The 57,671-nt window shown below is 50.7% G+C and carries 47 protein-coding genes (1 of these 47 running past the window's edge); 22 read left to right on the top strand and 25 right to left on the bottom strand.

What is annotated here, in order from left to right; translation table 11 throughout:
• Positions 1-212 precede the first annotated feature (212 nt).
• A complete protein-coding gene (gene ricT / locus ABEB26_RS12115; protein ID WP_345722270.1) occupies positions 213-1,715 on the bottom strand; it encodes a regulatory iron-sulfur-containing complex subunit RicT in 1,503 nt (500 codons plus the stop codon).
• A 180-nt stretch (positions 1,716-1,895) separates the two neighbouring features.
• The gene (locus ABEB26_RS12120; protein WP_345722271.1) at positions 1,896-3,437 is read right to left on the bottom strand and encodes an adenylate/guanylate cyclase domain-containing protein; all 1,542 of its coding nucleotides are present in this window, start codon (positions 3,435-3,437) and stop codon (positions 1,896-1,898) included.
• 326 nt (positions 3,438-3,763) lie between these two features.
• Between ABEB26_RS12120 and ABEB26_RS12125 the strand changes: the two genes are divergently transcribed.
• Complete coding sequence (locus ABEB26_RS12125) at positions 3,764-4,720, top strand: ROK family protein (protein WP_345722272.1); 957 nt, start codon at positions 3,764-3,766, stop codon at positions 4,718-4,720.
• Between the two features lie 159 nt (positions 4,721-4,879).
• Here ABEB26_RS12125 and ABEB26_RS12130 read toward each other — a convergent pair whose 3' ends face one another.
• The 5 genes from ABEB26_RS12130 to serA all read right to left on the bottom strand — a co-directional run bounded on the left by ABEB26_RS12130 (position 4,880) and on the right by serA (position 10,890).
• Positions 4,880-5,248 (bottom strand): hypothetical protein, encoded by a 369-nt coding sequence (locus ABEB26_RS12130; RefSeq protein ID WP_345722273.1) that lies wholly within the window; start codon positions 5,246-5,248, stop codon positions 4,880-4,882.
• 108 nt (positions 5,249-5,356) lie between these two features.
• A complete protein-coding gene (locus ABEB26_RS12135; protein ID WP_345722274.1) occupies positions 5,357-6,325 on the bottom strand; it encodes an NAD(P)/FAD-dependent oxidoreductase in 969 nt (322 codons plus the stop codon).
• Between the two features lie 10 nt (positions 6,326-6,335).
• The gene (locus tag ABEB26_RS12140) at positions 6,336-7,457 is read right to left on the bottom strand and encodes a multicopper oxidase domain-containing protein (protein WP_345722275.1); all 1,122 of its coding nucleotides are present in this window, start codon (positions 7,455-7,457) and stop codon (positions 6,336-6,338) included.
• Positions 7,458-7,810: 353 nt separating this feature from the next.
• Positions 7,811-9,160, bottom strand: a complete 1,350-nt coding sequence (locus tag ABEB26_RS12145) for a universal stress protein (RefSeq protein ID WP_345722276.1) — start codon at positions 9,158-9,160, stop codon at positions 7,811-7,813.
• Between the two features lie 155 nt (positions 9,161-9,315).
• Positions 9,316-10,890, bottom strand: coding sequence for a phosphoglycerate dehydrogenase (serA, locus tag ABEB26_RS12150; RefSeq protein ID WP_345722277.1), 1,575 nt, complete (start codon positions 10,888-10,890; stop codon positions 9,316-9,318).
• A 208-nt stretch (positions 10,891-11,098) separates the two neighbouring features.
• Here serA and ABEB26_RS12155 point away from each other — a divergent pair, with 208 nt between their 5' ends.
• Complete coding sequence (locus ABEB26_RS12155; RefSeq protein WP_012188640.1) at positions 11,099-11,383, top strand: YiaA/YiaB family inner membrane protein; 285 nt, start codon at positions 11,099-11,101, stop codon at positions 11,381-11,383.
• A gap of 465 nt (positions 11,384-11,848) precedes the next feature.
• Here ABEB26_RS12155 and ABEB26_RS12160 read toward each other — a convergent pair whose 3' ends face one another.
• Positions 11,849-12,691: an SDR family NAD(P)-dependent oxidoreductase gene (locus ABEB26_RS12160; protein WP_345722278.1), complete on the bottom strand. Its 843-nt coding sequence runs from the start codon at positions 12,689-12,691 to the stop codon at positions 11,849-11,851.
• Positions 12,692-12,786: 95 nt separating this feature from the next.
• On the opposite strand from ABEB26_RS12160, the gene ABEB26_RS12165 reads away from it, so the two are divergent.
• The 5 genes from ABEB26_RS12165 to ABEB26_RS12185 all read left to right on the top strand — a co-directional run bounded on the left by ABEB26_RS12165 (position 12,787) and on the right by ABEB26_RS12185 (position 17,189).
• Complete coding sequence (locus tag ABEB26_RS12165; protein WP_345722279.1) at positions 12,787-13,404, top strand: TetR/AcrR family transcriptional regulator; 618 nt, start codon at positions 12,787-12,789, stop codon at positions 13,402-13,404.
• A gap of 290 nt (positions 13,405-13,694) precedes the next feature.
• Positions 13,695-14,267 (top strand): LysM peptidoglycan-binding domain-containing protein, encoded by a 573-nt coding sequence (locus tag ABEB26_RS12170; protein WP_345722281.1) that lies wholly within the window; start codon positions 13,695-13,697, stop codon positions 14,265-14,267.
• Positions 14,268-14,276: 9 nt separating this feature from the next.
• Positions 14,277-15,227 (top strand): polysaccharide deacetylase family protein, encoded by a 951-nt coding sequence (locus ABEB26_RS12175; RefSeq protein ID WP_345722282.1) that lies wholly within the window; start codon positions 14,277-14,279, stop codon positions 15,225-15,227.
• The gene (locus ABEB26_RS12180; RefSeq protein ID WP_345722283.1) at positions 15,224-16,399 is read left to right on the top strand and encodes a hypothetical protein; all 1,176 of its coding nucleotides are present in this window, start codon (positions 15,224-15,226) and stop codon (positions 16,397-16,399) included. The genes ABEB26_RS12175 and ABEB26_RS12180 overlap by 4 nt, the downstream gene beginning before the upstream one ends.
• A complete protein-coding gene (locus ABEB26_RS12185; RefSeq protein WP_345722284.1) occupies positions 16,392-17,189 on the top strand; it encodes a hypothetical protein in 798 nt (265 codons plus the stop codon). Before ABEB26_RS12180 ends, ABEB26_RS12185 begins: the two co-directional genes overlap by 8 nt.
• Here ABEB26_RS12185 and ABEB26_RS12190 read toward each other — a convergent pair.
• Positions 17,166-17,828 carry a methyltransferase domain-containing protein gene (locus tag ABEB26_RS12190; protein ID WP_345722285.1) on the bottom strand — a complete coding sequence of 221 codons (663 nt, stop codon included), beginning with the start codon at positions 17,826-17,828 and terminating at the stop codon, positions 17,166-17,168. The genes ABEB26_RS12185 and ABEB26_RS12190 overlap by 24 nt on opposite strands.
• Positions 17,829-17,921: 93 nt before the next feature.
• Here ABEB26_RS12190 and ABEB26_RS12195 point away from each other — a divergent pair, with 93 nt between their 5' ends.
• The 3 genes from ABEB26_RS12195 to ABEB26_RS12205 all read left to right on the top strand — a co-directional run bounded on the left by ABEB26_RS12195 (position 17,922) and on the right by ABEB26_RS12205 (position 24,072).
• Positions 17,922-19,994, top strand: a complete 2,073-nt coding sequence (locus ABEB26_RS12195) for a glycosyltransferase family 39 protein (RefSeq protein ID WP_345722286.1) — start codon at positions 17,922-17,924, stop codon at positions 19,992-19,994.
• Between the two features lie 325 nt (positions 19,995-20,319).
• Positions 20,320-21,924, top strand: coding sequence for a gamma-glutamyltransferase family protein (locus ABEB26_RS12200; protein WP_345722287.1), 1,605 nt, complete (start codon positions 20,320-20,322; stop codon positions 21,922-21,924).
• A gap of 246 nt (positions 21,925-22,170) precedes the next feature.
• Positions 22,171-24,072 (top strand): lamin tail domain-containing protein, encoded by a 1,902-nt coding sequence (locus ABEB26_RS12205; protein ID WP_345722288.1) that lies wholly within the window; start codon positions 22,171-22,173, stop codon positions 24,070-24,072.
• A 200-nt stretch (positions 24,073-24,272) separates the two neighbouring features.
• Here ABEB26_RS12205 and ABEB26_RS12210 read toward each other — a convergent pair whose 3' ends face one another.
• Positions 24,273-24,668, bottom strand: coding sequence for a response regulator (locus ABEB26_RS12210; RefSeq protein WP_345722289.1), 396 nt, complete (start codon positions 24,666-24,668; stop codon positions 24,273-24,275).
• Positions 24,669-24,894: 226 nt separating this feature from the next.
• Between ABEB26_RS12210 and ABEB26_RS12215 the strand changes: the two genes are divergently transcribed.
• The 4 genes from ABEB26_RS12215 to ABEB26_RS12230 all read left to right on the top strand — a co-directional run bounded on the left by ABEB26_RS12215 (position 24,895) and on the right by ABEB26_RS12230 (position 30,144).
• Positions 24,895-26,439 (top strand): CHASE4 domain-containing protein, encoded by a 1,545-nt coding sequence (locus ABEB26_RS12215; RefSeq protein WP_345722290.1) that lies wholly within the window; start codon positions 24,895-24,897, stop codon positions 26,437-26,439.
• Between the two features lie 298 nt (positions 26,440-26,737).
• Positions 26,738-27,817 carry an ArsR/SmtB family transcription factor gene (locus tag ABEB26_RS12220; protein WP_345722291.1) on the top strand — a complete coding sequence of 360 codons (1,080 nt, stop codon included), beginning with the start codon at positions 26,738-26,740 and terminating at the stop codon, positions 27,815-27,817.
• Between the two features lie 56 nt (positions 27,818-27,873).
• Positions 27,874-28,740: a polyphosphate kinase 2 family protein gene (locus ABEB26_RS12225; RefSeq protein ID WP_345722292.1), complete on the top strand. Its 867-nt coding sequence runs from the start codon at positions 27,874-27,876 to the stop codon at positions 28,738-28,740.
• Between the two features lie 399 nt (positions 28,741-29,139).
• Positions 29,140-30,144 carry a homoserine dehydrogenase family protein gene (locus ABEB26_RS12230; RefSeq protein ID WP_345722293.1) on the top strand — a complete coding sequence of 335 codons (1,005 nt, stop codon included), beginning with the start codon at positions 29,140-29,142 and terminating at the stop codon, positions 30,142-30,144.
• Between the two features lie 54 nt (positions 30,145-30,198).
• Here the strand turns inward: ABEB26_RS12230 and ABEB26_RS12235 are convergent, their stop codons facing one another.
• The 5 genes from ABEB26_RS12235 to ABEB26_RS12255 all read right to left on the bottom strand — a co-directional run bounded on the left by ABEB26_RS12235 (position 30,199) and on the right by ABEB26_RS12255 (position 34,840).
• Complete coding sequence (locus ABEB26_RS12235) at positions 30,199-31,041, bottom strand: ABC transporter permease (RefSeq protein ID WP_345722294.1); 843 nt, start codon at positions 31,039-31,041, stop codon at positions 30,199-30,201.
• Positions 31,041-32,003 (bottom strand): ABC transporter ATP-binding protein, encoded by a 963-nt coding sequence (locus tag ABEB26_RS12240; protein WP_345722296.1) that lies wholly within the window; start codon positions 32,001-32,003, stop codon positions 31,041-31,043. The genes ABEB26_RS12235 and ABEB26_RS12240 overlap by 1 nt, the downstream gene beginning before the upstream one ends.
• Positions 32,004-32,071: 68 nt before the next feature.
• On the bottom strand, positions 32,072-32,728 hold the full coding sequence (locus ABEB26_RS12245; protein ID WP_345722297.1) for a response regulator: 657 nt from the start codon (positions 32,726-32,728) through the stop codon (positions 32,072-32,074).
• A gap of 20 nt (positions 32,729-32,748) precedes the next feature.
• Positions 32,749-34,389 carry a HAMP domain-containing sensor histidine kinase gene (locus ABEB26_RS12250; RefSeq protein ID WP_345722298.1) on the bottom strand — a complete coding sequence of 547 codons (1,641 nt, stop codon included), beginning with the start codon at positions 34,387-34,389 and terminating at the stop codon, positions 32,749-32,751.
• Positions 34,373-34,840: a hypothetical protein gene (locus tag ABEB26_RS12255; protein WP_345722299.1), complete on the bottom strand. Its 468-nt coding sequence runs from the start codon at positions 34,838-34,840 to the stop codon at positions 34,373-34,375. The genes ABEB26_RS12250 and ABEB26_RS12255 overlap by 17 nt, the downstream gene beginning before the upstream one ends.
• Positions 34,841-35,099: 259 nt before the next feature.
• Between ABEB26_RS12255 and ABEB26_RS12260 the strand changes: the two genes are divergently transcribed.
• Together ABEB26_RS12260 and ABEB26_RS12265 are read left to right on the top strand one after the other, a co-directional pair.
• Positions 35,100-36,224 carry an SPL family radical SAM protein gene (locus ABEB26_RS12260; protein WP_345722301.1) on the top strand — a complete coding sequence of 375 codons (1,125 nt, stop codon included), beginning with the start codon at positions 35,100-35,102 and terminating at the stop codon, positions 36,222-36,224.
• Between the two features lie 163 nt (positions 36,225-36,387).
• Positions 36,388-38,178, top strand: coding sequence for a putative bifunctional diguanylate cyclase/phosphodiesterase (locus tag ABEB26_RS12265; RefSeq protein WP_345722302.1), 1,791 nt, complete (start codon positions 36,388-36,390; stop codon positions 38,176-38,178).
• A 65-nt stretch (positions 38,179-38,243) separates the two neighbouring features.
• Here the strand turns inward: ABEB26_RS12265 and ABEB26_RS12270 are convergent, their stop codons facing one another.
• The 4 genes from ABEB26_RS12270 to ABEB26_RS12285 all read right to left on the bottom strand — a co-directional run bounded on the left by ABEB26_RS12270 (position 38,244) and on the right by ABEB26_RS12285 (position 43,802).
• Positions 38,244-38,663 (bottom strand): hypothetical protein, encoded by a 420-nt coding sequence (locus tag ABEB26_RS12270; protein WP_345722303.1) that lies wholly within the window; start codon positions 38,661-38,663, stop codon positions 38,244-38,246.
• Between the two features lie 156 nt (positions 38,664-38,819).
• Positions 38,820-39,392 carry a PspC domain-containing protein gene (locus ABEB26_RS12275; RefSeq protein ID WP_345722304.1) on the bottom strand — a complete coding sequence of 191 codons (573 nt, stop codon included), beginning with the start codon at positions 39,390-39,392 and terminating at the stop codon, positions 38,820-38,822.
• 321 nt (positions 39,393-39,713) lie between these two features.
• Positions 39,714-42,158 carry a hypothetical protein gene (locus ABEB26_RS12280; RefSeq protein ID WP_345722305.1) on the bottom strand — a complete coding sequence of 815 codons (2,445 nt, stop codon included), beginning with the start codon at positions 42,156-42,158 and terminating at the stop codon, positions 39,714-39,716.
• An 18-nt stretch (positions 42,159-42,176) separates the two neighbouring features.
• Positions 42,177-43,802 carry a choice-of-anchor Q domain-containing protein gene (locus tag ABEB26_RS12285; RefSeq protein ID WP_345722306.1) on the bottom strand — a complete coding sequence of 542 codons (1,626 nt, stop codon included), beginning with the start codon at positions 43,800-43,802 and terminating at the stop codon, positions 42,177-42,179.
• 198 nt (positions 43,803-44,000) lie between these two features.
• Between ABEB26_RS12285 and ABEB26_RS12290 the strand changes: the two genes are divergently transcribed.
• The 4 genes from ABEB26_RS12290 (at position 44,001) to ABEB26_RS12305 (ending at position 49,499) form a co-directional block, all read left to right on the top strand.
• Positions 44,001-46,619 carry an ATP-binding protein gene (locus ABEB26_RS12290; protein WP_345722307.1) on the top strand — a complete coding sequence of 873 codons (2,619 nt, stop codon included), beginning with the start codon at positions 44,001-44,003 and terminating at the stop codon, positions 46,617-46,619.
• A gap of 81 nt (positions 46,620-46,700) precedes the next feature.
• Entirely contained in the window at positions 46,701-47,339 is a 639-nt protein-coding gene (locus tag ABEB26_RS12295) for a CatA-like O-acetyltransferase (RefSeq protein ID WP_345722308.1), read from the top strand.
• Positions 47,340-47,479: 140 nt separating this feature from the next.
• Positions 47,480-48,166, top strand: coding sequence for a hypothetical protein (locus ABEB26_RS12300; RefSeq protein ID WP_345722309.1), 687 nt, complete (start codon positions 47,480-47,482; stop codon positions 48,164-48,166).
• A gap of 214 nt (positions 48,167-48,380) precedes the next feature.
• On the top strand, positions 48,381-49,499 hold the full coding sequence (locus tag ABEB26_RS12305; RefSeq protein ID WP_345722310.1) for a CapA family protein: 1,119 nt from the start codon (positions 48,381-48,383) through the stop codon (positions 49,497-49,499).
• A gap of 66 nt (positions 49,500-49,565) precedes the next feature.
• Here ABEB26_RS12305 and ABEB26_RS12310 read toward each other — a convergent pair whose 3' ends face one another.
• From ABEB26_RS12310 to ABEB26_RS12335, 6 genes are read right to left on the bottom strand one after another with little or no spacing between them, the layout of a single operon-like run.
• Positions 49,566-50,378: an IucA/IucC family C-terminal-domain containing protein gene (locus tag ABEB26_RS12310; RefSeq protein ID WP_345722311.1), complete on the bottom strand. Its 813-nt coding sequence runs from the start codon at positions 50,376-50,378 to the stop codon at positions 49,566-49,568.
• A 27-nt stretch (positions 50,379-50,405) separates the two neighbouring features.
• Positions 50,406-51,464 (bottom strand): ABC transporter substrate-binding protein, encoded by a 1,059-nt coding sequence (locus ABEB26_RS12315; protein ID WP_345722312.1) that lies wholly within the window; start codon positions 51,462-51,464, stop codon positions 50,406-50,408.
• Positions 51,465-51,522: 58 nt separating this feature from the next.
• Positions 51,523-52,614, bottom strand: coding sequence for an ABC transporter substrate-binding protein (locus ABEB26_RS12320; protein ID WP_345722313.1), 1,092 nt, complete (start codon positions 52,612-52,614; stop codon positions 51,523-51,525).
• A 20-nt stretch (positions 52,615-52,634) separates the two neighbouring features.
• Positions 52,635-53,489: an ABC transporter ATP-binding protein gene (locus ABEB26_RS12325; RefSeq protein ID WP_345722314.1), complete on the bottom strand. Its 855-nt coding sequence runs from the start codon at positions 53,487-53,489 to the stop codon at positions 52,635-52,637.
• Entirely contained in the window at positions 53,473-54,528 is a 1,056-nt protein-coding gene (locus ABEB26_RS12330; protein ID WP_345722315.1) for a FecCD family ABC transporter permease, read from the bottom strand. The genes ABEB26_RS12325 and ABEB26_RS12330 overlap by 17 nt, the downstream gene beginning before the upstream one ends.
• Entirely contained in the window at positions 54,525-55,568 is a 1,044-nt protein-coding gene (locus ABEB26_RS12335; RefSeq protein WP_486348306.1) for a FecCD family ABC transporter permease, read from the bottom strand. Before ABEB26_RS12335 ends, ABEB26_RS12330 begins: the two co-directional genes overlap by 4 nt.
• 587 nt (positions 55,569-56,155) lie before the next feature.
• Between ABEB26_RS12335 and ABEB26_RS12340 the strand changes: the two genes are divergently transcribed.
• The gene (locus tag ABEB26_RS12340) at positions 56,156-56,827 is read left to right on the top strand and encodes a succinate dehydrogenase cytochrome b subunit (RefSeq protein WP_345722316.1); all 672 of its coding nucleotides are present in this window, start codon (positions 56,156-56,158) and stop codon (positions 56,825-56,827) included.
• Between the two features lie 19 nt (positions 56,828-56,846).
• A protein-coding gene (locus tag ABEB26_RS12345) for a fumarate reductase/succinate dehydrogenase flavoprotein subunit (RefSeq protein WP_345722317.1) crosses the window boundary here: on the top strand, positions 56,847-57,671 show its beginning. Its footprint extends 1,089 nt past the window's final position; only the first 825 of its 1,914 coding nucleotides appear in the window; it begins with the start codon at positions 56,847-56,849; the stop codon falls past the right edge of the window.

Genomic DNA, 57,671 nt, shown 5'->3' on the forward strand with positions numbered 1-57,671 from the left:
AATTGGTACGTGTCGAGGTGGTTGTGCCCCACGCTGCTCCATCCCGAACCAGGCCGTGAACGCGACACACACCGAGGCTACTGCAGCACCCGCTGTGGGAACGTAGGAGGATGCGTACCGCTCCACAAAGACTCTGTTGGTAATCCAACGGAGTCTTTTGTTTTAGTAAGTATAAAAAAAGCTCCTTGATTCAAATCAAGGAGCTTTTGTATTTAACTACGGCGTTTACGGCGGCGCGGTGAGCGGCGCTCGTTCGGGTTGGCCTCAGGCGTAGCTAGCTCTGAATTTGGTTTTTCAGCTGTAGATGGCTTGTTTGGTGCTGCTTGTTGTTGGCCTTGATGATTGCCATTACCACCATTGCTGCGCCGTCGGCGGCGATTTGGTTGCTTTGGTTCATCAGGGTCATTCGTAGAGGGCTGACGACCGCGCGGAGTAAGTTGCTCAGGCACGCCACCAAGCGATTGCTGCCGTACTGTCGCGGGTAGTTTTGGTCGCTCGGGCGTTGGAGTTGTATCGCCTTTGCGCTTGAAGGCATGGCGTGGTTTGCGTTCGCTTGGCTCGTTGCTTGATGTTGGGGCTGGGTTAGCCTCAGCATTGGCCGCCTCTGAACGATTAAAGCGTTTCTGGCGCTCTGCTCGGTCAAAACGTGGACGTTGCTCGTTCGGGTTTGGACGTTGTTCGCGTGGCTCTGGGTTTGGCCGCGCCTGTTGGGCTGGTTTGGGTCGTGGTTTAGGTTTATCGCCTGAACTTTCAGGATCTTCCTCGAAGGAGCGTAGCTCATCCAAGCCCCAATCTTCGTTATCCCAGTTGTTCAGCGTTGATTTAATCGTTTCGCCAACTGGACGGTTGAAGCGTTTTTGGGCGATTGGCGCTGCTTCGCCTTGTTCGAGCCGTTCGCGGGCAATCGCCCCAGCCGCGCCTGTCAGGGTTTCAAGTTGATCAGCTTTGAAATCGTGGTAATTGCTTTCAATATCAACCGTAACGGTTTCGCGAATCGTATTGACCGCAACCACATAGCCAATGCCTTCGGGGGTTTTGACCTGTTCTCCGCGGGTTGGTAGTTCGGCCTTAATCTCAAGATATTGCTCTTGTTCATACGAAAGACAGCAGAGTAAACGCCCACAAACCCCCGAAATTTTCGATGGATTGAGTGGCAAATCTTGATCTTTGGCCATTTTGACCGAAACTCGGGCAAAATCGGGCAAGAAGGTCGAGCAACACAATGGCCGGCCACATGGGCCTAATCCACCCAACAGTTTAGCCTCATCGCGTGCCCCAATTTGACGTAATTCGATCCGCGCATGGAAAATTCGCGCTAGCTCGCGCACTAAATGGCGAAAATCAACCCGCTGCTGCGAGGTGAAATAGATCGTCAAACGGGTGCCATCAAAATTCCAATCGCTGCGAATCAGGCGCATCGGTAAGCGATGCACGCTAATTCGTTCGGCACAAATGCGCAAGACATCATCGCGACGCTCAGCCAGCACCCGCATGCGATCGTAATCTTCAGTGGTCGGCTGGCGAATCACAGGTTTGAGTTCGGCAATCAAATCAGAATCAGGCAGATCTTCGATTGGTGCTGCCACTTTGCCGAGTTCTAGCCCACGTACCGTTTCAACCACCACGGCATCGCCTAGCTCTAAATGATGTTGATTAGGGTCAAAATGATAAATTTTGCCCGAATCTTTAAACTTAACTCCAACAACCAAGGGCATAGATCTATCCTAAAAAGTATGAAGGATGAAGAAGGAAGAATATTAAAACTATCGGAATCTTGCCATGATTAATCAGCGTAGATAGTTGTACAATCCTAGAAATGAGTGCTTGAAATACGTGATTAAAGCGATTTGTGAGGGATTCATCCTTCATCCCTCATCCTTCATCCTTATAAATAATTATCCTTCAAAGCCTTCGCTTGGGAGGTTTTTCCCCATGACGCGGAAGACTTGGACAGTTAGGGCTTTGCCTTTGAGTTGCAATGGCCCAACTTCCTGTACTTGATAGCTCTCACCGAGCTGAGCAATCGTGGCTTCGCTGGTATAGACGCTGTTTGGCTCGGCTTTGCCTTCAAGCCGCGAGGCAGTATTTACGGTGTCGCCATGGACAGTATACTCTAAACGTTCGCGTGTGCCGACGAGGCCTGAAATAACCCGCCCAGTGTTAACTCCAATTCGAATGCGGAAGTGTTTGCTGGCATCAATTTTGGCCATAAGCTTTTGATGTTGCACCAGCATATCTAGCGCTGTGTCGATTGCACGTTGGGCGTGATCTTCATAATACACGGGAGCGCCAAAAAGCGCCATGATTCCATCACCAATAAATTTATCGAGTGTGCCGCCATGCTCGAAAATTACATCGGTCATGACGCTTAGATATTCGTTTAAGAGGTTTTGTAGCTCCAGCGGCGGCAAGGTTTCAGTCATCGTGGTAAAACCTTGAATATCCGAGAACAACACACTAGCATCTTGTTCAACTGGTTTCATGAAAATTTCGCCAGTTTCGTTAATTTGCTGGGCCACGGTTCGCGCTACGTCGGGCGAGAGAAAACGGGCATATTGTTGACGTAATTTTTCTTCGTTGCGAATTTGGTCGGTCAGATTGGCCCGCTCGATGCCCAGCGAGGCTTGATAGGCTACTGCTGTCAATAATTCGCGATCGCGGATGCTAAACCGCTCCAAACCAGGGCTATCAAGGTGAACCAAACCCAAAACGCCAGCTCTACCAATTAAAGGTACACACAATACCGAGTGAATATTTTGGCTGATAATGCTATCCTGTGAGCCAAATTCCACCCGCGCATCGGATGTGAGCAACGCCACGCCTTCGCGCAACACGCGCCGCGCAATCGTCGAGCTAATTGTCAGCGATTGGGTTTCGCTCGGCGCTCGGACGACCATCGGCACCAGCCCATCTTGGCGGGTCATCAACAATAAACCCCGTTCGGCGGGAACCAAACGCAGCACTTCATCCATAATCGTGTCGAGCAATTCGCCCAAATCAAGAATCATGTTGAGGCGGCTGCTGACTTGATAGAAATTTTGTAAAATATCATTAGCATCAAGGTTGAGTTCGGGGAGCTTGCCCGATGAGACTGAGCGACTGTTGCTTTGCAGCGGCACAAGCTCTTCATCGGAGATAATCACGCTGGCCGCAGCTCGATCATCAAATTTAAGCTCGAATGGCCCGATGCTAATTAAATCATTAGCTCGCAGAGCAGCTTCCTTCACCCGTAGCCCATTGACGAACGTGCCGTTGGAACTGCCAGTATCGCGCACGAAAATATCGCGACCCCGGGTTTCAAGCGAGGCGTGATGGCGTGAAACATGCGGGTGATTCAATACAATATCGTTTTGCCGCGAACGACCAATTTGTAGGCCGCGGCTGGTAATTGGAATATTCAGCGATTGCCCATCGATGGTCGCAAGCAAACGTGCCATGAAGTTCTTTCCTACTAGGTTGTTGCCTGATCAATGTGTGTGCAGTATAGCAGATGGCGCAACCATTAGACAGCAGGAGTTTGCCAATTGTTGCTCACCCATAGGCAGGATTTTGCGGCGATCTGGCAACAATAATTCACATATATTCAATCATTAAAAGGTTGTAAAAAAGGCTGTTCTGTCAGATTGTTGGTGGTGAAACGCTAACAATGAACTTGGCTTGGTTAACGGATCTCTGCCTAATTGTTGGCGAATTGCTCGGTTGCTCGGCGGGCAACGTGCTATAATCGGACTGTGGGATCAACCATAGCACTAGGAGGTGTTCAATGACTGAACTCTGGAATAGCCTTAAGCAACAAATTGCCCAGCACAATTGGGGATTATTTGGGCCAACGAGCTATGTGCTGGGGGTTGATTTAGGCAGTTATGGCATTCGTGCGGTTGTCACTGATATTTGCGGGCAACACCTGTTCCATGCCGCCACTGAGCTTGCTCCCGAAAGCACCGCCACAACCGTGCTTGAACAAAGTTTTAGTTTGATTCACGAATTACTTGAAACCAATAATGTGCCAAGTCAGCAGCTGGTGCGGATTGGTGTAGGCTTTGGTGGTCCAGTTGATGCGTTACGTGGGGTTACCCGCCGTTCATATCGCATGCCTGGTTGGAACGATTTAAATGTTTGCGAGCAATTTGAAGCTGCTTTTGATGCCCAAACCCTGATCGAAAATGATGCGAGCTTGATTGCTTTTGGCGAATATATGTTTGGTGCTGGTCGCGATGTCCAAGATTTGTATTATTTGCATTTGAGCACCGGCGTTGGTAGCGGTTTGGTGCTGAATGGTCAACTGCATCGTGGCATAACCACCAGTGCAGGCGAAATCGGTCATGCTCGTTATTCCTTGAACCATCAGCGCGAAATTGAAGATTTGCTCTCGATTCGCGGTTTATTGGCGCGTGCCAACGAACTTGGCCTACACACCGATGATCTTGATGTGTTGTTCAACGATGCTAATGCTGGAGCCAAGACTATTAGTGAAGCGGTTGAGGTACTTGGTTTAGGCTTAGCTGGTGTGGTGCAATTGCTTGATCCTGCCTTGTTGGTGCTTGGCGGGATTGTGACGCGCAAGGGTGGTGATGCGCTGTGCAGCGCGGTCGAAACTCAGGTTAATCAATTAATTAGTCCAACGCCACAGCGCCATATTGCGGTTGTGCACTCGTTGTTGGGAGCCGAAGCAGTGGCGATTGGTGGTTTGGCCTTGGCTTTGCAAAGTCTCAATCAATAGATGCCCTCACCCCCCTCATCCCGCATACAGGAGAGGGAGAATACAGAAAACGCCCCTCGCCTGCCGCAGTGGGAGAGTGGTTGGGGTGAGGGAACTTAGCAAAAACCATAACCCCGCCGTAACAATCAATGTTGCGGCGGGGTTGGCGTTGTTTATGGGTTAATTATCGCTGCGCAGCGAGCTGCCTTGGGGTTTGAGCTGTGGCGCGTTATCATCGTGCAGCTCGTGGCGGTCGATTGGCTGCGGCGCTGGATTGCCTGCCAGTTGTGGTGGTACAGCCTGTGGGCGCTCTTTGCCAGCGGTTGTAGCAGGTTGATCGTGAGCATGGCCATGTTGCTCGGCTAAAAAGGCTTGATGAGCAGGATTTTTGGCTGCTTCAGCCGCCTCTTCGGCAATGTGGTTGAGCATAGGCGCAACAACTTTTTCAAGTTGCTCGTGTTTGGCTGCAATAACTGCATTTTTGCGTTCAAACGCCGCGCGTTCAGTGGCGACAACTTCAGGGCTAAAGTGACGTTTATGCTCAGTCATACAATCCTCCTTGATTATGCTGACTCTGAACAAGCAAAGACTATGCCGTGGACAAAATAAGGACACAGGCATACCTGTGTCCTTGGTGGGGAACCGAGCTAAGCGAGATTAAGCAGTCTTGTCGGCTGCGTGGCTCACTTCTTCAAGCGTGAGCTTATGAACAAGTAGGTATTCGTAGGCACTGACGGCGGCGCGAACACCATCGCCAATTGCAATTAACACTTGTTCACCAAGAACACTGTTGCTCACATCGCCAGCGGCAAAGATACCGTGGCAGGGCGAGCTATTATATTCATCGACAATTACAAAGCCATCTTCATCGAGCACATCGACATTGCCATTGTTCAAAAACCCAGTATTTGGCTGAATGCCAATATCGACAAATAGCCGATCAACTGGAATATGCTGCAACGACGTGCCACGTTCAATCACAATCTGCTTGACCGAATTGATCCCCACGACATCGCGAATGGTGGCTTGGGGAATGATTGTGACATTGGGCATGCGCCGAATGGCATCGACCAAGGGCACTTCGGGCAAATCTTCATCTGGGCTGACCCAATAGATATGGTTCGAACCTAAGACGATTTCAGCGACCCCGCGAATTGTACGAGGGGTTACGCCATAGACCGCCACCCGTTGGCCTTGGGTTTGGTGAGCAAAGGTTGTGATTGAATAGCCCAAGCCCACCCCGAACAAATGTTGAATGCCTGGTAAGGGCAAGCGATTGGGAGCTGCACCGCTGGCAACTACGACTGAACGGGCATAACGTTCGCCGTATTGTTGGGTATCGACCACAAACATACCATTGGTTTTGCGCAGCCCGACAACCCGATCATTAATGTGGGCGACCGACGATTGGTGATTCGAAAGCTGGCTAATCAGCCGTTCCACTAGATCGTGTCCGGGCAGAACGTTGATCGTGCCGTTGACGGTACGGTTGTGCGCCCAGCCAGCTTTGCCGCCGAGGTCGGCGTAAATCATCAGCGTGCGTAATTGCTTGTTTTGGGCATAAAATGCCGCAGCCAATGCCGATGGTCCGCCGCCAATGATCAAAATATCGTACACGATACTCATGGTCGCGCTCCTATTCGACGATTAGCGCTGTAACCATCCCAAACATGCCGTGTTCGCTTTCGGCGTGTGACAAAATGTGGCAGTGGAAGGCCCAGACACCTGGGTCTGTACAATCAACAATCACATCCCAGCGTTCGCCTGGAGCGACGTTGATCGTATCGCACATAAATGGTTGGGGTAAGTTCCAGCCATCTTTGGCAAACACCAACTGGGGCAAGCCGTGTAAGTGCATTGGGTGAATCATCAAGCCTTCGTTCATATAGCGAATGCGCAGTTTTTGCCCCAATTTGGCGGTCAAAGGTAGAGTTGCCGGAAAACCTTTGCCGTTGATGGTGAACCCTTGGGCGGTATCATTTAACACCAAGGTATATTCTTTGTCATAAGCTGGGTCTTGGCTCTTATCTTTTGGCTCGACGATAAATGGCCCAAGCAAGCCCATCGAGACTTGTTTGGTCGAGTTATGATGCGAGTGATACATATGTGAGCCAGCGTTGCGAATTGTAAACTCATAGGTATAGGTTGAGCCAGGCGTGATTGGTGGCTGAGTGATAAATGGCACACCATCTTGATTGTTGGGCACATACAAGCCGTGCCAGTGAACGGCGGTGCTTTCATCAAGATTATTGGTAACCAAGATCTTCACTTTGTCGCCTTCGGTGACGCGAATTTCTGGGCCAGGCAATTGACCGTTATAGGTCCAAGCTTCAAGTTTGCGGCCTGGTTCAACTTCCCACATAGTTTTTTCGCAGGTCAATTCAAAAACTTTAACATCGCCTTCCATGCGATATTCGAGTGGTTGCATGCTGAGGCCTTCGGTTTTGGCTGGGAACAGCTTAACCCCGGCTTCATGCATCTTATCCATTTCTTCCCATGCTTTTAGCCCACTGTCAGTGGTCGGTGTTCCGGCGTTGCCAGTGCTATTATGACCACCATTGCTATGATCGGTGCCTGCGGCAGCGGTCGTGGCACTTGCTGGTGGTACGGTGGCTGGCTCAACAGTTAGCGCACTTTCGCGGCCACATGCGACCATGGTTCCTGCGGCTGCCGCCATCCCTGTCCAGCGCAAGAAGCTGCGGCGCGAGGTTGGGGCATTCAATACTTGTTCAATAGGTTGTTGTTCGTTGCGATCCATGATCGTGTGTCCCCCTAAATTACACGGTATATCGTCCTTGATATGGATGTAGTGTACTTGCCAATGCCCAGCCCAAACTATAAGATTTGTCTACCGTTCGTTGTTGTTTGGCTACTTTTGGGTTGAGGGGGCAGTTTTCAGGGGTTAGGGGCTAGGGTTAAGAACATAGAACATAGAGCAAAGAACATAGGACGTATGGCTATTGGCTGAGGGCTATCGGCTATCGGAACATTCTTCGTGTTATTCGTGCAATTCGTGGCTAAAAAATCTACCTTCGTGGTTAAATAAAACGCCCCAACACCACCCAAAACTGGGTGATGCTGGGGCAGTGCTTCCCTCTCCACGAAAAAAGTTTAGAGTGGTTGGCCGCGTTCGGCAGCTTGTTCGACAGCGCGAACCAAGAAGATTGGCCGTTGGCTGCTGCGAATGAGCTTGGTTGCTACGCTGCCCATCCACATGCGGCTGAAGCCACTGCGGCCATGAGTTGCCATAACGATCATGCTGGCAACTGCTTCTTGGGCAATTTCGTCGATCATTTCGGCGGGTGTGCCGCTTACGACGAGATGGCGTATTCGCAGGCGTGGCGTTTGCAGCGATTGCTCAAGCTGTTGCAAATATTTCTGGGCTTGCTCACGGGCTTGGGCTTTTTCGCCAGCGCTCCACATTGGCACAAGTCCCGATTCGATCAAACCTGGATCGTCGATGCCCGGGGTGACACTTAGCAAGACTAACTCAGCACTATGGGCCTCGGCTAGTTGGCTAGCCAATGGCAAGGCTTGTTCAGCGATGGCTGAGCCGTCGAGTGGCACAACAATTGTGCGCAATTCGGGCGGAATTTTAAAGGTTTCAACTTTGCGTTCATCGCCATGGATGACCAAAATTGGCACTGGTGTAGCTTGGACTAATTTTTCAGCGATGCTGCCGAGTACCCAACGCCCAAGCCCACTGCGGCCATGGCTGGCCAGCACAATCTCACGCACGCTGTTTTGTTCGGTCGCAAATTGGACAATTGCATGGGCTGGCTCGCCATCGAGCACGGTTGTTCGTACCGCCAAACCTTGTTGTTCATAGCGAGCTTTGAGTTCATCAAGGTAGGTTTGGGCTGCTTGGCGTTCGTCGGCTAGCCATTGGCGGCTATCAACGGCGCTTGGTACTGGCCATTCGTAAGCCGGAACCAGCGGCGGATAGCCAATAACCCGAACTAAATGCAAAACACTGCTGTTGCGGCGAGCTAAAACGACTGCATAATCCAAAGCCTGTTCCGCTAACAGTGAACCATCAAGTGGAATCAACATTTGGCGTTCCATAACCAATCCTCCTTTGGATTGGAGAGCGACATTGCTCTCAACAAGGTGATCAAGTTCACCGAGTAGGGGGGCTAACGAGCTAGGTTTTTCCAAATATGAAGTGATTGGCAAGTTGCGTAGACGTTGCCGCATGCTCGGTGAACTACCCGAAGCGACCACGGCAATGGCTGTGGCAGGTTGCTCTTCGCAAAGTTGTTCGAGTAAGCGCAACCCATGCAGCCGAAATGGCGCGGGGTCAATCACGACTAGGTTGGGGCTATGAGCCTGAACACTAGCCCAATCAGCTTGTTTAACAATATTGACTTGGACGTTCTGGCCCCAACGCCGCTGAAATCGTGCGGCAGTTGTTTGGGCTGAACCTTGATCTGGGTCAATGATCACGATTGAGTAGCTCATGGCCTGCTATCCTTGTTATCACTGTAGATAGTGTAGAACGGATAGCCTGTCAATCGGGTTAAGAGAGGATAACCAAATGGTGTTAAAATCCTTACCAATGCCAAAAGCCACGTTTCGCCATTGAATCGTGGCGGCTTGATTGTTCAGTCTGCGGTTTAGAGCAGGACGCTGTAGGCGCGTTCGATATCGGCTTGGTTGTTAATGTCGGTTAGGGTCTCGCTTGGAATGGCTTCATCAACCGTGAGCACCATAATTGCCGTGCCACGTGGGCTTGAGCGACCAACGTGCATCGCCGAAATGTTGATATCAGCCGTACCCAGCAATGTGCCAATCCGCCCGATAAAGCCAGGCCGATCTTGGTGGAAGGTGAATAACATCGAGCTGGTTGGCACCAAATCGAGCCAAAATTCGTTGATTTGGACGATGTGAGCTTCGCCACGTACCACCGTGCCGCCGAAGGTATGCACCACACCATCGCTGGTAGTCACCACCAATTGCAACAATTCGGTGTAGGTTTCAGCATCGGGGCGATGGGTTTCGTTGATGGTTAAGCCGCGTTCGCGAGCCAAGAATGGCGCATTAACCGGAGTAACCCGACCTTCTGAGCCACCTTCGAGTAAGCCTTGCAAGACTGCCAACTTAATTGGTTCGCTGGTCAGGCCCGCTAAAGCACCGTTGTAGACAATTTGATACGATTGGGCTGGTAGATCGACCAATTGGGTGCTGAGCCGAGCCAATTTGCGGCCAAGATCGAGATATGGCCCAACAATCGCCCACTCTTCGGGAGCCACAAACGGCGCATTGACGGCATAGCGTGGCGAGCGGCCAGCCAATACATCAACGATGCCTTCGGCCACATCGGCGGCAGTCAAAGCTTGGGCTTCTTCGGTTGAAGCGCCTAAGTGCGGCAAGACAATCGCTTTGGGGTGGGTGACGATTGGGCCAGTTGGTGGTTCTTTAGCAAATACGTCGAGAGCTGCACCGCCAAGATGGCCCGATTCCAAGGCTTCAAACAAGGCTTCTTCATCGATCACGCCGCCACGGGCACAATTGATGATATAACTGCCTTTTTTCATTTGGCTCAAGCGTTGGGCATCGAATAAATTGCGAGTAGCGTCGATCAAGGGGATGTGCAATGAAATAACATCAGCGCGGCTGGTTAATTCATCAAGCGTCACTGGGGTCACGCCAAGTTGAGCCGCACGTTCAGCGTTAATAATGGGGTCGTAGGCGATAATATTCATTTCCAAGGCACGGGCACGCCGAGCAACTTCCGAGGCAATCCGACCAAAACCGACCAAGCCTAAGGTTTTGCCGCGAACTTCCCAACCGCCATATTTGCTGCGTTCCCATTTACCATTTTGCAAGGCGCTGTGGGCTTGGGGAATGTTGCGGGCGAGACCAATCATCAAACCAATTGTCAGCTCGGCGACTGCAATACTGTTTGATGCTGGAGCGTTAACCACCAAAATCCCTTGCTGATTAGCGGCAGCCAAATCGATGTTGTCAACACCCGTCCCGGCGCGGCCAACAACTCGAAGTTTGGTGCCTGCTGCAAGCACTTTAGCGGTAACTTTGGTTTGCGAACGCACGATCAAGGCATCGTACTGTGGCAAAGCCTCCAACAGGGTTTCTGGTGTAAGATCAAGACGAACATCAACCTCGGCGACCTCTTTAAGCGCCGCAAGGCCTTCGGCACCAATCTTCTCCGTGACCAGGATACGATCCATGAGGTAGTTACTCCTGTGGTAGTAAACAAAAAAGGGCAGATGGACACGCTCTGCCGCTGCCAGCACTGGCTGATGGGAGTTTTGTGTATTGTATCACAAGCCACAAACCACGCTGTTGCAGCAATGTATCGGCCAATGTATCTCGCGGTGTATGTGCTGCAACTAGCGCCGCTTTATACTGCTTGCATCAACACAAGGAGCGAGCAGTATGAACCACCCAACCATTCAAAAAGATACTGGTGCTTGGATCGCTTTTACTTGGATTTCGTTCTTCATTTCGATTGTGGCATTGCTCTTGGGCATTTATCATGCGCCAGTTGATATTTGGGTCAAGAGCTTTTTGGCGGTTGCCGCCTTGTTTGCAATTGGTAGTACCTTTACCTTGGCCAAAACTATTCGCGATAACTCTGAAGCCAGCAAAATGATTAATCGCTATGCCGATGCCAAAACCGAGCAAATCATCTCTAATTATGAGATCCGCGCTTCAGTCTAGCGAAGGATGAAGGATGAGGGATGAGGGATGAGGGATGAAGAACAGCGCACATAGCGACAGCATTTATGATTGGAGCTAGATTTAAAAGTAAGCTTGGTGCTCTTGGTGGATTAAATTTTTAACGCAGAGGCGCAGAGAATCTATAGCTATTGGCTTTGTGGGCTATTTGTAAGGATTTATACGGTTATCAACTGCTACCATTCCCTCACCCCTGACCCCCTCTCCCGCACGCGAGGGGGAATCATCCCTGCATAGGCATGGCTGAGCTTGGCCCGTTCCCCTCTCCCGCACGCGAGGGGGAATCATCTCAGCATGACCATTGGAATGCCCCTCGCCCGCCGCCGTGGGAGAGGGGTTGGGGGTGAGGGAACGTAATTCACTGTCAATCGTATGAACCGTTACACCTAGGATAGATCTTCATCGCACTCGTGGTTAAAACTGGCCCCTGATTCCTAGACCCTGCCGCTAGTGTGCAAACTCCTGCTGATAAATTGCTTGGATTTTGGCCAAAACTGCGTGGGCTTGCTGTGCTGCTGGAAGGGTCGTTGCCTTACCTTTATTGATAAAACTGCCACTTGGAAATTGCTGTTGATTGAAGGCTGCATTATACAAACGGTCAGCACCATTACTAGGATGTTTAAACAGCAAGCCATGAAAAGGTCGCAGCCACCAAGGCAAGCCATTGTTGGTTTTGATCGAGCCACGATTACCCCCAGGACAAACACTGTAGAGTTTGATACCTTCTTTTGCGAGTTGCGGCGCAAGCGCTTGGTTCCAGAGCGAAAGTGCTAATTTGGATGTTGCATATGGCCCAAAGAGCTTTTTGAAGCTTTGAGGCCGTTCAAGCTGCTCGATCTCAAGCTTTCTGAGGGTCAACAGCACATTCGACGAGGTATTAATGATTGTTTTGTGCTGGCCACGCAATAGCAATTCTTTCAGCTCCATGGCGATGATATACGGCACAACGCTCTGCAATTCGAAACTTAATTCGCGCCCTTGCGGCGAAAAAACGAGTTTTTCGGTTGTTCGGCCTGCGTTGTTGAACAGCAGATCGAGGCTGGTTTCTTGCTGTTTAATCGTTTGTAAGGCAGCGCGAAGTTGGCCAAAATCGCTGATTTCGGCTTGGTAGCTGCGCAGGTTGCCCGCAGCTTGGGCCGCTTGTAGAATTGGCTCGTTCGTGGGAAACTGTGAACGCATCAAACCAATGACTGTCCAGCCTTCGCCGAGCAGCCGTTTGGTCAGTTCGAGGCCAATACCTGAGTTTGCTCCGGTGATCAAGGCAGTCTTTGAGGGCGATTGGCTTGGCATAGATGCTCCATTGATTTATTTTATAGAACGCTATAAAATAAATTTACTGGATGTTTTAGCGAATGTCAAATTTTTCTAGTGATCGATAGATAATTATGCAGATAACCCGACCGCGAGGCCGACCGCGTACTTTTGATCGGCAAGCAGCGCTTGATGCGGCGATGGAATTATTTTGGCGACATGGCTACGAAGGCACATCGATTGCCGATTTGACCACGGCGATGGGCTTTACGCCGCCGACCTTGTATGCAGCCTTTGGCTCGAAAGAAGATTTGTATCGCGAGGTGATTCAGCATTTTCTGCTGCGTGGTGAGCGCCGACGCATGGAAGCGGCGCTGAATCAAGCTAGTGCGTATGCCATGCTGCGCTATTATTTGTATGCTGCTGCTGAGAGCTTTACCGACCCCAGCACACCAGCTGGTTGTATGGTGGCGACGGCAGCCTTGCAATGTGCGGTCGAAAATCAACCAATTGTTCAAGAAGTAGCGCGAATTCGCCATCAGATGTTTGTTGCATTTGTCGAGCGACTTGATTTAGCTAAGAATAATCATGAATTGCCAACAACGATTGATTCGCTGGCATTAGCCAATTTCTACACCGCAATTGTGCAGGGTATGTCGGTGCAAGCAATTGATGGTGCAAGCCGCGCCGATTTGATTGCAGTTGCCGATTTAGCGCTGAGCGCATGGCCAGGTGCGAAGGATGAAGGATGAATTATGAGGGATGAAAGAAGGCAACGAGAGCAGATTTTAACGCAGATGGTGCAAAGGGCTTGGATTCAGGGGTCTGAGGTTAGGTCTTTAACACAGAGGCGCAGAGAGGATTAGGCATCAGGGGCCAGCGATCAGGCTTCAGGCTTCATGATTGGGCTGTGTAGTTCAAATCTAGCCCCTGAAACCTGACCCCTCGCCCTTCGTGTAACTTCGTGCCCTTCGTGGATCAAACCTCAACCTCTCTGTTTCGATATGCTATACTTGAGGGCGTGTCTGTAGGAGACTGAACCGTGTCAACAAGTATTGCTTTTGCCCTCTTTTTTGTGTTGCTTAGCCCCATTTTGACTGCGATTTTGCTGCGTTTTTTGCGCACGCGCCTGAGTGCTTTACCGTTTTATTCGATTGCAGGCGTGCTTTTTGGGCTGGCAGCAGCTGCCGCGATTTGGCTGGTCAGTCAGCATCAAGCCAATGTTCAGCTTGGCAGCTTGGTGCTTATCCAACAGCAAGGGATCGATTTGGAAGTACCGCCTGAGGCCGAACCAACCGCGATGCCAACCCAAGTGTTGCCAACCTTGGCGGCTACGGCAACCCGTTTAGCCCCAACCGCAACAACCCGCCCAAGCGCTACGCCAACCGACCAACCAACCGCAACCACTGAAGCTACCGCTGAACCAACCGCAACCAGCGAGCCAAGCGCTACGCCAACTGCTGAACGCCGTACCTACACGGTTGAAGATGGCGATACCTTACGCTCAATTGCTGAAGCATTTGATGTAACGATTGCTGAATTGCTCGAAGCCAATGATCTCACGCCGCAACAAGCTGATCAGCTTCAGCCAGGCGATGTGTTGATTATTCCTTAGTGAGGTTTTGTGCGTATTATTGGCTTGTTGCTGGGCTTGTGCTGCTTGGTTGGTTGTGCATCCGCTGCGCCAAATCCAACGCCTAGCCCAGTTGTGGCAATTGCAACCCCAACGACTATTAGCATAACCGCAACAGCGCTTGATCCAACTCCGATCAGCTTAACCGCTACGCCGATGGCCTTGGCCTTGACCTGGCAATCCTACACGGTTTATCGGGTTGAGCCAGGCGATAGTTTGGAATCAATTGCTGAGCGTGGGGCAAGCTTTCCCTTATTTATTAGCCGTTACAATCGACTGAATCGCCCAATTGAAGCGGGCCAGTTGTTGATTGTGCCACGTTTGGAGAGCGATCAGCCGAATAGTTTGCCCTCAACTCCGATGCTGATTAGCCGTGGCTTTACCAGCCAAGCATGGGTTGGGCTAAGCTGTGATCTGAGGGCGGCAGCCGCGCCAATTGAGCCAATGTTGCAAACCCTTGCCAGCCAATCGATCACAATGACCTTTTTTCTAAATGTTGATTGGATTGAGCAAAACCCGCAGGACTTACCACAACTCGCGGCGGCTGGTCATGAGCTGGCCAGTGGCGTGGCGCTTGAGCAAATTGAGTCTGAAACATTAGCCCAAGCCTTGAATCAAACCGAAACTGCTTTGACCAACCAACTTGGCATGGATGCTTCGGTGCGCCCCTATTTGCGAATTTGGCAGCAACCAAGTAGCCCAACCTTAGCTGAACTTGCCGCCCAAAACGGCTATTTGCTGCTCGATAACGCCCAAGCACGCGATGCATTGGCCTTGGCCGAGGAGTTAATGCAGCCTGAGCAAGCAGCAAGTTATCGCGGGGAATTGATTATGCTCGATTGTAGTGATCCTGAGCTTGCCGCAGCCTTGCCGTTAATCATTGAGCGCTTGCAGCAAGCTGGTTTGCAGCTGCGCAGTATTGCGGAAGTGATGCAGCCATGAGTTTGTTGTTGGCGCTATTGCCGTTATTTGGTTTGGCACTCGTGGCCGATGGTCTGGTTATGACCAAGCGCTGGCAGCTAGGTTTAGCTTGGTTGGTTGGGCTGGCGAGTGTGCTTAGCCCAAATCTAGCGCTTTCGGCATTAGCCTTGTTACTCGTTGGCGGTTTGCTGGGTCAAACCTGGGCGCAACGCTTGAGTGGAGTCGCATCGGCGTTGAGCCTTGCTTGGCTCGGCTTAAGTGCTGATAGTTGGTCATGGCAAGCTTCCAGCGTGGCGGTTCAGCTCAACTCAATTCATATTGGCCTAATTATTCTAGGAGCTGCTTTGGCGCTTGGCTGCTGGCCGTGGCCTGAGCAGGCAACGCCACCTGCTAGCACGTTGGCCTTAGCCAACCTTACGATCGTGTTGCGCTTGTATAGCCTTGTGCCCTTGGATTGGGCTTGGACGGCGGTCGCGGCCCTAATTGGATCTGGCTCGGCGCTCTGGTTTGCTTGGCAATTGCTGCCCCCGCAAGCTTTAGAGCAACGTCGCCGTTTGGTTGCCCAAGTGCTATGGTGTTTGGTGCTGGCTGCCAGTTTGCTGGCGAGCGAAGCCGGTATCGCAGCAACATGGGCCTTGGCTTTGGTGGCATGTTTGGCCCATCCGTTGTTGCAACAGCACAGTAATTTAGCTAGCTTAGTTCCCTTGTGGATGGCGCTCTGGCTGACAGCAGCAGCCAGTTTAGCTGGTGGTTTGGCCTTATTGAGTTGGTTGTGCTGGCTGTTGTTAATGCTGTTAACCCTGAGCACTTTTCGCTTGCCGCCCCAAATTTCGCCCTGGCAATGGCCTTTGATGGCGCTGCAACTGGCGGTTGGCTTCGGTCTGCCATTCTTGCTTGAAGTGTTGCTTAAGCCGGTTTGGCGTGAGCTTGGGGCGGGCTTGACCGTGTTCGGGCGGCTCGATATTGCCCCCTGGACAGGCTTGGCGACGCGTAATCCTGGCTCGCAGGTGGTTGCAACCTTGCCTTCGGTCGTGCTAGCAGGCTTATTGGTGGTCGGGATTGCCATTAGTTATATAGCGCATCGTTGGCGTAGCCACATGACCAATGCTGATCGTGAGCCATTGCGAGAACAAACCGTTTGGCAATTGGTGCGGCGTGGCTTGCCATGGGGGAGCCAAGCACGCGATGAGTAGCGAAGCATGGCGTTTGGGGGTGGCGGGCCAGTGGCAGCGTTTGTTGCTCTACCCTGGTGGCTTGAGTGCCTTGGTGGCGGTTGGCTTGGGTTGGTTGGTTTGGCGTTGGCTTACCCCACGTCAAAATGCGGTTGGCACTGAGCACCCGTTTGATTGGCTACTTGTGCCATTGCCATTGTTGGCGCTGAGCCTCTGGCCCTTTGCTGAATCCAGTGAACTGCGGGCGACGCTTGATCTGTTGAGTTATTGGTTGTTGCTCGATGCGCCGTTGCTCTGGGCGATTGGTCAGGATTGGCGCAATGGGGCGCTGGCTGGCTTACGCGCGGCGCGTTGGTTGGTTGGTTTGCTCACTGGTTGGCCGCTGCTGGGCTTGGTCGGCTGGATCATTGCCAGCTTGCATGGCGGTTTGCTGCCCAATGATCTCTTGATTTTGGGCGAGGGTTGGCTGGGTTGGCTGGCATTAGCACTCTGGTTGGCTGGCTTGTTGCCCTATCTCCAACTTGGCGCTTGGGAAACTGCGCCAACCCAAGGGGCGTTGGCTTGGGCCTTGGGGGCACGCCGTTTGGGCCATTTGGCGTTAGTGGCTTGGTTATTGCAACCCCAATTTAAGCTGGCTTGGTTTGGCTCAATTTGGGGTTTTGGCGCTTTGTTGTTGGGTTTATGGTTGCTGCTGCTCGGCTTGAGCTATTGGTTACGGCGTTATTCGCAGGCGCAAGTTGGGGCGTGGCTATGGAGCGGAGCACTGCTTGGATTGCTGGGGTTTAGCCTAAACACATGGTTCAATCGCTAAACCCCAATACAAACTGGTTTGTTCGATGTGGTAGCGTTGAATGCCTGCGGCCTGCACCATTGTTTGAATTTCGCTACTGCGCCATGCTCGTAGCACTGATAGCGGGCCATCATGCTTGCCAAGGCTGGTCAGCGGGCCTAATCCAACCAGCCGCGCACCCCAATAGCCCAGCCAACTACGCTGAAGATCAACAAGTACAATGCCACGGCAAGCCACCCGTTGTGCTTCACGCAACAGTGCAACCACCTCAATGTCGCTGCAATGATGCAACATTTGAGCACAAAAAACGATGTCGATACTGCGATCAGCGAATGGTAAGGCTTGGCCTGTGCCAACCAAGGCTTGCTGATTACTGGCAACAATTGTGCGATTAAGATCAAGGCTAATTGTTTGGAATGATTGGCTTTGCTGCTGGCTCGCTGCTTGCAGCCAACGCCCAATTTGGCCATTGCCCGCCCCAAGATCAAGCAAGCTCGTATGGGCTTGTAAGAATGGCTGCAACAAGCGCCAACCTAAGTGATAACCGCCGCTCAAACGATAGAGCCAAGCCATTTCGGTCAAGTTAGCCGCCAATTCAGGATGCTCGGTTAGTTCGTCGAGCAATTCAAGCGCTTGTGAACGTTGGGGAATCCAAGCCATAAAATTTCCTTGTGTGCTATCAATTAATTACTGACCCTCGGTATAATAGCGCCTGATGCATCACTCTGGTGCATGGCTATTGATGGAATGATTATGCGTTTGCAGCGTGCTTGGCTCACCTTTGCGATTCTTTTTGGCCTGATGAGTTTGGGCTTGGGGCTGCGACTGGCCGCGTGGCATTGGCATGAATTTCGGCCACTGGGCGGCGATGAGCGCGAATATTTGGATTTGGCAATTGCCTTAGCCCAAGGCAAAGAATACTACGATTTGCAATTTATGCGGCCACCGCTGTTTCCTTTGGGTTTAGCAGCACTGGTTTGGTTGGTCGATGGCGATTTGCAGGGCTTGCGGCTAATTAATGCTCTGATTAGCACCGCCACAATTCCTTTGGTTTGGTGGTGGGCACGGCTGTTGCTGCGCCGCAACGATTTGGCTTTGATCGCAGCTGGCTTGACTGCTTGTTCATTTACCCTAGCCTTGAATGCGACCGAATTGCTCAGTGAAACCGTCACGTTGGCAGGCTTAATGCTGGTGTTTGGCTTGTTGATTTTGGCTTTGCGCCGCCCGCAATTGCGCTGGAGTATTGCCGCTGGCGTGGCGATTGCCGTTGTGAGCTTAATTCGCTCGGTGGCATTACCGTTGTTGCCATTGGCCTTGTTGTTACTTTGGCGCAGCGAGAACCCGCAACGCTGGCGGCAGATGCTCGGTTTGCTGGCCGCAACGCTGCTGACCCTTGCCCCATGGACAATTCGCAATGCCCTGACCTATGATGGTTTTATTCTGATTGATACAACTGGCCAGGAAAACCTGTGGCTGGATAACGATCCACGTGGCCGCGATGTGGTTAAAGCTGAGTTATATGCAATGGGCGATGCGCGAATTGAGCGTAGCCAACTGGCTTCGCAACAAGGTATCGCGGCGATAACCCAAAACCCTGATTGGTTTTTAGCCAAGGTTGGACGTGAATTTTGGCATAGTTGGGGCTTAGAGCATAGCGACGATTTGCTGGCGCGACGAGCAATTTGGCGACCAGCTAGCGAAGTTTGGCTGCGTTTGATCTTGGGCGATGCTTGGTGGTTGTTGCTAATTGGCTTGGGCTTAGCTGGTATGTGGTCGCTGCCCTGCGAACGTAATCTTAAGCTGCTGTTGGCGGCTTGGGTTGGCTATACCGTGTTTACGGCCTGCCTGTTTCATGTGGAATATCGCTATCGTTTGCCGTTATTGCCTGTGCTTTTGCCCACTGCTGCTTGGCAAATCCATCAATTGCGCTGGGCTTGGCCGCGACCACGCCAATGGTTGGCGCTGGCAACCGGCGCAAGCGTGGTAGCTCTAAGTTTGAGCTATGCCAATTATCCCCAACAGGCTTGGCGTTTGGGCCAAAAACATTGGTATTTGTGGCAGGCCGAGCACTATTTAGCTGATGCGAAGGCCTTGCCAGCTACTATGAACGAGCAAGCTAGCTCGGGCGTGGCAATTTTTGAGGCCCAATCGGCGGCCAGCAATGCCTTGCGCTACGATCCTGAATCGGCCTTGGCCCGGGTGTTGTTGGCGCGAATCGCCTTTGTCAGCCAGCAGCCCAACGTTGGTGCAGAGCAATTGCGCTTGGCGATTGACTATTTGCCGGCCCACGCTTATGCCCATTTGTTGCTAGGCGATTATCTGCGCCAGCAAGGTCAGTTTGAGGCGGCCAAGGCTGAATTGGCCTACGAAACCAGTTCAACCGAGGATTTGCAAGCATGGTCGCTCCAGCGAATGCAATTTATTCCCATCACCAGCACGCTCGATTTGGGCAATGGCCTCGATTTAGGCTTGATTGATGATTGGTATGTTGCCGAAGAGGGTAGCCGCTGGTTTGCTGAGCAGGCTAGGGTTTGGTTGCACGCGCCTGCCGATGCCAATGTGCTGCGCTTGCGGATTGCTAGCCAACGCCCAACTAGCCTAGCTGCGCCAACCTTGAAGGTGTTTGCTAATGGGCAATTTTTAGCCGAAATCGCCATCGATTCAGCGTGGACGACCCATGAAATTGCTTTGCCAAATAGTTTGCGCAACCTAGCATTAGAAATTGAATTACGCAGCAGCAGCACCTTTGTACCACACGATCTGGAGCCGACCAACCCCGATGGACGCGATTTGGGGCTGCGCGTCGATTGGATTATTGTAGAATAGGTTTTTGGTGAGGCCATATTTCTGATAGAGTCGTAATTATTCCAATCGAACCTTGGTTGGATCGCAAGGCGATTGATAGCGATAATGGATTTTGTGGTTTATTGATGGATTTGTGCTCACCCCTGATTGTGCTTGAGGGGGTGCAGGGGGATTAAAGCCCACTGCGTCTCCCGCCTTGAGGCGGGACGGAAGGGTGGTGATCACTCAGAATCCAAGTTGCCAATAACCTTGATTGATTAACTAGTCTGTAATCCAAATGATTTAAACTGAATAACGATAGAGGCAAGAAGCAGCTTTTAAATTTAGCATCCGAGGGCAGCAACCCATGAAGTTGATCGATTTACCCTATAGCTCACGGCGCATGCCAGCAATTGCGCGGCGCTCGATGGTGGCGACCAGCCAGCCACAGGCGGTTTTGGCAGGCTTATCGATGCTTGAACGTGGTGGCAATGCGGTCGATGCAGCAATCGCAGCCGCAGCAATGTTGACGGTTGTCGAGCCGACATCCAACGGCATTGGCAGTGATGCTTTTGCGTTGGTTTGGGATGGCCGCAAATTACATGGCCTGAATGGCTCAGGGCGTGCGCCGCAAGCAATTAGCCTTGAAGCCATGCTCCAAGCGGGCCATCAAAAGATGCCAGCCTATGGTTGGCCGAGTGTGACTGTGCCTGGTACACCGCGAGCATGGCGCGATCTGCATCAACGCTTTGGGCGCTTAGATTTTGAAGAAGTACTGCTGCCTGCAATTAGTGCCGCCGAAGATGGCTTTGCGGTTACGCCCATCGTCTCGCACTATTGGAATTTGGCTTTGCGGCGCTACGAAGCCATGACCGACCCCGCGACCAGTGCTTGGCTCAACACCTTTTCCTACCGTGGGCGTGCGCCTGGAGCTGGCGATATGTGGCGTTCGCGGCGACAATCGCGTACTTTGAGCCGCATCGCCCAAACTGGCGCTGATGATTTTTATACTGGCGAATTGGCGGGGCAAATTGTCGAATGGGCGCAGCAAACTGGTGGTTTTATCAGCGCCGCCGATTTAGCCCAGCATACCAGCACCTGGGTTGAGCCAATTAGCACCAGCTATCGTGGTTATCAAGTTTGGGAAATTCCGCCGAATGGTCAAGGCTTGGCGGCGTTGATGGCGCTGAATATTTTAGAAGGCTTTGATCTGAGTCATACCACCCGCGATACCATCCAATCGTATCATATGCAAATCGAAGCCATGAAATTGGCTTTTGCTGATGCCTATCGCTATATTGCTGATCCTGAGCATGTGGAAGTGCCAACCAAACAATTGCTTTCTAAGCGCTATGCTGCTAGCCGCCGCAGCTTGATTGGCGAGTATGCGCTTGATCCGCAGCATGGTGAGTTGCCTCAAGGTGGTACGGTGTATCTGTGTGCGGTCGATGGCGACGGCATGATGGTCAGCTTTATTCAATCGAACTATATGGGCTTTGGTTCAGGCGTGGTTGTGCCTGAAACTGGGATTGCCCTGCAAAATCGTGGCGCGAACTTCTCGCTTGATCCGCAGCACCCCAATGTTTTAGCGCCCAATAAACGCCCTTTCCACACGATTATTCCTTCGTTTTTGACCCGCGATGGCGAGGCAGTTGGGCCGTTTGGCGTGATGGGCGGCGCGATGCAACCCCAAGGCCATGCCCAAATGATTTTAAACCGCGTCGATTGGCAGCTTAATCCGCAAGCTAGCCTTGATGCACCGCGCTGGCAAGTTGGTCCTGGCCGCAAAGTTTATTTGGAATATGGCGTGCCCCAATTTATTGCCGAAGGACTCCGCGCGATGGGCCACGATGTCGAGATTCATGCTGAAGGTGGCATGTTTGGGCGCGGCCAAATTATCTGGCGCTTGCCCAATGGCTCGTTGATTGGTGGCAGTGATATGCGAGCCGATGGTTGTGCCTTGGGCTTCTAAATTACACTAGTCCTAGAGCTAACCTAGTTCAAACAGCTATGGCAAGGCTATAGCTGTTTTTTTGCATTCCAAAGGGCTAAAATTCAATTAGTTATCAACTCATATCACCATCGATCACGCCCAGAATCGCCCACAGAACTAGGTCATTGATAGGACTAAATAGCATTGACGTTGAGCTAGCTAGCGTGGCAAGATCGTTCGTGATCCTTACGTTTTAGCCACATCTGTGTCTTGGAGAGTGTTGGTATGCAATTGCGCTCATTGCGGTCGTTGCTGACTGTTGATCGTGCTCGGGTCGGTTCATTATTGAGTGTTTTATTGGTAGGCTTGTTGGCTTGGATGCTGCCGCAGACCAATGCTCAGCCCGCGTTTGCTGCATCAAGCACTGTCGTGATTAGCCAGGTTTATGGGGGTGGGAGTAGTGGTGGTTCTACCTATACTCATGATTTTGTCGAACTATTTAATTTAAGTAATACCCCTGCTTCACTGAATGGTTGGTCAATTCAATATGCATCTGCCACAGGGGTTTTTGGAGGAGTTGTAACCTTACCTAATGTTTCAATTGCGCCTGGTCAATATTTTTTGATTCAATTAGGTAGTGGTGGTACTGGTTCTTCTTTACCTACGCCAGATGCAACAGGTTCAACCGCAGTAGCTGCTGCAGCTGGTAAAATTATTCTTGCTAATACAACCACAGCTTTAGGATGCGGTAACAATACTACTCAATGTAATGCTACCCAACAAGCCCAAATTATCGATTTGGTTGGTTTTGGGACGACCGCTAGTTATTTTGAAGGCAGTGGGCCAACTGGCGCACCCAGTGCTACTGCCAGCGTTATGCGTACCAATCCCTGTGTTGATGCTGATAATAATGCAACTGAATTTAGCGTAGTTACGCCAAACCCACGTAACACTGCCAGCGCTACGTTAAGCTGTTCAATCGCAACGAATACACCAACCAATACTGCAACGAACACGCCGACCAACACGCCAACGAACACACCAACCAATACTGCAACGAATACGCCGACCAACACGCCGACCAACACGCCGACCAACACGCCGACCAATACCGCAACGAATACTGCGACTAATACGCCAACCAGTACTCCAATCGTGCTTGGTGGCGACAACAATATTTTGTGGGATCAGCTTTATCATAGTGCTACCGCTGAAAATCCACAGCTTGAGCTTGTGCCAGGTGAGAGCTATAGCTTCTTGCATAGTGCTAGCGGCACAATTAACGAAACCACGGCTGTAACGATTTCAGCATTAACCGATGCGCTTGATGTGCAAACCGTTAGCTTACGCTATTGGGATGGAGCGAATTCAACCACGCTGCCAATGACACGGATTAAATCGTTGACTGCAAGTTTTCGCAGCCAGCCAAGCCATAGCTACGATTTGTGGCAGGCCAGCATTCCGGCTCAGCCAATTGGCACGACAATTTTTTATCGAGTGATTGCTCAAGATGGCTCGTCCTCAGCCTATTTGAAGCATAATAATGGCCAATATGTGAATCCGCTTGGCCAACATGTGCGGGGCTTCAACGACGATCCCGATGATTATAGCTACACGGTGTTAGCATCCAATCCAACTGCTACGCCGACCAATACGCCGACCAATACGCCAACAAATACACCAACCGAAACCGCTACGCCAACGGCGACACCAACGGCGACCAACACGCCAACCAATACAGCGACATCGACGGCAACCAATACGCCAACCAATACAGCGACGAACACGCCAACTGATACAGCTACGCCAACCTTGACCAACACGCCAGTTGCCCCAACCGCGACCGATACGCCCACCAATACACCAACGGATACGGCTACCCCAACTGATACAGCTACGCCAACCTTGACCAACACGCCAGTTGTACCAACCGCGACCGATACGGCTACGCCAACCAGTACGGCGACTGCGACGAACACGCCAGTTGTTCCAACGGCAACCAACACGCCAACCAATACGGCGACATCGACAGTGACGAATACGCCAACTAATACGGCAACGCCAACGCGCACGGCGACGAACACGCCAACCAATACGGCGACATCGACAGTGACGAACACGTCAACCATCACCAATACGCCGATTGCTCAGCAGTACAAAGTATTCTTGCCATGGGCTAGCAAATAGCCCTGGGCAGCAGCTTAAATGTGATGTTTAATTCAAGAGGTTGTGTAGTGACGAAGCATAAGCATGAGGCTAGGACGGTGTATAATGCACGTTACACAAGTCGCATGATGAATGTTTGTTGCCTACTATCCCCAACCATAGCCACAAGCAGTTAGCATCGTGGTTGAATGTTGGTATACTATGTCTAGGTGGGTATACTTCTATCCACCTAGCTTGATCTCAAGCGCAATGTTATGGCGCTCGGCCACCCGTTGAATTGTTGCGATCAAGTGATTAAAATCGATAGGTTTCTCAACATACGCATCACAACCAACCGCCATACAGCGTTCGCGATCACCAGCGAGGGTATAGGCAGTAATCGCAATCACCGGAATCGAACGAGTTTGCGGGGAGGCCTTGAGCTGGGCGGTTGCACCCCAACCATGCAATTCGGGCATCGACATATCCATCAAAATTAAGTCGGGCTTTAATTGCAAAGCCAGCATCAAGCCTTCAATCCCAGTTTTGGCGGTGCTAATTTGAAAACCGCGCCGTTGCAAGCGGGTAGTGAGGATCGTGCGATTGTCTTGGTCGTCATCGACAATTAGAATGTGCATAGCTTGCTCCTGCTGTCAATCGGCACGATTAAGTGAAATCGCTACCAATGATTGATACTCTAGTGTTGTTGTATACCATGAAGTCCTAGCTGTAAATAGTTACTTTCGGGTGATATTCCTAACCCGAAAGGTGGTTTTGAGATGGTGTATAGTTAGCCTAACTACAATTTTATGCTTTGCATTCCAATTCGCATCAAAGCCAACGATGGCATAAGGAAGTTCAGCGATGAAAGCAGCCTATCAGCAATATGTGCATAAAAGTGTTCGTGGCAAAATCAGTCTTGCTTTATTAGGCATTATGCTGATTGTTGTGCTGGTTTTGTTGATTCCGCTGCGCTACATTGTCAATAGCTCAAGTCTTTTTGCTGAACAACAGGAAATGCAAGATCATCTTGAACGGGTTCGGCGAGCGATTGATGGCGAGCTTGCTCAGATCGATGCCTTGGTCATGTCGATGGCAACTTGGGATGAATCATACGATTTTATCAATCAACGCACGCCCACGTATATTGAAGAAAATACTAATAACGAGATTTTTGAGCTGTATAATGTTCAAGCAATGCTCTATACCGATCAGAATGGCACAATTGTGTTTGCCAAAACCTATGACTCGCAACAACGGAAGTCGGTGGCAGTGCCATTTGAGTTTTTTGATATCAACAATTTCTATCCCCAATTACTCAATCATCCCCAACTTGATCAAGGCACGACCAGCGTGGTACGAGCTGGCACTAAACTATGGCTTTTGGCGGCACGACCCATTCTTACCAGCGATGCTCAAGGCCCAGCGCGTGGCACATTGATTTATGGTCGGATGGTCGATCAACAGGTGGTTGATCGGATTAATTACCAAACCTTGTTACCGGTTGAATTGAGTGATTATCGCTTGCTTGCACCAACACGGCAGCAGGTGGTCAGCGAATTGGCCAATGAGCAGCGCTTGGTTTCGCGTGCTTTCAACGATAATACGCTTGAGGGTTTTGTGGTTTTTCCATCGATCGATAACAAACCCTTGTTGGTTGCAACTTTAGCCTTGCCCCGTACAATTTATATTCAAGGTGAACGCACCTTCTGGTTAATTGCCAGCGTGGTGGGGATTGCTGGCTGTTTAGGGTTGTTGAGCCTCTTTTGGGCCTTGCGGCGCTTTATTTTCTATCCACTAACCTCGATGGTTGGCGATTTACGCCAGATCGATCCCACTCAACCTGATCAACATCAAATTAACTTTGCGAGTCCCGACGAACTCGGCTTGTTGGCTAAAACTGTCAATCAAGCACTTGATTCGTTAGCCGTCGCCCAGCGCGAACAACTGGCGGCTGAGGCCAAACGCAGCGCCCTGCAAGCCGAAATGCTACAAAATCAGCAAACCCAATTACAAACCCAAGCAGCCTTGCTCGAACTCCAAGAGCAAAGCTTGGCCGAACAAGCCTTGCCGTTAATTCCGGTTTCGCGTGAGGTTTTGGCCATGCCCTTGATCGGCCAAATCGATCTGAATCGAGCTGAGCGTTTGCAAACCACAATTTTGCAAGGGATTGAAACCTATCGTGCTCGCACGGTTATCCTCGATCTCACTGGGATTTCGCAGCTTGAACAACGGGCAGCGGTTGCGCTCGGCCAAACTGCTCAAGCGGTGCAATTGCTTGGGGCACGCTTGTTGCTGACCGGAGCAAATCCGGCAATTGCCGAAGAAATTGTTGCTGCCAATATCGATCTCGGCCAAATTGCGATCTATCAAACGCTGGCTGCTGGCATGCAAGCAGCACTCCGCTAACCCTAAGTTAAATTTCCACTGCCAAAAAGCTGATAATCAGTTCGCTCAATTCCGCGCTTGCCGCTGTAGGAGTGGGCTTGGGTGTGGCAACCCTATGCAAATATCAAGCCTTAGTTAAGCTTAATTCAGCGTCTAGCCCAAGTTACCGAGAATATGCTAAAATGTACAAGCCTGCATAACCCATCTTTCAGAGCGTTGTCGAATGCGGGGGAGTATGCTCCCTCATGCAGGGATTGTATACGCTAGCTCGATCACCCCAAATGGTGGGAACGCATCTTAAAAGTAGGAGTCGATGGTTATGACTGAACTCGTTCGCGCTCAACCGGCATTTAAAGTTGATTTTGTCCCATCACTTGGGTTGGATCTGCTTTCGACAATGGGTCTGATTGGAATTGTCCACGATTTTGAAGGCTTGGATGCATGGCTGGTTGAGGCTGCTGCGAGTGTGCCCCCGCGCTTACGCCACGATATTCAGCTGGCAATGCGCATGGGCGTTTATCCCTATGTGGTAGTCGAAACCGTCTCAGGCCAAATTTTGCAGCCAGGTGCTGCTGGTCACGACGATTTTAATGGTTTGATTGACGATCTCAAGGCGCTTTCAGCCCAAGAATGTGCCGCCATGGTGCATAAAATTGTGCAACGCACTGCCGCTAATGCTGATGTTGAATTATTGCATACGCCAGCCGAAATTATTGCCGATCAAGAGCAATTAGAAGAGTTATTGGCAAAAATGCAGTTTCCGGTCGATACCGATGAGCTGATTGAATTATTGCAACAGCCAACCGAATGGCGCGATTTGTTGGTCTCAACCATTCAGCGTTTTTGGGATCGAATTTATCGTGAGCAATATGAACTGCAACAAGCTCGCCGCGAACGTAATGCCCATTATCATCGCACTCATCAATATAGCGTCAACTTCCGCGATTTATTTGCTGGAGTAACTGGCCGCCGCTTGCCTGACCATATTCATGAACGACTTGGCACGATTAGTACCGTGCGTTTTGTACCATCGCAATATATTGGGCCATACTTGTCGTTTCTTTTCAATGGATCATTACTCACGGTGTTTTATAATAGCAGCACTACTCCAGCCGAAGGTGATGAGCAAACTGAACGCACTCAAAGCCTATATCAGCCATTGGCAGCCTTGGCCGATAAAACGCGCTTGCAAATTATGACCTTGTTGCATGGTCGCGAATTGTATGCCCAAGAAATTGTCAATTTGCTCGATATTCATCAATCGGCAGTTTCGCGCCACTTAAAGCTGATGGAAACTTCAGGTGTGTTGAATGTTCGCCGCGACAAGGGTGCAAAATATTATTCGATCAATCGTCAACGGATTGAAGAAATTTCCGCTCGCCTGCGTGAATTTGTCTAAATCGACCAGCCAACGCTCCGCTACAACGGAGCGTTTTGCTTTTAAAGGAGCTTGCAATGTCGCTGCTTGATCAAGTTGATCTATCGTTGCATTTGGGCAAAAAAAGCTATGAGCGCCAACTCACCGATTTGCAATTTAAAATGTTGCGCTTGCAACGCGCCGTGACCCAAATTGGTCATCGTATGGTTTTGGTCTTTGAAGGTTGGGATGCTAGCGGCAAAGGTGGCGCAATCAAACGCCTGACCGAGGCGCTTGATCCACGTGGGTTTGTAGTGCACCCAATTGCCGCACCCACACCCGAAGAACGCGCCCACAATTATCTTTGGCGCTTTTGGAATCACCTGCCGCGTGATGGCCAGATTGTCTTATTTGACCGTTCATGGTATGGCCGCGTGCTGGTCGAGCGGGTTGAAGGCTTTGCGACGATGCGCGAGTGGAGCCAAGCCTATGGCGAAATCAATGACTTTGAGCGAATTTTACATAACGATCGTACTTCAGTCTTGAAATTTTTCTTGCATATTTCGAGCGACGAGCAAGAAAAGCGTTTTCGTGAGCGCGAAAATGATCCGCTGAAAACCTGGAAATTAACCGAAGAAGATTGGCGCAATCGTGAGAAATGGTCGGAATATGCAATTGCCATTGATGAAATGCTAGCCCGAACATCCAGCGAAAACGCTCCTTGGCAGGTAATTGCCGCTAACGACAAACGCTGGACACGGATTGCGATTCTCAAGGCGGTGGTTGAAATGTTGGTCGCAGATATGCCGTTTGAATTTGACGACGCTAATACCTTGGTGCTCGATCGATCGGGAGCCTATGCTTTGGTTGATGCTGGTAAACTCTCGGCCAAAGCGGTTGAGGCAGTGATTGCCGAAGAAGAAAAAGTGCGCAAGTTGCTCAAAAAGCAGCGCAAAGAAAACTAAATATCGAATTTGCGCCAAGTTTGATTTTAGTACTCAGCGTTTTTTGCCTAAATAGCTGGCTAACCCGTACAATACAGCCCGACACATCAGATTAAGGCTTATGGGTTCTCGCAAACAAACCGGTTTTAGATGCTTTGCTGCATATCTGTAGCTCAAACATCATGATTTAGGAGCAGGGGATGCAAATCCTAAAGTAATCGGGTTCCCTTCCGAGCCAAGCATCCTTTAGTTTATCAGCTGATCCGTGACTGCCGATAAATGCCCTTGAGGGTGTGTAGGGGGATTAAAGCCCCTGCGTTTCCCGCCTTGAGGCGGGACGGAAGGGTGGTGAACTAGCATTCATCCCTGCTGGAATCGAGAATCTCTAAGCCCGACACATCAGATTAAGGAAGCTCTACGATGCACAATTTAGCAATTTATGGCTTTGGTGGAGTCGGTCGGGCGGTGTTAGCTCAAGCCTTGCTGCACTTCAACCTTGCCTTGGTGGCTGATCGTTCTGGGTATGTGGTTGGGCCGTTGAGCAACGAAAGCTGGTTGGCGGTGGCAGCAGCCAAAGCTCAAGGTGCAGCCCTAGCTAGTTTGCCCGAGGGCACCAGCGGCGATTGGCGAGCCGCCTTGCCGGCTGGCTGTTTGGTGGCCGACACTACCGCCGAAGCCAATGCAGCTCAGTTAGTCGAATTGGCTGGGCGTGGAATGAGCTTGGTCTTGGCCAATAAAAAACCGTTGTGTGAAGATTTAAATTTGTTTCAAGCCTTGGTTGCTGAACGCCGCACCCGCTATGAGGCTACGGTTGGGGCTGGCTTGCCAATTGTAGTGACCACCAATCTACTGCGCGACACTGGCGATCAGGTTCAGCGAATCGAAGGCTGCTTGAGTGGTACATTAGGCTTTTTGCTCTCATCGATCGAACAAGGTCAGCCTTATTCGGCGGCTGTACGTGAAGCCAAAGCATTGGGCTGGACGGAACCCGACCCGCGTGATGATTTGGGCGGAGTTGATGTGGCGCGTAAAGCCTTGATTTTGGCGCGAACTTTGGGCTATCAATGGAACTTGAGCGATATTGCGATTGAGCCATTGTATCCAGCTGCATTTGCTGATTTGAGCATTGCTGAATTTATGGCGCAGCTTGATCAACTTGATGCTGGTTATGCCCAACGCCAAGCCGAGGCCGTTGCTCAAGGCCAAACCTTGCGCTATGTTGCGGCGATCACGCCTGAAGGTGCACGAGTTGGCTTGCAAGCAGTCGCCAAAGATAGCCCGCTTGGTTCGCTCAAAGGGCCAGATAATATGGTCGCTTGGACGACTAACCGCTACCAAGAGCGCCCGTTGGTGGTGCGCGGACCTGGAGCAGGGGTTGAAGTGACCGCCTCAGCAGTCTTGTTTGATCTCTTGGCCTTACGTTAAACAAAAACCGTGGTCAACGAAGACCACGGCTCAAACCCGCTTGATAATTGTAAACTATTGACCTGCCATATCCCGCCGCTGGAACAAGAGAATTCCCAACATAATTGAGCCAAAGATATAGGCTGCCACTACCATCAAGCTGGTGCTTAATGAAATATGCGTGCCAAAGACCCGATCGACTCCTTCAAACATTAATTTTTGTTCATCGCCAGTGTATAACCAATTGGCTTCAAGGTTGCTGATATGAGCATTTGGTAAGATTTTGGCTGCCAAGGTTGAAAAGCTCATTGCAAGGTTGAAAATCGTGTTGCCAACGATCCCAAAAACAATCCCCATAATCGTCGAGCGGCCTGCCATGGTTACCAACAAGGTAATCGATGAAAAGACAACTAATTGCAATAAGACTGGAATCAACGATTTCAGCAAAGTTCCCAGCGAAAAGCTATCGAAATCAAAGAGCGTACCACCCAAGATTGCTGCGCCAATCAATCCCATCAGTTGGCCGAAAATCAGCGAAATGATGATCAAGCAAATCATAAAGAGTAAGCAGATGGCAATTTTAACGATGATGAAATCGCTACGACGGGCGCGGCGTGGTAAGAGCACTTTCCATGTATCCCGGCTGTACTCTGAGCCAATGCTGTTGCCCATAAACACCACGGCCAACATTGAGCCAATTGCGCTCAAAATAATCGAAGGGAAGAGAAATCCATTCGGAAACATCATCGCAAATTGAGCACCTGCCCAGCCAATAGTGTCTTCTTTACCGTTGTATAAGGCAATCCCAGTTTGGGCAACAAAAGTGATCAAGATAATTGCCAAGGTGATTAGCAATAGCCCAATATTGGCTGGACGTTTATAAGTTTTAGTCCATTCAGCCCGAAATAAATTCCACATTAGCGACCTCCTACCACAACTTCAGCCAAGGGTTGGTGGGCTGTCGCGCCGCCAGTCCCAGTAATTTCCAAGAACAACGATTCGAGCGAGCGCTGGCGTACAACCACTTGAAATACGTCAACATCGGCTTGCACCAATTTGCGCATAACCTGCGGCACATCTTGCGGCTCAGCGTTGATGTTAATCCAATGGTGGTCGAAGCTATGAGCTTTTAATTGTGGTAATTCTTGTAAAACAGCCATGGCGCGTTCAAATGGTGCAGCTTCGATCGCATAGCCCGGGCCGCCTTCGGTCGCCAGCAGATCGCGTACTCGGCCTTGTTTGATTGTTACACCTTTTTGAATGATCGCCACATCTGAACAAACTTGTTCAACTTCGTAGAGCAAGTGGCTTGACAGGAACACCGTGCGACCTTCTTGGCCCATACGCAAAATTAAGTTACGCATTTCGACTGTGCCAGCCGGATCAAGCCCGTTGGTTGGTTCATCGAGGAAGACAATTTTGGGGTCGTTGAGCAAGGTTGCGGCAACCCCAAGCCGTTGTTTCATGCCCAATGAATAGGTTTTAACTTTATCTTTTTCGCGGCCACGCAAGCCTACAAACTCAATTAATTCATCATAGCGCGATTGTGGTAAATCTTGACCACCTGATCGGGCTAGAACCCGTAAATTTTCTAAGCCCGACATATAGGTATAAAATGCTGGCGATTCGACAATTGCCCCAACGTAAGGTGCAATATGTTTGCGAGCATGCAAAATATCATGACCAAAAATGGTTGCCTTACCAGCAGTCGGTCGAATAAGCCCCAATAACATGCGGATAGTGGTGGTTTTACCTGCACCATTCGGGCCTAAAAAACCATAAATCGTGCCTTCAGGAATATGTAAACTTAAATTATTAACTGCCGGGATTTTTTTATAGACTTTGGTTAGTCCTTCAGCAGTAATTGCGATTCCACTCATACAATGCTCCTAATCTAGCTGCGGTGTTGATACAACGTTAACAATCGATATATTGTTGCAAGGATTGATTATTTTTGTTCGTCATCAAGCGGCACTAAGCGCTCGCGTAAGGCCATAATCGCTGCTTGAGTTCGATCTTGCAGGTGTAATTTGGATAAAATATTGCTCACATGGGTTTTGACGGTGCGCTCACCGATTACCAAATGCTCGGCAATTTCGGCGTTGCTCATGCCCCGCGCAATACAGGTCAATACTTCGCGTTCACGTTCGGTCAGGGTGTCCAAGGGTGAGCGGCGTGAGCTGGTAAGTTCAGTCATCAGGCGTGAAGCAACCATCGGGTGCAAGGTGGCCTCGCCTCGTCGCGCTGCCCGAATTGCTGCCACCAAGGCATCAGGCCCAACATCTTTGAGCAAATACGAGAGTGCTCCAGCCTTGATCGCCGGAAAAATTCGCTCATCTTCGCTATACGATGTCAACACGATCACTTGGGTATGTGGCGAGGCTCCGCGCACTTGACGCGTTGCTTCGACCCCATCAATCCCAGGCATCAGCAAATCCATCAGTACCACATCGGGCAAGACGTGGCTGACAACCTGTACGCCTTCTTCGCCCGAAGCGGCCTCGCCCACAATCTCAATATCTGGCTGGGTATCCAAGAAGGCCCGTAAACCTACCCGTACCACGACATGATCATCAACTAAAACAACTCGAATCTGCTCTTGCATGGTGCTTTCCTTCTTGGTTATCAACGTGGCTCAACTAGTAGCCCAGTTTGGGTTCGTGGTACAACGATGCGTAGGCTTGTGCCTTGGCCTGTCGCGGCAGTCAATTCAACTGTGCCGCCAACTGCTTTGGCGCGTTCTTGAATGCTAATCAAGCCCAATGAGTGCGAATTGCGTGGTTTATCTTGATCAAAGCCACGGCCACGATCACGCACCTCTAAAATTGTGCGATGGGCTTCATATTCAAGGCTCACGTTGGCGCTGTTCACGCCACTATGCTTGGTAACATTGGCCAAAGCTTCTTGGCAAATCCGATAGAGCGCCTGTTCGTGATCTAAGGGAATGCGCCGTTCGCCGTTGGTATTAAGTTCAATCTGCAAGCCTTGACGACGGGCTGCCTCTTCGGTAAGTTGACGTAACGCTGGAACTAAGCCTTGATCGCCGAGCGCCGCAGGCCGGAGCGCGAAGATCAAGCCACGGGTTTCGTGCAACGCGCGTTGGGCCATTTGGCTGAGTTGTTCAACTTGGTTACGCGCTTTATCAGGCTGGTTGGGCAATAAATTCCGTGCTGCCGCCGCCAACATCGTGACGCTAAATAGCTCTTGGCTGACGCTATCGTGCAAATCGCGAGCCAACCGATTGCGCTCCTCAACAATTGCCAATTGGCCAGCTTGCTCAACTAAGGCAGCATTACGATCGGCTAATTGACGTAACATTTTAACATTTGATTCAAGCTGTTGGGCCATGCTGTCGAAGCGCCGCGCCAAATGCCCAATTTCATCGATCGATCCATCGTTAACCCGCACGCTCAAATCGCCTGCGGCCAAACTATCGGTAGCTTGGGTGAGTTGCACCAAACGGCGCACAAAATTACGGGCCACAAACCAGCCATAGACCATGCCAATTAAGGCATTGGCAATAATCGAAATAATTGAACTAGCAATAAAAATAACAAACATCAACAATGCAACAATCACTTGATTTTGGCTGAGTGGCCGCGAACGTACATACAATGCCCCGATTACTTGGTTGGCTTGATCGCGAACTGGTGTGGCAATCACTAAATAATTCCCATACTTCCAAGTTAATTGATCGATATCGTCGCTCCCAGCGAGTGCTGCCTGCACAACCCGCCGATCATTGCCAACCACCACATCATTCCATGGTTGGCCCGCCGGAGTAAGGCTGGGAAAGGTTCCACCGAGTACATTGCCTTGCGCATCAAGCAACAACAGGTGGTAGCTCTCGCTAAACACATTGGTTGCTTCAGGCAAAAATACCTCAGCGGGCATCAAAATAATTTCCTGCGAGAGATCGCTAGGTGAATTATTAATCGTATTACTAATCGCTAATTCAAGGTTATTTTGCAGAAATTGGCCACGTAACGAGCCAAAGCGATAGCGTAATAATTGTTGGATTGTGCGCTGATCGCTTGGCTCTTGCAAAACCTCGCTGAACTCAGCGGCATGATTTTGGGCAGCGCTGAGCAGGGCGGGGGCATTGAGCGGTGGAGCTGCGCCCATCACTAAACCAAACGCCAAACCATTAATCAACAAGGTCAACGCTACGCTGATCCACACATACGACCATGTGAGTTTCCAGCGTAGCGTGCCAAAGCGCTGCCCGAACCGTTGAACGAGGGTTAATTTACGCTGCTGCTGCACTCGCCGCCTCACGTCGCCAAATGCCGATTGCCAACATCAAACAGCCAAGCTGTAAATCGTAGGGCTGGGGGCTATTGAAATTGGCGCTCATGGTGCGTTGCCAAAAACCTTCAGTTTTAACCTCACCGATCATCAACCCATTGAGATACACGTGATAGCCGCTTTTCCAGATTGAAGGGCGCTCGAAGCGTAAGGGTTGGTTGGCATAATGGCCTTCAAGTGTCGTTTTCCACATGCTCACTCGGGCAACCCGCATCAACTCTTGGCCATTGGCGCTAATCACCAACGGATAGCCCTTGCCTTTGGCGCGGCTGAGGGTGTAGGTTGTTTGCTCTATTTGCCATTGAGCGTTATCACGCCAACCTTTAAATTCAACCGTAATTTGGTTGGCATAGGCGCTGCGAATTTCAAGTTTTCTGCCAGTCCAACTGCTATATTGAGCTTGAAGCATGGTATCCTCCAACGACTACAAAGCTTGAATCCTACTATAAATGAGGCTGTTGGATTATACATCCGAATCTGGGGCCAATCGGAACTGTAAAATCTGCAACCGAGCCTCGTCCTTAAGTACGAGCATTGGCATGGGCTGGTTGCGATGTTAGCGTTGAGTTAACACCGTGATCAATCGTCGGTTTGTAATCCATGGTGCAATTCGCCTAGCCAAAGTTTGGGTATAATGCGCAGGAATAACTACACCATGGAGTTAACCTATGGCCTATTATGTTGAAGAGCGCCCAGGTGGGCCAGCGCTAGCACCTCGTCGCCCCACAATTAATGAATTTTTTCTTTCGACTTACCAAGTTGGTCCATATGTGGGCTGCGAGTTTGGGTGTGCCTATTGCGATGGCTGGTCGTTCAGTCAGCGGCCATTTAACGAGGTTATCCGCGCTAATGTTGATTTGCCTGATCGTTTTGCTGAGCAACTGAGCGTAGTTTCACGCGGCGATCTGATTGCCTTTAGCCTTGGCGATGCCTACCAGCCTGCCGAAAAAACCTATCGCCTAACCCGCCAGATGCTGCAAGCTTGCCAAGTTGCCAAGCAACCAGTGCTGATTTTGACCAAAAGTTTGGCAGTGATGGATGATTTGAGCTTGCTGCAACGCATGAATGAGCAGGGTTTGGCGATTGTTGTAATGAGCATTCCAACGATTGATCCCTTGCTCTCGGAAAAATTAGAGGGCAAAGTTGCCCCCCCCTCAGCCCGTTTGGAAGCCTTGAATACGCTCAAACGTGCAGGTATTCCAACTGGCGTGGCGATGTTGCCAGTCATTCCCTATCTGACCGACACTGATCGCCAATTGCCCTTGACCTTGAATGCGATTGCCAATGTTCAGCCCGATTTTGTGGTTTGGGAATATCTGTGGCAGCCGAATGAGCGCCATCGTCAACGAATCACCGATTTGCTTTCGCGCTTAGGTAATTATCCAGCCTCATATTATCGCGAATTGTATGGTAAGGATATGCAGCCCAGCCTAGAGTATCGCCGCGAGATGCATCGCGATATTTTGGGGCGTTTTGAAGAGCTGAATCTCAACCCGCGAGCACCATTGGAGCTGTATCGCGAGCATTTGGCTCCCAATAATGTGGCGGCCTTGATGCTCAAACATCAAGCCTTTATCGACCAAATCAAGGGCCGCGAACTATTGGCTAGCCGCCACTCGAATTTGGCCGAAGCGGTGTTCAATGGCAAAGCCGATGAGCCAGCTTTAGCAGTTAGCCCATTGTGGCCGATGCTGCGTGAAGTGCTGAATATTAGCGATACCCGCGCCCGACTCGACCAAATTCTTGAAAAAGTGCGTAGCCCTGATACCCCTACCGATCCCAGTAACGAGTGACCCACGCAGTGGCCAGCGGTACGCATGAGGTGAAGCAAAAACCGCCTCTAGAAGCTTAAAAATACTACTCGACAAAGCTACGAACTCAGGTAGTATGTAGCTCTGAGTTCCTAATGCCAAAATCTGCCCTGACCGCAGGTTTCGGCTGATTCACGTAGGTGTCATGAGTGTTCAAACGCCCAACGTCCGCTTGCCCGATTCGGCTGCCCAAGCGGCCATGTTGCCAACCGAATGGTTATTAATCGGCTTAGTTTGCGGGCTGGGAATCTGGTTGTGTTGGCGTTGGCAGCGCCGCCGCACCGCTCAGCGCATTAGCACCCAATTAGGGTTGTGGCACTGGCCGCAAAGTCAACAAACCTTGATTCTCGATCAGCAGGCAACGATTATTGCAATCAGCCCACTGCTAAATCAACAGCTTGGCTACCCAGCCCTCAGTCTCAACGGTCAATCATTCAAACACCTCCTGCATCCTGATTCATCCAACCATTTTGATCAATTACTGTATACCCAAACAGCTCAAATTCACTGGCAAGCGTTAGATTGTCGCCATGCTGATGGCTCGTGGCGTGGGCTGGAGTTTTGTCGGCATCAAGTTGGCGGCTATTGGCTGCTCAATTGCCGTGAAACTGAGCCGGTTGCAACTGCTGAACGGACACCGCCAGCCTGCGATTGGCTGACTGGCTTGCCCAATCGGCATAGTTTGGTTATTCAACTACAACGCTTGATCGCCCAGCGCCAACTTGATCAACAACACTTTGCCGTCTTGTTTGTTGAAGTCGATCGATTTAGTGCAATTAATGATGCCTTGGGCTACGATGTTGGCGATCAAGTGCTGCAAACGATTGCCCAACGCCTTCAAGCAACGCTTGGCCCAAATGATTTAGCTGCTCGTTTAGGTGGTGATGAATTTGTGGTCGTGCTTGGTCAAGTGCAACATGCTCAGCAAGCGCTTGAGCATGCCCAACGGATTCAAGAGCAATTTAACCAGCCAATTGTACTGCGCGATAAGCCAATTTATACCACGCTTGGCATTGGTGTAACGCTTGGTGATGGTCAAGCCCAAGCCGAAACCTTGCTGCGTGAGGCAGATACGGCGATGTATCAGGCCAAAACGAATGGTATTAGTCAAATCTTTTTGTTTGATCGAGCGTTGCATGCGGCGCTGGCTGAGCGTTGGCAACTGGAAATTGATTTGCGCGGAGCCTTAGAGCGCCACGAATTAATTTTGCATTATCAGCCAATTACGGCTTTACCAACTGGTCAGATGGTTGGGGTTGAGGCCTTGTTGCGCTGGCATCACCCACAGCGCGGCATGATTCTGCCCAACGAGTTTATTCATTTGGCCGAGGAAAGTGGCTTGATCGTGCCGATTGGTTTTTGGGCCTTGGAAACTGCCTGCCTACAATTTTTGGCATGGCAAGCTGATGATTCGCGGCCCCGTTTGCAAGTGCTTTCGGTCAATCTCTCGGCGCGTCAACTGGCCAGCCCGGCCTTAATTCAAACCTTGGGCGAGATTATTCAGCGCACTGGCATCAATCCAGCCCAGTTGGAGCTAGAAATTACCGAAAGTATGGTGATTCATGGCTTTGAATTGGCCCGAGCACAGTTAGGTGCAATCAAAGATTTGGGGGTAAAGCTGGCGATTGATGATTTTGGTACAGGCTATTCATCATTGAGCTATCTGCACCACTTCCCCTTGGATACGCTTAAAGTTGATCGCTCATTCGTTAATGCGATGAGCGATGGCAGCCGCAACGTCGAAATTGTGCGGGCAATTATCATGCTCTCGCAACAACTGGCCATGAATGTAATTGCCGAGGGTATCGAAACGATCGAAGAAGCGGCAACTTTGCGCGATTTGGGCTGCGATTATGGTCAAGGCTACCATTTTAGCCGCCCCATGACTGCACCCGATATTACCTCGTGGCTGCATAGCCAACCGTTGAGCCTCTAAAAAACCAAACGCCCTGCTCGGTTGGCACACGGAGCAGGGCGTTTTTGTGAGTTTTGAACCCCGATCTACGACATTGCGAACAAACGATCACCCGGCAAGCGCAAAATCCCGACCACAACCAAGACCAAAACCGCCAATGTGCCCAAGGCCATCAAGCGATAGCGGGCTGCTGGAATTTCGCCACGCTTAACTTTGACACTGACGACATGGGCCAAGCCCAAGGCCAATACCATCATCGTTGGGTGCTCAAAGCGAATTTGGGCTGGATTGAGTTGGCTCCACGATTTATTCACAACATATAAGGCTAAGCCACCAAGCAATTGAATATCGATCGCAATTGTGGTGTAAAGCATAATCTTACGGGCCAGATCGTTCCATGGTTGTTTGGTTAGCCAACCCCACAAACCATAGCCGATGGCAACCAACACTGCCAGCATAACAATCCAACGCCAACCTGAGTGAGCACTCAGCAGAAACGTTTGCATGAGTCGGTGTTCCTCCAAAACAAAATTCAATCGAAAGCACTGGGCTGAATGCTATCATAGCATAGCCTAGGGTCGTCAAGTATTCAATCGTTGCCATTTGTGAACGCAAAAAACCGCCCTCAGTGCTTGACACCAAGGGCGGTCGGGTTGAGCGAATTAGATTTTGTTGTTGCGAATCAACCAAACCCCGGCAACAACCAAACCAACTGGAATCAGCACTGGAGCGATTTCGACCAAGATGCTGCTCAGGAACAAGGCACCACCGATGACCAAGGCGCTCTTGAGCCACAAGTTCCGGCGAGCTTTGATTACATCTGGGCTAACCGTGGCAACAGGCGTTGAAAGGTTGCTAACCGGAATGCTTTGGCCGATTGGTTGACCAGTCACTGGATCAAAGCGATATGGTTCAGCTTTGATGGCTTGACCAGTCATTGGGTCGAAGCGAGCATTGACGCTTGGTTGTACGCCAACGCTTTGGGCCACTTGATAGCTAACTGGTTGTTGCACGGCTTGGGTTGATTGAGCCAAGTAGCTGACTGCGCCGCGTGGCATAATAAACCACAACAATGGGTAGAGTAAAATGCTAATCCCCGTCATCACCAAGAATACAAAGGCTAAGCGAACCCAGATTGAATCGATAGCCAAGTATTCGGCAATCCCACCACAAACGCCAGCAAAACGGCGGTCGGTAGCGCTACGGGTCAAACGGTTAGAAACTTGGGTTGTCATTGTCTAGCTCCTTCAAAAGCAATTGATTGATTATCTGGTAGCTAGGACGCTCGGCTATTTTGAATTGTTGCAGTGAGAATCACGATGATTTTTAAGCTTGAAATCATGCCAAGTCTAGCGATCAGGTTTTGATCCACGAAGAACACGAAGTGACACGAAGTTTGGCTATAGGCTTTTGGCTGTAGGCTATGGGTTGATCACAGTCCAATAGTCTCCGATAGCCCATAGCCTTCAACCTATAGCCGCATTCCTCTGCACTTCTGCGTTAACGTTAGCCCCAAAGCCTAGCTTCTGACTTTTATACTAACTTCATCCTTCTCTTTACTCGATCACTAAAACCCCACCGCTATCGCTCATTTGTGAGCCACCTTGGCTGATGCTGATATTGTTGCCATTGCGCTGGACTGTATAGCCAGTGTTTGGCTGCAAACCAGTGATTAATTGGAGGTTGGCAGGGTTAGCAGTGCTATATTCGATTGTGGCAAAGGCTTGATCGACATTAATAGGGAAGAGCACCACCTGCGAGCCAATTTGTGCTCCAGCATAGTTGCCAGAACTGGCTTGAATTAAGCTAACATTGGCTGGCGTAACTCCACTGTTGGCTGCTTGCAACACCTGCAAAAAGCGTACATCCTGTGGGTTTCCTGGCGCATCAATCCGCAATCGCACTTTCATCGGGTCGTCGCTAGCCGCAGTATTTTCTGATTGTTGGTCGGCAAGGTTGACGGCGGTTAATGTCGCACCCGCTGGCAATAAACTGGTTATATTCAGGCTTTGGCCGCCAGCCGTGGTCATCGTAGCACGGTTGCCGTTGATTATGGCTGGCGTGGGCAATTGTAGCCACCAGCGTTTGAAGCGGTTGGCGGTTTGCGATGTGCCACGATCATAGGTCACAATCGTGTCGGGTTTGAGCCAAACAATCGAGCGGCTAGCATGGCTAATATCGGTCGTCGCCTCATTTTCGCTATTGTAGAGATTGGTTGCATCGCCCAAAGCATAGGTAAAACGGCTATCAAGGCTATGCGCTACCAAGGTTGGATCGCCAGTTGGCACTAAATTCCATTGCGAGCCACGTTGCCACAGATCGATCCGCCAATCGGATGGATCACGATCAGGCTGATCGTTTTCAAGCGCGATCAGGTTGCGAAACTCCGAGCTAGCGATGCCCTCGGCAATATCAGCGTAGCCCGTGCGAGCCTTGGTTAGCCATTCGCCGTTGCGAAACCACTCAAAATGGTTGCCATCGGCCTGTTGATGGTCGATAAAGTTCCAGCTTAGGCTGAAATTGAACCAACCTGTATCATCGGCCCAACTGGTGCGCGAGAAAATTTTGTGCATGCCCTCGGCGTAAAAATCTAGCGGCAGGCTTGGTCGTGGGTCGGTCGCCACCGCAGCCGTCGGATCAAACAGCATAAAATAGATAATTGCATCGCGAAAATCATTGGGGTTGCCAACCCGTTCGATTAAGCCATCAGCACCACCTGGCGGGGTGACGGTTTCGATCCAGCGCACTTTGGCCAAACGCGCAGCATTGCCAGTCCGTTGATCGTAAATGCCCAATGAACCAAAAGCATTGATAAAATCGACCAAGTGATAGCTCTGGGCATCGCCATACCAGGCTGGCTGATAGACCAAACCATGATTGGGATCTTCAGTTGGGTTGGAACTCAACGAGTGTAAATAGCTAGTAACGAAATCGTCCCAAAATGGATTTTCGGTTAGTTTACAGTGCGGGCCACAGGTATCTTTGCCTGCGGTTTGCAAAGCCAAGAGAAATTGAATCGCATAGCTGGCGGTTTGTGGGCTATACTCAAAGCCTTCGGGTAACAGGCCACCCTTGCTATCGGTGCGGGTCAGATGATCAAAAATATACAGCCAAGCACCTGTGGCGTTGTTCAAATAATCGCGCAGTTGGTTATTGGCATCATCATTGGCATCAAAAGCTAGCGCCATCATGCCCAAATTGCGCATATGCGCCACAAAATAGTTGTTGCCTGACCACCGAACTTGGTTCGTATCGGTAATTAAACTTGGATCATTGATCACGCCAACTGGTTCAGGATGATGATAGGCACGTTGGACAATTTCATCTGACCAGCGCAAAAAGACCCCGCGAATCGCCGCTTTATCACTAGCACTCAAGACTGGGTAAATCCAATCGACGACCAAGGGAAAGGCCTCGCCATGCCAGCGGGCGCGGTTTGAATCTTCGGTGAAAAAGCGCGGGCTACGAAACGGTGGGTAGCCTGTCGATTGAGTTTCAGGGCACAGATAATCGTCATTTTCGGCTGGGCCTTCAGCAGCAATATTGATAATGTACATCAACAAGGTTCGTGCTCGTTGGGCATAATCGGCGCGAGCCGCCTCGTTGGGATCGATCAACGACATAAAGGCGAAGAGTTCAGCATACATTTCGGTTGGAAACTCTTCGTATTCGGTGCTGCCACAATCGCGGGTTGGCACATCGCCAGCATCCATGGTGATTTTGGCCTCTTCCGCCACCAACTTCAATCCATCACGATACATTGGGTTACTATCGCTGGCCCACGCTCGCAGCCTTGGCAAATCGGCTTGAGTTAGCCACAAACGTGGGTGAGTATTTGGATCACCAGTCATGATCACTGGCAAACTAGTTTTGGTTGAATCGGGCGGCAAATTGGTGGCCTCACCGCTCACACTCGTGGTAGCCGGGCTACTAGGTGCGGGTGTAGCTACCCCACAGCCTACCAAAATCAGTAGCAATACCAACATTGATATCCGTTGCATAGGTTCCTCCACAATGCCTTAGCGGGCTGCTAATGGCAAATAAACTTGGGGTAATTGCACCGCCGCTTCGACCGAACCGACATCACAGCTCGCCAGGCGGGCCGCGCCTCGTTGATCCGTCGTTGGACAAAGATTAGGATCGGCACTATCAATTAATGGGCTGCCCGTCAGCGGCGTATAAACTGGCATGGCAACGCGCCCACCATTCACTTGGAGCGCTGAAAGCAGCAGATTATTGGTATTTTGCTGATCGCTGGCCGTATCTAGCCCAGCACATGTACCATCGCTGAAATTGAAGCCCAACGATTGGATAGCGCTGCCACCACAATTATTACTAGCGCCAGCCACTACACTATTACCAATTTGAATAATGCCAGGTTGCTCGCTGGTCAGCGGCGAATCTTCGTACCATTCGTTGCCTGCCAAGGCTGTGTTGTTGTACAAAGTGCTGTTGATAATCACCGCATAACGGGCTTTGTGATAAAGGCCACCACCAAATTGATCGGCCTGATTTTCGGCTAGCGTCACGTTGGTCAAGGTCAAGTTATCGTCGGAATTTTGGTAGATTGCGCCGCCATGGCCAGCACTGGCGCGATTGCGAATCAGGCTAGCATTGCTGATAAACAGCGTGCCACTGGAATGAAAAATTGCTCCGCCGCCATTTGTGCCAGTTGCTTGATTCGCCTCGATTAACAGATCGACGAGTTCGGCGTGTGTGCCATAATGACTGATAGCGCCACCTTCATCGGCCTGATTGCCTAGCAAGCGTGAGCGTTTGAGCAATAAGCGTCCGCCACTATTCCAAATTGCGCCGCCAGTGCCACTGACCGTATTGGCTTGCAATAAACTATCGGTGATCGTCAGGCCACCGGTGTTTTCGAGCGCACCGCCATAACCACCAGTATTTTCGAGAAAATTGCTATAACGAATGGTTGCCGAGGCTTGAGTGTGAATGAAGATCGCGCCGCCATCACGGGCTTGATTGCGATAAAATCGGCTGTTGGTGATTGTGGTTGGGCCAACGCTATAAATCGCTCCCCCAAATGAAGTAACCGTGTTGGTCGGAGCTATATTGGCAGTAAAATCGCTGTTGTCAATAGTCAAATCGCAGCCGTCGTTGTAAATTGCACCGCCCGAAGCCGAGCGATTGCGCTGAAAGCTGCTATTGCGAATCGTCAAACTGCCGCCGCTGCCGACATAACAATAGATTGCGCCGCCTTGGCTCAAGGCTTCGTGATTTTTGAGCACAACCCGATCGAGCACAACCTCGGCTCCAACTAACTCTAACGCCCCGCCGCCAACCGCCGAAAAACCTGCTTCTAGCGTCAAATTTCGTAGATTTAGCTGAATTGCACCGTTGGCTACGAACAAGCGATTGAGATTACGCCCACTCAGTGTGATTTGATTTGCCCCATCAATCGTGGTAGAACTAATCAAAATTTTATCGCTGGTAAGATTGATTGTGGCTGCTCCGCCACAATTAAAGCTAATCGTACCGCCGTTGCTAAGCGCCGAATCCAGCGCAGCCTCGGTACAACTAGCAGGCGTACCAGTGCCAACCACGCCAGCGGTTGGTACAGCCTGAACCTGAATTGTCACAGCTAACGTACAGCAAACGAGCAGCAACGCCTTAAAAAAGTGCATATGATCCTCCAAAGTTGGATTTGACTCATTCTGAAGGAGTTATACCAGCAGCCTTGGCAGAAAACTTGACATTTCCTACCACTCTCGCTAAAGCTGAATGATTTGGCCTAAAACCATGACCTTTTTATCAATCGACAATCAGCGTTAACCTGTTACGATCAGCTTGACGTGGGCAATCCCAGCGACGAGGAAGTGACGATGACTCAAACTGCAGTTAATTCACCAGTGGCGTTTGGCAAGCAATTGCGCTTGTTGCGCCGCCGTGCTCGCCTAACCCAAGCCGAATTAGGGATTGCCGTAGGCTATAGTGATGCCCAAATTTGTCGGCTTGAAACAGGCCGTCGCCCCCCCGACTTAACGACGTTGATTGCGCTGTTTCTGCCAGCGCTGGATATCGAAGCTCAATCGCACGAAGCTCAGCACCTATTAGAATTGGCCGCGATCGCCCGCGAAGAATTAATCGCCGAACCAAGCCAAAACAATCATGTTTCGTTCAATCAAGTGCTGCCAGCCTTGGCCAGTCATTTGCCTAGCCCAACCAGCTACTTTTTAGGCCGTGGCGCTGAACAACAACGTATTTTGCAATGGCTGAATAATCCTACGATTCGCTTAATCAGCATTGTGGGCTTGGCGGGCATTGGCAAAACCCAACTTGGCTTGCACTGTTTGCATCAATTTGCCAACCAAAGTGAGCAGCAGTGTATTTTTGTTGATCTGGTGACCGCCAACGATCCTGAATCGATGGTTCAGGCGATCAACAAGGCGCTTGAAGTCAGCGAAAGTCCCGATGAGCACCCCCTGAGTTTGGCAATTAGCCAGCTTGAGCATCAACCAAGCTGTTTACTGTTGGATAATTGTGAGCAAATTCAGGATGCCAGCCGTGTGATCAGCCAATTGCTCAGCGAAGTACCAACTCTTAAATTAATCGTTACCAGCCAATTAGCTTTGCGTCTGAGTGCCGAACATGTGCTCCAACTCACGCCCTTGGCCGTGCCCAACTTGTTGGCCTTGCCGCCCTTGGCTGAATTAGCCCAGATCGAAGCTATGGCCTTGTTGTTGGCGCGGTTGCAAGTGCATAACCCCAAACTTGAATTGACCGAGAAAAATGCATTGGCGCTTGCAGCCTTGTGTGTACGCGTCGATGGTGTGCCTTTAGCGCTGGAGTTAGTTGCTGCTTCGGGCCGTTTGTTCGACCCCGACGCCTTGTTGAGCGAATTGGCCAGCCATTTTTTGAGCATGCGACGGCGAGGTCGCGATTTACCATCACGTCACTATTCGGTTACGACCGCGCTGGCCTGGAGTTATCAACAGCTTGATTCGGCTAGTCAACGCTTATTTGATCGGCTGAGCGTATTTGTGAGCGGCTGGACGGTCGAGGCGGCCTTGGCAGTTTGTGGCCCAGAATACGAACGCCATGAGCTAATCGAACAATTAAATATGCTGCTTGATCATAGCCTGATTCAACAACAAACTAGCGATGATTCGACCCGTATGAGTATGTTAACGATGGTGCGCACCTTTGCTCAAGAGCAAGCCAACAAGCATGCTGAACACGATGTGCTTATGAGCCGCATGCTCAATTATTTGATTGAACTAGCTCAGCAAGCCGAGCAACCATTGCGCTCCGGCAACAGCCAAGCCATGTGGATTCAGCGGCTCGAGGCTGAGCACGATAACATTCGAGCGGCATTAAATTGGGCTTGGCAACACAACGCGCATCAACGAGGTATTCGTTTGGTTGGCTATTTATGGCGTTTTTGGTATATGCGTGGCTATTTGCGCGAAGGTCGGCGTTGGTTTGAAAATCTCTTGATCAGCCATGAACCAAATCCTGATGTTGATTTTGCACGGGCACTCGATGGCGTGGGAATTTTAGCTTGGCGACAAAGCGATTATCACCAAGCTGAACAATGGTATCAGCAAGCGCTTGCCATCTACCAAACCACCCAACACACCGCTGGTCAGGCGCAAGTTTTGGGTCATTTGGGCTTAGTGGCAATGGATACCGGAGCTTATGCCCAAGCAGCGGCCTACTACGAACAAAGTTTACCGCTGTATCAAGCAATTGAGGATCAATCCGGTGTGGTTGCTACATTACACAATTTAGGCAATCTCTATTGCCAACAATCGGAAAATCAACGAGCAAGCCAGCTCTACCAAGAATGTTTACAGATCTATCAGCAAATGGGCGATCAATCGGGAGTGGCATTAATTGCTTTAGGTTTAGGCGTGATTGCCCGCGATGAACAACGATTAGAGGCAGCCCAAGCCTCGTTTGAACAAAGCCTCAGCTTGGCACGCGAGCTAGGCGACGATTGGAATGAAGCGACGGCCTTAATTAACTTGGGCAATATCGCAATGGATACGAGCCAACCCAAACTTGGCTTAGCGCATTATCACCCTGCTCAGCAAATATTTGAACGTTTAGGGGATCAGCAATCCTTATGTCTGCTGCATACACGAATTGCCAATGCCCATTGGGTGCTTGGGGAACATACGCAGGCCCAAGCTGGCTATCGTCAATGCTTGATGTTGTCCCATGCAATTGGCTTTGATCCAGGTATTGTTGAAGGCTTAGAAGGGCTGTCCCATTGCTTGAGCCAAACCTTGCCAACGACTGCGGCCCAGCTCATGGCCTATGCCGCCCAGATGCGCAGCACCAAAGGCTACCCAATTATTCCTGCCGATGAACCTGGCTATAACCAAATTGTGCAAGAAATTCAGGGTCATTTAAGCACCACAGCGTGGCAACAGGCCTATCAGCAAGGCCAACAACTGAGTTTACAGCGAGCAGTGAGTTTGGCCCTAGCCAATTGATCTGAGGGCTACACCAAAAGGGGGATTGACGCGACCATGCGGCTGGCTATACTAGGCCACAGCGTAGTTTAGAGGAAATTTATGCGTACAATTGATCTTGCTACTTGGCCACGTCGCCAGCATTTTGAACTTTACCATAGCATGACTTACCCCCACTTCAGTTTATGTGCCAACGTCGATATTCAGATTTGGTATCAAGCAATTAAGGCTCGCCAAGCCCGTTTAAGTACCAGCCTCACCTTTGTGGTTGCCCGCGCCGCTAACGAACAAGTGGCCTTTCGTTGGCGGATTCGTGGTGATAGTGTGGTTGAGCATGATCAGGTTGATCCGTCGCCAACCGTCTTGCTCGATGACGATCTCTTTAGCTTTTGTGTGATTCCCTATCGGGCTGATTATCATGAATTTTCAGCCTTAGCCGAAGCCAAGGTCGCTGAAGTTAAAGCCAACCCAACCATCAGCGACGAGCCAGGCCAAGATAATTTGCTGTATATGACCAGCATTCCGTGGGTCAGCTTCACCAGTATAATGCACCCTGTGCATCTCAACCCAATCGATTCAGTGCCTCGCATTTCGTGGGGCAAACACACGCTTGACGGCCAACGCCGATTGATGCCCGTAGCGGTGCAAGTCCATCATGGCTTGATGGATGGGCTGCATGTTGGGCGTTTCTACGAGCGAGTTCAAGCAATTCTCGATCATCCTGAGGATTTTTTGGGCTAATTTGTACACCAAGCAGCCAAAACAGTGCTTACTCATCCTTTTTGCATCCATTTCAATTTGTTAGAATCAATCGGTGTGTAGATAGGTGCAACGCTTGCACTGGCAATCGTAAGCGTTGCTAGCACTGTGAGGTGTGGCATATGCGAACTATTCAATGGACGAGCACGCGACGGTGGTGCATGGTTCTGGGAGTTGTACTAGCCTTTTGGCCAAGTTTTGCCTTGGCTTGTACCCAACCAGTTGGCGGGCATCCACATTATACCCCTACCGAACATACCAACGCGGCTGCAATCGTTTTAGAAGGAACGGTGGTTGGTGGTCAACCTAACAATAGCCCCTATATTCAAATGGCCACCGTCGAAGTAACCCAATATTTCAAAGGTGTTGCGGCTGGGGTTGGATCGCCCTTTGTTTACATTGATGGGTTTGGTAGTGGGGCTGCCTGTCTCTCGCAGGTAAGTATCGGTGATCATCTCATTTTTTACGTGAGAATTGGGCCAAAAGGCCAGTGGCAAGCCCATTATATGAGTGCTGGTGATGCTATAGCCCAAGTTACGCCCGAAATTGTAGCCAAAATTATCGCCGCAGTTGGCAGCCCTCCAGTCATACCATTGCCCTCAACGCCTGGGCCGCTTGATCCAACGTCGATCCCAATCACTACGCCAGTCGATCCATCAACAGTTGTAGCACCAACGCCGCAATTACCGCGCGAACTGCCAGCGACCAGTCAAGCAAGCTTGCCATTGATTTGGTGGGTTTTGTTGGGATTAACCTGTCTAGCTGGTGGTATTTGGCTGCAGTGGCAGTATCTTAAATCAAGGGTCTAGGGAGCATATTAAGAACATAAAGCATAGAACAGAGAACATAAGGGTTGGGCATCGGGTAATTGACAGCACAGCATAATCATATCCATCTGTGCCAATCTATGGCACAAAACTGTCTTTGTGTTCTGCGTGCCTTCATGGTTTTAGTAACCTGCACTCCTCTGTTCTATGCTACTCTATCGCCACAGCAGCTTGTTAAATTAGGAAGGATTTTTGCATGCGGCGTTTGAGTTTTTGGATACTCCTAGGAATTTTAGCAGCCTGTAGCAGCACGACGACCACTGAACCAAGTCAAGTGGCGCTTGCCCCCACCGCAACCACGGCAGCAACTGCAACCCTTGAACTAACCAACACCCCCGAGCCAACCAGCACAACCCTTCCAACCGCAACCAGCGAGCCAAGCCCAACTCCTGAGCCAAAAATTGAGTTGGCCGTGGTTGGTGATATGATGCTTGCTCGCTCGATTGGCGAGCGTATTCTGAGCGATGGCCCTGAGCAACCATTTGCCGGAGTACGTGAACACTTGGTCAATGCCGATTTAACAATTGGCAACCTTGAAACCGCCATTGCCGATGCTGGGGAGCCAGCACCCAAAGCCTATCGCTTTTTGGCCCCACCCGAAAGTGTAGATAGCCTCAGCAATGCAGGCTTTGATCTGGTTTCGTTGGCCAATAACCATAGCCTCGATTGGGGTGAATCGGCCTTGAGCGAAACGATTGGTTTGTTGAATGAGGCTGAAATTGCCAATGTTGGCGCGGGCATGAACGCCGAGCAGGCCTATCGCCCAGTCATTCTTGAGAAAAATGGCTTGCGGCTAGCATTCTTGGCTTACGTTAACGTACCTGTCGAGCGTGGCGGTTTTGTGACCGAATCGTGGACGGCAACTGCTGACCAACCTGGTTTGGCGTGGGCTGAACCTGCCGTAATTGCCGCCGATGTCGCAGCAATTCGGCCAAACGTTGATCATGTGATTATTTTGTTGCATAGTGGCTATGAGGGCATCGACCAACCAAATGAGATTCAGCGCAGCAATGCCTATGCTGCTTTAGATGCTGGGGCAACCTTGGTTTTGGGTGCACATCCCCATGTTTTGCAAGGCTACGAATTACGTTCAAACGGCCAATTTATTGCCTGGAGTTTGGGCAATTTTGTGTTCGATGGCTTTGATGGTACGCCGAGCCTTGATAGTGCCATCTTACACTTGACACTCGATAAAACCGGAGTTATTGCCTCACGCTGGACACCTGTGCGTTTGGTCGATGGCTATCCTCAAGCACTTGATCCGGCCAGTGATGGCGCGTATATCATCGAGACAATCGAGCAATTAAGTAAGTAACAACAGATTAAACGCAGCGGCGCAGAGAATTAATGTTTCTCTGCGCCGCTGCGTTTAATCCTTGGTTTAACTGCTTAACCCTGCCATGCGTTGTAAGCGCTCGGCGGTTGGCAGCAAGGGGCAATCGTTGCAGTTTCTTCCCCCTTCAACTTGGTAGTACAAACAGCAACCACCACGCTGGAGGAATGTCGCACATGTATCGCCCGCAGTATCCAGTTGAATATAACCAGTTTTACTGGCCTTCATGGCCGAACCTTTGGTTCCAACAAAGGCCAAACCTTCTTCACAAGCAGCGGCGACTTGATCAAGTCGTTGGCCAACCCGCAAGAAAATGCCTGCACAGCGATCGGCGATGATGTTCCATTGGGCACGTTGGCCTAAACCTGATTGATCGGCAACCAATTGCACCACTGGCTCAAGATGCTGCTCGAATTGCTGGCGTAATTGTTCACGCAAGCCAGCTTTATCGGCAATGACGGTTGCGCCAGTTTGGGTTTGATCAACAGCTAAGCCGAAAAACCGTTGCGAGGCAAAGGCGATTGCGGCCTGATCGGCATTGCCGTTGCTGGGAAAACGCGCCAGCACATTGGTCCGATCAAGGTCGGGAATCCGTTGATCGATCAGTAAGCTGGCAATCGCGGCTCCAGCCAAATACCAAACATACGAACTAATAAAGAACGAGCCTGTCAAGCGGCGCTTGGCTAGCTTGCGGGAGGCTGCAAAGCCTTCCAAAATGGTGCTTAGCGTCGCTGGATCGGTCAATGATGTCGCAGGCAACCAATCTGGCTCGTTTGGTTCGGCAATCCGCGCAACCAGATATTCATCCAAGGTCGTGGCGCGTTCCAGGCTTTGGGCAAGTGGGCTACTTTCTACGCTCATACACACATCCTCTATCAATCAGGGTAATTATTGTTTGGTCAAGCTTTTGACCACCCGTTGAGCCAAGACTTCGGCTGACAAGGGGCCACCAAAGAACCAAACATCGCCGCCTAAGGGGTAAGCTTGGCCTTTTTTGACAAACTCAAGGCTATCCCAGAAGGGCTTGACCGTGCCGGTAGCAAATGGATTATCATCATCGGCCACAACATACATAAAGTGCACATCGCCAAGTTGGGCCAGCACTTCGCTGCTGACAGTCGAAAATCCATAAACTTGGAAGGCGCTATCAGTCCAAGTATTTTTGAGGCCAGTTTTGGCGATCAATTTGGCAATCATCGAGTTGTCGGTGAACAAACGAATTTCAGCAGCGTTGTTTGAGGTGTAGGCTTGGGCCAACACATATGGTGCATTTTCAAAACCAGCAGTTGCCAAGGTTTGCTTAGCATCAGCGTAGGTTTGCTCCATCTTGGCTAACACGGCTTTGGCTTCTTCGGTTTTGCCCAATACATCGGCAATCGTGTTGAAGGTATCGATCATTTCAGTATATTGATCGCCTGATTCAGGATAGGGATTGAAGACCAAGGTTGGGGCAATCGCACTATATTGAGGATAGTTTTTATCAGCATCATATTTGAGCGAGATGATCAAATCGGGCTTAAGTGAAGCAATCGTTTCGAGATTAGCTTCGCCACGGGTTCCAACATCGGTTGCATCTGGGCCTAATTCAACTGGAACATCAACCCACTTGTTGTAGCCTTCGATATCAGCAACGCCAACTGGTTGCACACCCAAGGCCAACAAGTTTTCGACGTAAACCCATTCGAGCACAACTACCCGTTGCGGAGTGCCAGTGATCGTAGTTTCGCCCAAAACGTGTTTGATCGTGCGCGTGCCAACGGCGTTATCTGACGGAGCAGTGGTTGCTTCGGCGGCAGTTTCGGTTGTAGCAGCGGTTGGTTCACTGGCAGTCGTCGCGGTTGCAGCGGCTGCGGTGGTTGGAGCGGTTGTGGGCGCTTGGGTTGCTGCCGATGAACCACAGGCAGTCAAGATACTGACCAAGCCAATTAATGCCAAAAATCGTTGCATTGTGCTATCTATTCTGCTGACCACTTGGAACTCTCAAACGACCAGCACTAAAAAATGCTTATTTGCGTTCCGACAAGAGCGCTGCGGTGACCCGTTGGGTAAACACTTCGGCGGCAATTGGGCCACCAAACGTCCAGGTTTGGCTATCCAAGGTATGTGCTTGGCCAGCTTTGACAAACTCTAGACTGTCCCAATAGGGCTTGATCGCATCGCTCTGGAAGGGATCGTTATTTTCTTCAGTGATATAGAGCATATGTACATCGCCGAACTGAGCCAACGCCTCAGTGCCAACCGACGAGAAGCCCCAAACTTGATAGGTTGGGTCTGACCAAGCGTTTTTTAAGCCCAAACGCTTGATAATTTCCATCACGGCGGCGTTATCGGTGAACAAACGTACTTCGGCGGCGTTGTTGCTGGCATAGGTTTGCGCCACCAACACATTAGCATCAGCCAAACCAGCCTCAGCTAGTTGCGCTTTGGCATTAGCAAAGGTTTGTTCCATCTTGGCTAACACTTGTGCGCCTTCGGTTTCCTTGCCCAAAACAGCAGCGATCGTGCTGAAGGTCGTGGTCATTTCGTCGTATGGCTGGCCTTCGCCCTCTTTCAAATATGGGTTGAACATCATGGTTGGAGCGATGGCATTTAATTGATCGTAAATTGTTTCGCCACGCAAGGCTCCGACCAAAATCAGGTCAGGCTTCAAAGCGGCAATCGTTTCAAAATCGGGTGCTGGATTTGCCCCGATTGAAACCACACTGGGATCAATCGTCAATGGCAAATCGACCCACTTGGGATAATTTTCCAAGTCGATAGCTCCGACTGGTTGCACGCCCAAGGCCAATACATCTTCCAAATACATCCAATCAAGGGCGATGACCCGTTGTGGAACGTTGGGAATGCTGATTTCACCCAAGGCATGGGTGAAGCTGCGATTTTCAGAATTAGTGGTTGTATCGCTAGCGGCAGTGGCAGTTGCTTCGGCCACAGCGGCTTCAGTTGGCACGGTTGTGGCAGTCGCAGCGGCAGCCTCGGTTGGAGCCGTGGTTGCGGTCGCGGCTGGGGCGCTGGTTGGAGTGCTGGCAGCACCGCCACAGGCTGCTAACACCGTCAGTAGCAAGCCACAAGAGAGTAAACGGGTAAAACGAACCATTAGCAAAGTTACTCCTAGAGTTAAGCGCGGCTGCCAACAGCATCCGCCTGCAAAAGAGAATCTGGCGCTTCCGCAGCACATAAACCATAGGGAATGCACAATGGCACTCCTGTGCGCGGATCGGGGATAACTTCAGCTTCGATGCCAAACACAGTGCGTAATAACGACGGTGTAATTACATCGCGCGGCGCTCCAGCGGCTTGCACAACGCCAGCCCGCAGCGCAATCACATGATCAGCATGGCGCGTGGCATGGTTCAAATCATGCACTACCATCACAATCGTGCGGCCTGATTGACGATTAAGCTGTTCTAAAAGCTGTAAGACTTCAACTTGATGCGCCAAATCCAAAAAGGTGGTTGGCTCGTCAAGCAGGATAATATCGGTTTCTTGGGCGAGGGTCATGGCGATCCAAGCCCGTTGGCGTTGACCGCCTGACAGGGCATCAACGGCGCGGTCAGCCAATTCAACCATATTGGTGATTTCGAGTGCTGAGCTAACGGCTGTTTCGTCAGCCGCCGACCATTGCTGAAACCAGCGTTGATGGGGATAGCGACCTTGCGCCACCAACTCACGCACGGTTAAGCCTTCGGGCGCAACCGGATTTTGCGGCAAAATGCCTAGTTGGGTTGCTAATTGGCGGGTCGGGATACGTTGAATATCGTGACCATCCAGCACAACTGAACCATGCTTGGGCTTAATTAGGCGAGCCAAACCGCGCAATAAGGTCGATTTGCCACAACCATTGGGGCCAATCAAAGCAGTGATCTGCCCAGCAGGCAGCGTGATCGACAACTGATCGAGAATGTTGGGGCCGTCATAGCCCAGGGTTAATGTATCGGTTGCTAACATCACATCCTCACTTTGTTCGGGCATGTTGGTAGAGCATTGCCAAAAAGAACGGTACGCCAATCACGGCGGTGACCAAGCCACAAGGAATTTCGTTGGGCGCAGCGATTGTGCGGCCAATCCAATCGGAAGCGACCAGCAGCAACGCGCCAAGCATACCTGCGGTTGGCACAAGCCCTGTGTGATCGGTACCAACCAACCGCCGCGCAACGTGCGGCGCAATCAAGCCCACAAAGCTGATTACACCCGCCACGGCCACGCTTGCGCCAGCCAAAGCCACGGCCACAAACAAAATCCAAGCGCGTTGGCGGCCAACGTTTAGCCCTAAGCCCAAGGCCACATCTTCGCCAAGGTGCAGGCTATTCAATTGGCGAGCCTGAAACCAAGCCAAGGGCACTGCAATTGCGACCCACGGCGCAAAAGCCCAAAAATCGACCCACGAGCGGCCATAAACGCTGCCCGTTAGCCAAATCATGGCGCGTTGCACATCGTAAATATTGCCAATCGTGATCACGAGGGTTGTGACGGCGGAACCAACCGCACTCAAGCCCACCCCAATCAACACCAAGCGCATCGGCGAATCGCCACCCTTGCGCCAGGCCAAGAGATACATCAAGCCAGCTGCGATCAGCGCCCCAGCAAAGGCCGCGACTGGAATCCAACGCGCTGGAAAATCGCGCACCAGAATTGTCAAGACCACGGCAACTAGGCCAGCGCCAGTGTTGATGCCCATAATGCTAGGGTCGGCCAAGGGATTGCGGGTCAAACCTTGCAACAATGCGCCCGATGTACCCAATGCCAAGCCAACCAAGGCCGAAAGCAACATGCGTGGCAAGCGCAACGTGCGCACAATCAGCACATGTTGCGGATCGCCAGTTTCCATGCCGAGCAAGGTTTTAACCACATCGAGCGGGCTAATTTCATATTGACCAACGCCCATGTTGACCACCATAATTGCCATCACCAGCAGCGCGATAACCAGCGCAACCTTGGGCAAACGGCGGTCAATTCGCAGCGAAAACTTGCCAACTTTAGGGCGAATCGTAATCCATGGAAAAGTTTTCATCGTTGCACCCGCCAGCGTACAAGGTAAATAAACATTGGGCCGCCGAGCAACGCGGTTACCACGCCGACTGGTACTTCCATCGGGCGCACAATTACTCGCCCAATAATGTCGGCGACCACGAGCAGCAAGGCTCCGCCAATTGCGCAATAGGGCAAGAGCCAGCGATAATCGAGGCCGACGATAAAGCGCATAATGTGGGGAACCAACAAGCCCAAAAAGCCAATCGGCCCAGCCAGTGCCACCGCGCTGCCAGCCAATAACACCACGGCAATTGCCGCAACTGTTTTGACCCAACCAGTACGTTGGCCCAAGCCGCGTGCCACATCCTCACCCAAGGACATTGCAGTCAGCGAACGGCCAAGGCTCAAGGCTAATATCATGCCAACTACGACGTAGGGCAGGCTTTGGCCGATTAAGCCCAAATCGCGACCCGCCACCGTACCAGCCAACCACAAACGAACCTCATCAAGCGTTTGTTGATCAAGAATTAGAATGGCGCTGGTAAACGAGGAACAGAAGGCCGTGATCATCGCGCCAGCCAAAGTCAATTTGAGTGGAGTTGGCCCGCCGCGACCCAAGGAGCCAAGGCTATAGACCAACACCGCCGTCACCGCCGCGCCAGCAAAGGCAAAGATCGCATACAGATTGAGGGTTTTGATATTGAAGAAGGTGATCGCCAAGACCACGCCCAAGGCTGCGCCGCTTTCGATGCCCAACAAGCCGGCATCAGCCAGTGGATTGCGAGTCAAGCCCTGCATGATCGCTCCGGCCAAGGCCAAAATTGCCCCGACAATCGCCGCCACTAAAACCCGTGGCATGCGCAAGGTGCGAATAATCAGGTGTTGGGTTGAGCTGGGATCATAATCAAATAACGAGGCCCAAACCGTGCTGGGAGCAACATCGGCTGCCCCAAAATTAATGCTCAGGGTCATAATCACTAGTAAGAGGCCAAATGCTACAAGCAGGCCAATGGCTAAAGCCGCAGCGGCGCGACGTTTTGGTTTGGGCTGTGATGCTGATTGTGCAATGGTAACCGCCACGTTAGTAACTCCGTCGATCAACCGTTTTTTAAGCGCAACAAAACGACCAATGCCCTAATGCTTGGCTCGAAACAGCGCCTATTGCTTAACGGTTTGAGGAAACTTCGCCGCAAGATTCAGCTTGGTTATGACAAAGCTGAATCAATAAAGACAATTTAATCAGTCTTTATTGTCTTTATTGCGGGTAAGTATAGTCGCTTCGGAGCATTTGTCAAATCAATGATTGGAAGAAGTTGTGAGTAAAAACAGTTTACTCTATATTAACCGTCTTTATTACAGCATTTAGCGCCAAAAACCTGCTCATTTGGTTACAATCCGACTACTTGAGTAGCCTGAACGACTGATGGTGATTGGCGGTCAGCCTTAGGATATAAAACAACGATTTAGCTTATTCAGAAGGCCTAAATCGTTGTTTTACTCGTGAAAGTACCGTAAAATTAAAAGCAACTAAGAAGGCTTTACAACCTGTGGGGAAGCCATGTGGATAAAGCTTCACCCAAGTGCAGCAAGTGTTTCACCTAAAGCGAATTTTAAGCGATAATATAAAAGGTAAACATGCCACGTCGGAACAGATAAAGGAGTCAGTAATGACTGGGGTACTTTCTTTCTACCGAACATCCATCGGAAAGAAGGTCGTGATGGCCGTGACGGGTCTGATTGGCGTGGGCTTCGTCATTGGACATATGCTTGGCAATCTTCAAATTTATTTGGGAGCCGAAGCATTAAACAAGTATGCGGCATTTCTTAAGAGCACTGGCGAGTTGCTGGTGGTTGTGCGGGTTGTACTGCTTACCGCAGTTATTTTGCACATCATCGCTGCCGTGCAATTGACGATTGAAAACCGCAAATCGCGACCTCAACGCTACGTCAAAAAACAGCATGTCGAATCGACCTTCGCCAGCCGCACCATGCGCTATGGCGGGATCATTCTGCTACTGTTTATCGTCTACCATATTTTGCACTTTACGCTTGGTAAAGCGCCTGGCGGGCCACAGCCATTTGATGTCCACAATGTTTACAATAACGTGGTCTATGGCTTCCAAAACATGTGGGTTTCGCTGTTTTATATTGTGGCGATGCTCTCACTTGGCTTGCACATGGCTCACGGGGTTTGGAGCTTGTTCCAAACATTGGGCTTAAACAACCGCCGTTTCAATCGGTTGCTGCGTAATGCTGCGCTAGGCATTGGCACCTTGTTGTTTTTGGGAAATATTTCGATTCCAATTGCGGTCTTAGTTGGTTTCCTAAAGCCAATCTAGTACAAATAGGTGACGCATTATGCAATTGAACGCTAAAATTCCAGCAGGGCCGCTGGAAGATAAATGGGATCAGCACCGCTTCAATGTGAAGTTGGTTAACCCCGCCAATAAGCGCAAATACACCGTTTTGGTGGTTGGCTCGGGCTTGGCAGGCGCTTCTGCTGCTGCTTCATTGGCCGAGCTTGGCTATAACGTTAAGTGTTTTTGCTTCCAAGATAGCCCCCGTCGCGCCCACAGTATCGCGGCTCAAGGCGGGATCAACGCTGCCAAGAATTATCAAAACGACGGTGATAGTATTCGCCGTTTGTTCTACGATACAATCAAAGGTGGCGATTATCGCGCTCGTGAAGGTAATGTCTATCGCTTGGCTCAAGTCAGCGTTAACATTATTGACCAATGTGTGGCTCAAGGTGTGCCGTTCGCCCGCGAGTACGGCGGCGTGATGGCCAACCGCTCGTTCGGTGGCGCACAAGTTTCACGCACGTTCTATGCACGTGGGCAAACTGGTCAACAATTGTTGATCGGCGCTTATTCAGCGCTCGAACGCCAAATTGGCTTGAAAAAAGTCGCCATGTATTCGCGCTGCGAAATGTTGGATATTGTCTTGGTTGATGGCAAAGCCCGTGGGATTATCACCCGCGATTTGATCAACGGCAAGATCGAGCGTCACGCAGGCGATGCGGTAGTCTTGGCAACTGGTGGGTATGGCAACGTCTTCTACCTTTCAACCAATGCTAAAGGTTGTAACGTTACCGCCAGCTATCGTGCCTACAAACGTGGCGCAGCCTTCGCTAACCCTTGCTTTACCCAAATTCACCCAACCTGTATCCCGGTTGCTGGCGAT

It is taken from the genome of Herpetosiphon gulosus (genome assembly GCF_039545135.1).
In the GTDB taxonomy this organism is placed as follows: domain Bacteria; phylum Chloroflexota; class Chloroflexia; order Chloroflexales; family Herpetosiphonaceae; genus Herpetosiphon; species Herpetosiphon gulosus.

Coding starts and splice junctions, on each gene's coding strand:
- ABEB26_RS12315 (WP_345722312.1), bottom strand. CDS start 51,464: ATGCAACGATTTTTGGCATTAATTGGCTTGGTCAGTATCTTGACTGCC.
- ABEB26_RS12205 (WP_345722288.1), top strand. CDS start 22,171: ATGCAATTGCGCTCATTGCGGTCGTTGCTGACTGTTGATCGTGCTCGG.
- ABEB26_RS12330 (WP_345722315.1), bottom strand. CDS start 54,528: ATGAAAACTTTTCCATGGATTACGATTCGCCCTAAAGTTGGCAAGTTT.
- ABEB26_RS12165 (WP_345722279.1), top strand. CDS start 12,787: ATGCAGATAACCCGACCGCGAGGCCGACCGCGTACTTTTGATCGGCAA.
- ABEB26_RS12210 (WP_345722289.1), bottom strand. CDS start 24,668: ATGCACATTCTAATTGTCGATGACGACCAAGACAATCGCACGATCCTC.
- ABEB26_RS12320 (WP_345722313.1), bottom strand. CDS start 52,614: ATGGTTCGTTTTACCCGTTTACTCTCTTGTGGCTTGCTACTGACGGTG.
- ABEB26_RS12260 (WP_345722301.1), top strand. CDS start 35,100: ATGGCCTATTATGTTGAAGAGCGCCCAGGTGGGCCAGCGCTAGCACCT.
- ABEB26_RS12270 (WP_345722303.1), bottom strand. CDS start 38,663: ATGCAAACGTTTCTGCTGAGTGCTCACTCAGGTTGGCGTTGGATTGTT.
- ABEB26_RS12275 (WP_345722304.1), bottom strand. CDS start 39,392: ATGACAACCCAAGTTTCTAACCGTTTGACCCGTAGCGCTACCGACCGC.
- ABEB26_RS12185 (WP_345722284.1), top strand. CDS start 16,392: ATGAGTAGCGAAGCATGGCGTTTGGGGGTGGCGGGCCAGTGGCAGCGT.
- ABEB26_RS12135 (WP_345722274.1), bottom strand. CDS start 6,325: ATGAGTATCGTGTACGATATTTTGATCATTGGCGGCGGACCATCGGCA.
- ABEB26_RS12140 (WP_345722275.1), bottom strand. CDS start 7,457: ATGGATCGCAACGAACAACAACCTATTGAACAAGTATTGAATGCCCCA.
- ABEB26_RS12190 (WP_345722285.1), bottom strand. CDS start 17,828: ATGGCTTGGATTCCCCAACGTTCACAAGCGCTTGAATTGCTCGACGAA.
- ABEB26_RS12240 (WP_345722296.1), bottom strand. CDS start 32,003: ATGAGTGGAATCGCAATTACTGCTGAAGGACTAACCAAAGTCTATAAA.
- ABEB26_RS12160 (WP_345722278.1), bottom strand. CDS start 12,691: ATGCCAAGCCAATCGCCCTCAAAGACTGCCTTGATCACCGGAGCAAAC.
- ABEB26_RS12310 (WP_345722311.1), bottom strand. CDS start 50,378: ATGAGCGTAGAAAGTAGCCCACTTGCCCAAAGCCTGGAACGCGCCACG.
- ABEB26_RS12285 (WP_345722306.1), bottom strand. CDS start 43,802: ATGCACTTTTTTAAGGCGTTGCTGCTCGTTTGCTGTACGTTAGCTGTG.
- serA (WP_345722277.1), bottom strand. CDS start 10,890: ATGGATCGTATCCTGGTCACGGAGAAGATTGGTGCCGAAGGCCTTGCG.
- ABEB26_RS12325 (WP_345722314.1), bottom strand. CDS start 53,489: ATGCCCGAACAAAGTGAGGATGTGATGTTAGCAACCGATACATTAACC.
- ABEB26_RS12155 (WP_012188640.1), top strand. CDS start 11,099: ATGAACCACCCAACCATTCAAAAAGATACTGGTGCTTGGATCGCTTTT.
- ABEB26_RS12245 (WP_345722297.1), bottom strand. CDS start 32,728: ATGCAAGAGCAGATTCGAGTTGTTTTAGTTGATGATCATGTCGTGGTA.
- ABEB26_RS12195 (WP_345722286.1), top strand. CDS start 17,922: ATGCGTTTGCAGCGTGCTTGGCTCACCTTTGCGATTCTTTTTGGCCTG.
- ABEB26_RS12225 (WP_345722292.1), top strand. CDS start 27,874: ATGTCGCTGCTTGATCAAGTTGATCTATCGTTGCATTTGGGCAAAAAA.
- ABEB26_RS12300 (WP_345722309.1), top strand. CDS start 47,480: ATGCGAACTATTCAATGGACGAGCACGCGACGGTGGTGCATGGTTCTG.
- ABEB26_RS12215 (WP_345722290.1), top strand. CDS start 24,895: ATGAAAGCAGCCTATCAGCAATATGTGCATAAAAGTGTTCGTGGCAAA.
- ABEB26_RS12180 (WP_345722283.1), top strand. CDS start 15,224: ATGAGTTTGTTGTTGGCGCTATTGCCGTTATTTGGTTTGGCACTCGTG.
- ricT (WP_345722270.1), bottom strand. CDS start 1,715: ATGCCCTTGGTTGTTGGAGTTAAGTTTAAAGATTCGGGCAAAATTTAT.
- ABEB26_RS12120 (WP_345722271.1), bottom strand. CDS start 3,437: ATGGCACGTTTGCTTGCGACCATCGATGGGCAATCGCTGAATATTCCA.
- ABEB26_RS12230 (WP_345722293.1), top strand. CDS start 29,140: ATGCACAATTTAGCAATTTATGGCTTTGGTGGAGTCGGTCGGGCGGTG.
- ABEB26_RS12125 (WP_345722272.1), top strand. CDS start 3,764: ATGACTGAACTCTGGAATAGCCTTAAGCAACAAATTGCCCAGCACAAT.
- ABEB26_RS12265 (WP_345722302.1), top strand. CDS start 36,388: ATGAGTGTTCAAACGCCCAACGTCCGCTTGCCCGATTCGGCTGCCCAA.
- ABEB26_RS12280 (WP_345722305.1), bottom strand. CDS start 42,158: ATGCAACGGATATCAATGTTGGTATTGCTACTGATTTTGGTAGGCTGT.
- ABEB26_RS12255 (WP_345722299.1), bottom strand. CDS start 34,840: ATGCTTCAAGCTCAATATAGCAGTTGGACTGGCAGAAAACTTGAAATT.
- ABEB26_RS12220 (WP_345722291.1), top strand. CDS start 26,738: ATGACTGAACTCGTTCGCGCTCAACCGGCATTTAAAGTTGATTTTGTC.
- ABEB26_RS12340 (WP_345722316.1), top strand. CDS start 56,156: ATGACTGGGGTACTTTCTTTCTACCGAACATCCATCGGAAAGAAGGTC.
- ABEB26_RS12235 (WP_345722294.1), bottom strand. CDS start 31,041: ATGTGGAATTTATTTCGGGCTGAATGGACTAAAACTTATAAACGTCCA.
- ABEB26_RS12200 (WP_345722287.1), top strand. CDS start 20,320: ATGAAGTTGATCGATTTACCCTATAGCTCACGGCGCATGCCAGCAATT.
- ABEB26_RS12130 (WP_345722273.1), bottom strand. CDS start 5,248: ATGACTGAGCATAAACGTCACTTTAGCCCTGAAGTTGTCGCCACTGAA.
- ABEB26_RS12295 (WP_345722308.1), top strand. CDS start 46,701: ATGCGTACAATTGATCTTGCTACTTGGCCACGTCGCCAGCATTTTGAA.
- ABEB26_RS12290 (WP_345722307.1), top strand. CDS start 44,001: ATGACTCAAACTGCAGTTAATTCACCAGTGGCGTTTGGCAAGCAATTG.
- ABEB26_RS12305 (WP_345722310.1), top strand. CDS start 48,381: ATGCGGCGTTTGAGTTTTTGGATACTCCTAGGAATTTTAGCAGCCTGT.
- ABEB26_RS12145 (WP_345722276.1), bottom strand. CDS start 9,160: ATGAGCTACTCAATCGTGATCATTGACCCAGATCAAGGTTCAGCCCAA.